Source organism: Massilimicrobiota sp. An80 (genome assembly GCF_002159255.1).
Taxonomy (GTDB): domain Bacteria; phylum Bacillota_I; class Bacilli_A; order Erysipelotrichales; family Coprobacillaceae; genus Allocoprobacillus; species Allocoprobacillus merdigallinarum.
This window is the reverse complement of the sequence record NZ_NFHI01000002.1, coordinates 57,672-112,167: the sequence shown is the minus strand read 5'-3', so window position 1 is coordinate 112,167 and position 54,496 is coordinate 57,672. Positions and strand designations below refer to the sequence as shown.

The following is a 54,496-nucleotide window of genomic DNA, read 5'->3' as shown; positions in this document are numbered from 1 at the left end:
AGATATGCTTCATGACTGGGGCTACTGGGATGATGAACATGGTGTATGGATTGAAAGAGTTCCTGATGCTTATTATTGCCAGGTATTACATTACCTGATTGTTACTGGCTTTGATAAAGCAGTTATTTATGCAATGCTTGATTTTGCCTATAAAGATGGCCAGGAAACAAGAGAAATCACTATACATAGAAATGACGTTATTGAAGACATGCAATATATCATTACAGAAGAAAAGAAATTCTGGAAGATGTTAGAGGATAATATTCCGCCACCTTTCATGAAGATGAATTTTAGATAAAAAAGAGGTAAATTATGCAGAAATTGAAGTATACAGAGAATGGCATTTCTTATATAGAAAATGTGGATTTCTGGAAATTTGTAAATGCAACATTGAATCCAGATCCAATCTGTGGGGAATGTCTGAAACCAATCGCAAATGAAAAGTTTGTTCTGATTCCAATATTGAATGAAGTTTATTGTAAAAAATGTGCTAAGGAAGTATTACAGCAAATGAAATGGTATGAAGAAGACAGAAATATTCATGACGCAAGAACTCAATACTGGTGCAGAGCATTTGGAATAAATATCGAGGGAGGAAAAGAAAATGAAGTTGAATAGAGTACAGAATGAATTTCTTGGTTGTACATCAGCCATTGCAGTTGACAGCCAGGAACAATTTTTAAAGCTCAAGGAATGGATGGGTATACAAAATCTATTTCTTCAGGATGGAACACCTGTGACACAGTTAAATACAGATGTAACGAATAAACGTGTAGCATTCTATCGCGATGATATTGGAATGTTCGTAGGGTATGATCATCCGGCAAACATTGGAATGAATTATTCAATCAAAGAATTCAATGAAGCTTTTCCTGAAGCAGAAAACTATGAACAGAGAAGCTTGTTCGGTGGTGATGATGCTGCAAGCATACGACCACCTGAAGAAGATTTGGTTGCTGATCCAATGGAAGACATCGTGGAAACTGAAGTGAAAGAAGTGAAAAATGAACTTTCTTTAGCAGATACATTGAACCAGTTAGAAGTTGGCAAAATTACTCCTGCAACAATTACAGGGAATGTCATTGAATTCAAAGATACAGTCATTAACGCAATCAACAAATACAAAAACATTGTTGTTACACAGGATAATTTCAAAGAATTAACTGATACACGCGCAGATTTGAATAATAAGAAGAAAATCATCACTGAAAATAGAAAGAACATTAAAAATGAAGCTTTGAAAGAAATTAATGAAGTTTATGATGCCATGACAGATATTATCAAAGCCATTGATGATGTTGTTGGTCCATTGGATAGTGAAATCAAAGGATTTGAAGCAAAGGAAAAAGAGGCATTGAAACAAAAGATGATGGAAACAACCATCAATCCAACATTGGATATGCTGATCAAACAAGAAATGCTTGACGATGATACACGAAAGGAATTTACTTTCAAGCCATCATGGACGAATGCATCAGCATTTACCAAAACTGGAAATCTAACCAAAAAGACAACAGATGAAATCAACGCTGAATTAAATCGAATCGTTGAACTCTATAATCAGAAACAGAAAGATATTGAAACAATTAAATCAACGGTGACTCAGTTGTCTATTGCACATGGGTTGGATGCTCAATTGAATGTAGATACGTATGTTGAATTGTATAAAAAAGGAACTTCCATGCCTGATGTCCAGCAAAGAATCAATCGTGATGTTGAAATGATCAAGAATGCAGTGCAAAAGGAAGCTGATAAAAAGGCTCAGGAAATCGTTTCTAAGCAACAAATGCAAAACCATGAACAAGATACCGAAAATGTTAAAAACACTTTACAGGAGCAAAATAAACAATCAAACATTACAGTATTAACAGATGAAAAGACTGGTGAAGTATTGGCAAAAGGTAATGATCATCAGATTCTTGCTCAGATTGCTCCAACACCAGAGAAATTTGAAGGAAAGACATATGAATATACATATTATTTCAGTGGGTCATTTGGAGCAATCAAGACCTTCAGCAATATTTTAAAATTATTATCAATGATGTTTAAGGACTTCAAATACGAAAGAAAATAGGAGGAAAAGAGTATGCCATTAGTAAATAATTTAACACAATCAAAAAGTAACGAGAATAAAATCACAAAAATCATGACAGATACGGGAGAAATACAGCTTTCTTCCAAAACTGTAAGAAATTATTTGGTAAATGGAAATGGAGAGGTAACTGATCAGGAAGTTAAGCTATTCATTGGTCTGTGTGCCGGACAGAAATTGAATCCTTTCATAAAGGAAGCATACCTTATTAAGTATGGAAGTCAACCAGCACAGATGGTCGTATCAAAAGATGTTTATCAAAAGCGTGCAAACAAGAATCCACAATATGCAGGTAAGAAAGCTGGAATTGTTGTAATTAATATAAATGGTTCAGTTGAATACAGAAATGGAGCCCTGCTAATTGAGGGGGAAACCCTTTTAGGAGGATGGTGTGAAGTTTACAAAAAGGACACTGATGTACCAGAAAGAGTAGAAGTTTCATTTGATGAATATGTAGGAAAGAAAAAAGACGGTTCAATAAATAATCAATGGGCTACAAAACCAGCAACAATGATAAGAAAAGTAGCGGTTGCACAGGCACTCAGAGAAGCATTTACAGAGGATTTTCAAGGTTTGTATACAGCTGAAGAAGCTGGTGTAGATGAAAATGAATTAGATAGCAATCCTATCGATGTAGATACTGTGTACGAAAATACACATGCAATAGAACAACATTCTACTTCTCCAAAAGTTGAAAGTAATCGTCAACTAGTTGTCGATGATGATCCAATGGCGTAGATGTAGAGGTTAGTTCATTATGCAGGAGGATAAGAAAGGATACGTAAAGCTCTATCGAAAAATTGAAGATTGGAAGTATTTCAGGGATCCATATGTGCTTCAGGTTTTCATCTTCTGCCTCCTGCATTGTGAGTATGTCAAGGAGGACAATACAATCGCAAAATTTCGTTCAGGGACCTTTGAAACGACAAAAAAAGAGATGTGCGATATACTCGGTATCAGCAGAGATAAATTATACAAATGTCTGAAAATCCTAAAAGATGATGGAGCGATTGATTATTGTTTGAATGGAAGAATTACAACTGTAAGGGTACTGAAATACGATCTTTATCAGGCTATCATGAATAGAAATTTTGATGAATAAGTGTACGTGACACAGACACTTACTGTACGTAATACGGACACTTATCGTACGTGTGGCGTACACTTACTGTACGTAATACGGACACTCCATCTATATTAAAGAAATAAAAGAAAAAAAGAAAATAAAGAAAGCAGTGCTGCTGCATATTTGCTAACTATGTTATAGAGTAGGAAGCCAAAAAAGCTAACAGCAGACCAGACTGATTTCGTTTATCAGGGGGATGTTAGGATTTTGGAAAAAACTGAAATTTTGGAAATTCTAAATTTCATGAAGATTGTCTATCAGGGAAGAAAGATTGATGACAGTGATGAAACGATTGCTACATGGAAGATGATGTTTGATGAATATTCAAAGAACGAAGTCTTGTCATCCATCAAGAGGTTGGTCAAAAAGAGCAAGTATGTTCCATCCATTCATGAAATACTCGAAGAAGCTGAAAAGTCATTTACGGTCGAAAGGATGGTCAGAAAGGATTGCATAATCATTCATGTTCGCTTTCATGATCAGCTGATACCATTCAAGTTCAAGACAAAAGATGAAGCAATGAAGCTGATTGAGATATTAAGAGCCAATCCAAGCAGGGAAGACATTATGCTATGCCATGAACAAAACACAAGATTGTATGCACCATTTGCAGAAGCGATTTATATAAACCAGTCTGACCGAGATGAATTTGAGAAAAGAAAAAGAACAGAATACTTTGCTATGAAGCTAAAGGAAAAAGAAAGGGGAAATGAAAATGGCAATTGATTTTATTAAAATGATGCAGCAGGAGCAGAAAAACACAAAAGATGATAAACAGGTCAAAAAAGAGGAAAACGTTGCTGAGGCGAAGCCTGTAGCTCCAAAACAGGACAAAAAGATTTATTCTAAGACGAGCAATTCAAGCAAAGCTAAAACACCTACTACAGAAAATGGATATGTCTATCCGTTTAGTCTTTACACTGAAGGCCATATTGTAGATGTTTCCAACTATGGATTTGAGGATGGAAAAACATATACAGACAAGCAGATTAGTCAGATCATGCTTGATCATCGTCATTATGAATTTGCTGGTGAAATGACATACAAGATGTTTGAAGATGACAACACACTTGTTGCAACTGCAAAACAGTACAAGAAAGGGTGATGAATCGTATGGGGGAAAGATATGTATTCATTATCGTTGGAGTTGGTGGAACTGGTTCTCTTCTTGCAAGAGACCTCCCTAAGCTTCTTATCAATACTGACCACAAGATGCTGCTTGTAGATGGTGACCGTGTCGAAAGAAAGAACATGAAGCGCCAGTCCTATCAGGAGCAGGATATAGGCGAGTATAAGTCGATTGCGTTGTCTGCTAAGGTTAACACCTTCTATGATACACATTGTGAAGCAATGGGCCTTTACCTGACAAAAAATGAGATTCTTGAATACTGCAACAATAACTACCTCTATACACCAGTCATTCTTGGATGTGTGGACAATGATACAACTCGAAAGATTCTTGAATATACGTTTGAAAATCTTGAAAGATGCTATTATCTGGATTCGGCAAATGGCGAATATGAAGGAAACATATTCATTGCCTATAGATATTCCCATGATGGAAAGATTTATGGGGCATTGAGAAGCAAGACGTACAAACTGGAAGATGATATACATCCACTTGATGAATCATGTGAAGTACAGGCATCAAAGGGGAATGTGCAGTTTTTGGTTACGAACAACAAGATGGCCAACTATCTTCTGGAGCACTGCAATGCATTGCTGATGAGACAGCTGAAGGGTGGTGTTCAGCGTGTTGAGCGATTTGGTTCAGTATTTTACTCAGATTGATGATGATTATGATGCAATGGAAGATATGGATCTTACTTATTTTCTTCGATTTGTCCATAAATTCACTGTTGATGATGAAATAAAGAATCAGATAGAAGTAGCAATTCATAGAGATATAGAGCAATTCTTAGATGTATATCAATATGGATTCTGTGAAGAAAACTATCTGAATGATATGCATCTGGCTGATGCTCTTAATATGAGGTATGACAATGTTCTTGTTACGATGATTCTATCATGCGTTATGCATACAATGCATTTTGATGTGATATGTGAAGATTATGATTTTGCTATAGCACTCGATGATGGCAGTCATATTGATACAGAACGCTATCGCATAGATAACTATAAGCCATATGATTCAAACAGAAAGATAGACAAATATCTTAATGATTTCATAGTTGGTTGTCTTAGAGATTTTGAGGATCCAAACCATCCTGGATACATTGATGGATATGATGCAGAAACAGAAAGAATGATTGTTTCATACATAAGACTGAAAAACAAATCATATGCAAGAAAAATAAGAAAGGCCTATGCAAAGAATCCACGTGTAAGACAAATGTTCAATGAGCTGAAGTATTACATGGTCAATGGGGAATTTGTATTCGCTGAAAATTACAATATTGAAGCAGTTTGGTATAATGGCTTTTTTGATATGGATACAGTATATGATGGTGTAAAGGCGCTAATTTCAATATTTGGAATCACTGATACCAACCATGAAAGTCTGTCCTTCAAGAGGGCATTGGCCAACATGAATGAACACTTTTATTGCTATTCACACGAAAGTCATAACAGCTATTTATTTTCTGAAATATTAAGGTGTCATGCAGCACCAGATGGTGAGGTGATTCTATGATGGAATTAATTGCACGAATCAATTCGGAAAGCAATGCAGTAGAAATCGCACTCAAGGAGAATGGCAGAAATGAACCACTGTTCAAGAAGGTTGACATTCAGGAATTCTGCAAGATCATCAGAAAATCGTTTGAAAGGAAAGCTGAAGATGCTCCAACAAAAAATATTGTCCTGCTGAATTCACAGATCATTGCCATTGATGAACATTATGCAGTCATCAAGCAGGAGGGAAAGAAAAGAATTGTCAATTATGCTGAAAGCAGCAGTGACGAGATGCTTGTATACAATATCAATTTTCCAAATGCCATATACATTGTTTATTTTACTCACGAAAGAGTTGGAAGCATAGAATGCTACGCTTACAAGGAGTATAAAGCTGAAGAAACCGAACTCTATGAATATCCAATGCCAAATGAACTTTCTGGCAATAAGATGTGCATTGGAAACGCTGAACGCAAGATCATTGACAAAGACATTGTTGGAGCACTGGAAAGAATCATATTTACACCATATTCTCATCCAACATTCAGTGGGATGAACGGATTTTCTAGAACAAAGACTTATTTTGAACATCTTGAGTCAAATGAATTTCCATACAAGCTCATGAAGCCGTTGAACAAAAAATTAAAAGATGTACTGAAAGGATAGAAGTGATGATGAAAATAACAAAAGAAGAAAGACAGCTATATAAGTTTCTTGATTGTGTTAACAAGATCTTTGGAAAGACAGATGAAAAAACATATGTTGCAGGATTGCTTGATAAATTATATTTTTACGCACCTGGTTATTGTGGTGTATATGAATCAATGGAAAACATAGATAGACTTATTGATGCATATGACTTTGATGAATGCCTTTATCAGTTGAAACAGCTACCCAACAAATCGTTTGTGCTTGATAAAGTGGATGGGGATGCACTCAGTAATGCCAGAACAAGAGGCAATATTGTCAGCTATGTAGATGCCAGAATGGGGATTAGCTGGGTTGATGAAATGGATAAGCATTACACTAAGAAGATAGCAAAAATAGCATCCATAACAGGGAAATGGATCAGTGATGATGATGTCGGGTATCTTAAGATGTTTGATCAATTCAATGTTCATAACGGATATGATTATTTGAGATTTGAAACAGAAGATGATCTTTCTAAGATTTCCCTGATATTCACTGCCACTGCTGTTGTTCCGGATGCAGACGACAGTTCACAAATGAAAATAGAGGCATATGTAGAAAATCAACAAGAACCGCCTGAAGAATTCGAGGACGAGGAATATGGCGACCCAATGGCCTGATAGTGGACTCATCTTTGAAGTTCCAGGAGTCCGTGGAAAGGGAAGACCGAGATTCACAAGAATGGGTATTGCCTATACAGATAAGAAAACTGTTGAATATGAAAAGCTGATTAAAAACAGTTACCTAAAGCACACAAGTTATATCTCAGACAAAAGCATACGAATGAGCATGTATGTGTGCTTTTCTCCAAACAAGAGTGATACAAAGAAAAATAAGGCATTGAAGTTGAGCAATGCTTTTAAGCCAAAAAAGAAGCCTGATGTTGACAATGTGATAAAGGTTGTTTTGGATGCATTGAACAAGGTAGCGTATTGCGACGATACGCAGGTCAATGAGATACATGTGATAAGGCATTATGATGAACAGGAGCGATTGATCATATGCTTAAGTGAGAATGGTGAGCTGTTTGTTAAGAAAGGTTAAGAATTTATGATTGGAGTGAAAATATGAAACAAACAACAATGATTTTTTTCTTAAATGTTGCAGTAATGATATTTACATCATGGTTGATTTATTATTTCAACAATGGTTGGTGGATAATATTATTTATTATTTGCTATTTTGGAAAATATGAAATAAAAGATACAGGTGGTGATGAAAATGAAACAAAAAATCAAATGTAATACGTGTGAATTTTGTGAATACTTTGAGGAACAGGAAGGTTATTTCTGTGTACATCCTCATGAATCAGAACCAAAATTGATTGATAAAAGTAAAAGATATCAGTTGAAAATTAGATCACCTAGATGGTGTAAGAAAAAAATACAGGAAGTGAAAGATGATGTGGCCTGATTTAGGAAAATGTATAGAAAATATGAAGTTAATTGATAAAGTCACGGAAACTAAATATCTTCCTTATCCTTCAAGAAGTAGAAGAATAAAGAACAAGAGAAGAAACAAGAGAAGAAACAAAAGAAAGAAGTGAAAGATGATGAAGTATAGAAAGAAACCAGTAGAAGTTGAAGCTATTCAATGGACAGGAAACACAAGCGAAGTAAAGAAGTTTTGTGGCAACAAATGCTCGTATAACGTAAATGATTCTGCGTGGCAAGTCGGAAAAGGAGTTCCACATGAAGAACTTATTATACATACTCTCGAAGGTGATATGAAAGCAAGTAGAAATGATTACATCATAAAAGGAATAAATGGCGAAATATATCCATGTAAACCAGATATATTCGAAAAAACTTATGAAAAGGTTGAAGAAAGAGAGTTGTTAAAATGAATAAACAAGATTTGATGAAACAGCTCATTGATTTGTATCAGCAAAGAGAATTTGTTCAGCTTCCTTGTACGCAGCTGATTATAGATAAATACATAAAGAAGCTTGAATTAATGTTAAAAAATTTATTGTGAGAGGAGTTGTGACTATGCCTAACTGGCTTATTAATTTTTTCGCAGGACTTGGAATGCTGGAAACAGCATTGCTGGTTGTTGGTGGGATTGTTATAGGATTAGCTATTAGACGTGCTGAAAAATAGGAGGGTATTATGGATCAATTAGAGAAAGAATTGTTAAAAAAATTATGTGATTCAGGAAGAGTAAGAATGCTTGAACTAGTAAGGTCAGATATTAAAAATTATAGGAATTTAAAAGTGGAATTAGAATTGCTTGATCAAGAATATGCTAAAGAAGTTATAACAAGGCAAGAAAAAGTATATTTTAGTGATGAGGATATAAAAAAAATCAAGTCACCAGGATATAGCGATGGATTAGGTGGACACGTAGAGCCATTGGACAAAAAAATCATAAGATTAAATGAGGAAAAAGAGAAAGCTAATCAAGAGTTAAGAAATTTTTACCAAGAAAATAATTATATTTATTTTAATCGTAAGTGGATATTAATGTCTAGAATTGCTTTTGTAGACGATATTCTATCTAGATTGGATGAATATGATAAACAATTCATAATTGATTTGTATATTTCTCCTATAGGGTTTAAAAGGGTAATGAACAAGTATAATATTGAAAATAATGGAGATGTTTATAGAAAAGCAAGTAATATTTTAAGAAAGGTATTATAAAAGTAATTATTTTATTATATATAGATAGTAAATGAATTTTTACAATTTTATATAAAAATGTTTTAATAATTGAATATTTATGATAATATGTGTTAAAATTATTGTGAAAATAATAAAATAAGAAGGAATGTTTAAAATGGGAAGGAATATAGTATACTATGGATACCATGGAACTTCTTTAGAAAAAGCACAAGATATATTAAGGTCAAAAAGATTTATAGAAAGTGAAAATGATGGTACTGTTTTTCAATGTTTAAAAACAAGAGCAAAACATTATCATTGGTTGGGTAGAGGAGTTTATTTTTGGGATAATGATATTGAAATTGCTAGATATTGGGGGAAAAAAAGATATAAAAAGAGAAAATTTTCCGTTCTAGGTGTTCCAATAGAATGTGATAAAGATAGAGTTCTAGATTTGAGACAAAATTTAAAAAGAAAGAGTATGGAAGATTTAATTAATTTGATGATTATACCCTATTTAGATTTCGATTTTAATGAATATTCTACTAATGAAAAAAATACATTTATTGGTTATGTTTGTGATGTGCTATGTGAAAGAAATATGTACGATGTATGTTATAACGATTTTGAAATAGATTCCAATCAAGATTTGTTATATACTAAAGTTACACCTCAAATTTGTGTAAAAAATAAAAATGTAATAAAATATGATGAATTAGAATTAGTAGATTAGAAAGGAAGAATGATTATGTATTCAATTAGAAAGGGCATTATCTTTGATAATTTAGATCCTGAGTTGCAGGAAAGTTTACGAAATTTAGGATTTCATGAAGGAGATAATCTTAGTGAAATATTTCAGGGCTTTCTAGATAAAAGAGAAATAACATTAGATGATTATATTTCTAAGTTTTATTATTTGGACATGGATTGCAGTATTAGTAGATCATTTAAGCTTAGTACAACTGCTATGACTTTAAATAAAGATGCTAAAATTGTGAGCTTTTTGCATACAAAAACGTTGTTAAAGGATCAAGAAAAAATTAAAGTGAAAGAAAAAAATATTTTTGGAAGATTAATCTCTAATAACAAATTTGGAGGTATAGAAAATGTCAGATTTAGTGTTTAAAGGTTTTCAAATAAAAAAAATTGATTTTCAATTTATAGATGAAGGAAAAGATAATGCAAGTATAGGATATAAAATAGAAAAAATATCTGATTACTCTTATGAATTATTTTTAGAACTTGAATTTATTGATAGTGATAGAAATGATGAAAAAATATTAAAATTATGTGTTCAAATTTCAGGATTATTTGATTTTGTGGGAGATGATAGAGAGAATTTAGAAATTGAGCAAATTGAAGAAATTGTTAAAATTAATGGTTCTGCTATCTTGTTTCCATATATAAGAGCTTTAATACAAAATATTACATCATATGATACATCAAGAGAGATTATTATGTTACCTGCAATAAATATAACTGAGGTTATTAGAGAAATAGATAAAAACAATCAGATGCACAGTAAAGAAGACAAAATAGATTAATTTTTTATTCTTTGTTAATGCTATATTATGTAAATATGAATTATGATATTATTATAATGTCAGGAATTGGCAAAGATGGATGAACATTTCCCCGATAATTTGAATATCCCTTGTGAAAGAGCACGTAAGTGTTCTTTTTCTTTTATGGCGACATCACACATCCTCAATATAATTTATAATAATAAGCCAGCTAGACATAGAGTTCATTTTGAAATCCCCTTTAAACATACATTTTTTCTGATTGTGGTGTCGCTTTAAAAGAGAAAAATCAAAAAATATATTAATAAATTAAGGATTTGTTGCACAAAATTGCCATTTTTGATATATAATATATATGCAAAGGGGAAATGATTATGAAAGAAATGAAAATTCAATCTTTTGTTTATTGTGAAGATATTCAAAATGATCCACAAGGTAAAACAGTAATAGTTGGTCCTTTACAAATGATCATAACTAAATATATACCGACTGATTATTCGTTTAACATTTCATTTGGAATTTTTAATGTGCCTAAAGATGGTTTTTCAATCAATACAGAATTCTACAATCCTAAAGGAGAAAAAATATCTGAGAATGTATTGACTGCACCACAATTCCCAGAAGAAAAAATAAATTTTCCAGATTTACCATTAGGAGTTCAAATTAATATTGGATTTAGAAATATTTCATTTGAAATTCAGGGGGAATATAAAACTGTGATTAAAATAAACGGTCAAGAATGTGGTACTTATCCTATAGAGGTGTATGGTGCTAAATCAGTATAAATATAGTTCTGTTAGTAAAAGTAAAACTAATTCTACTGGCTATGTATTAACTAGTTTTTTGATTATAGGAACTAGTATGATTTTAGGATTACCACATATAAATTCGAATATCGATAATTTTAAAAATGAAGGTGTTCAAAATTCGTTTTGTATTTTTGAGTCACAGAATAACAGAGATGAACAAAATATTACTCATACAAATTTTTCTATAGATATAGATAAAGAACAAGGTGGTACAATGAGTTTAGAACTTACTGAGAATTTATCCATTTTAAATGATTTTCTTGAACTAGAAGATAATTGGGATGGAGAAGGAGCAAAACAATTCAATAAAGAGTTTATTGATTTTTTATCTCAAATAATTATGAGTTTATCAGTTCAACCAGATATTTTTCCTTTACAAGACGGTAGAGTTGTATTTGAATTTGGAAATGTAAGAAGTAAATATTTAGAATTTTCAATTAATGATGAAAAATATATGGATATTTATAAGAAAACTGAAGATGGGCAACGATATAAATATGTAAATGTTGCTTTTACAGAGAATAGATTTGATCAGGAAGTGAAATGGTTTGACAATTGATTTTGATAATTGTGAAAAATTATATAGAGGAGTAAAAAGAAAACCAAAGTTTATAAAAAAAGATAAAACAATTTCTAGGCACTGTTTTACATATACAGGTAATGGTAGTAATGGATGTTCTGTTTTTAGACAGATGAATAGAGACAATAATGATGCTGTTAAAGATGCATTAGATAAATTAGGAAAATATGCTGATTTTATGGTTTCTATTACTTATGGTTCATGTTCTAATGCGGATATTTATGTTGAGCATACTCCAAGTAAAGGTAGTGAATTTCATTCTGAGTTATTTCAAAATAAAGAAAAAGAAAAATTAAATGATGAACAGTTAGATTACTTAGCCATTAATTGTGAGATTGAAGAAAATTTAGATTAAAAATTTATTTATTTATTTGATTAACCACACACTGCTGTGGTTTTTCTTTGGCTTAAAACAAAAAAAGCTGGTGTTACCTCACCAGCTGTTGCTAAGCTTAATTGGATTAAAAAATTATTTTGGAGTATGTCGTTTATGGGCATCTACATGTGTGCCATCTTTTCGTGTGTAACTTTTAACTTTGACTGTCATTGGTCCACGACGAGGTGGTTTTTCTGTACATTTTCCTTTTGCCATTGTATCACCATCCTTTCCTGGAAGACTGATTAAAAATGGATAAAAAAGCTTAGCTATTATAAGTATATAACATTAAAACAGGAGGAAAAAGTTATATGCGCCATAGCTCAATAAAAATTTTAGGAACTCGTTATAAGTTGCAAGTCAATGATAAAGAACATGATTTTTTATTGCGTGATAGATACGCATATTGTGATCCATCATCTAAAAAAATAGTCATATGTAATTTAGAAAAAGAAGATGATATTGAACAGGAAAATGTAAATGAATTTAAAAATAATTTATTAAGGCATGAGATTATTCATGCTTTTTTAATTGAATCAGGATTGAATGATGCTTGTGATTGGCATTGCGAAGAAATGGTTGATTGGTTAGCGATGCAATTTCCAAAGTTATCATCGTTGTTTGATCAGTTAAATATATAAACTTCAAAACGACAAATAGGAGGTGGTGATATGACTTGAAAGAGAACTGGGAACTTGCCTATGAGGATTATAAGAAAGGCCTCAAGCGAAAGGAAATAGCTGAAAAATACAATGTTTCAATTAATACAGTCAAGTCATGGAAAACTCGCCACTGGAATAAGATGGATAAAAAAGAGGGTGCACCCCCAAAGAAGAAAAGAGGTGCACCCCTAGGCAATAAAAATGCAACTGGTCCTCCAGGTAACAAGCATGCGGAAAAGCATGGCTTTTTTTCTAAATGGCTGCCAGAAGAAACTCAGCAGATTATTGGAGAAATGCCAACAAATGAAATTGATACATTGTGGATGAATATCCAATTGCAATTTGCAGCAATCATTCGTGCTCAAAAGCTCATGTATGTACATGATCAGGAAGATAAGACTATTGAGAAGATTGAAGAAAAGGATGGCAATGTTATTGGTGAACGCTGGGAAGTTCAGCAGGCCTGGGATAAGCAGGCTACTTTTCTATCTGCTCAGAGTCGTGCCATGAAAACTCTAGAAAGCATGATAAAGCAGTATAATGATATGCTTCACAAAAATTGGGATATGGTTACTGAGGAGCAGAAAGAACGTGTTAATCTTATTCGTGCTCAAATTAATGCGGTTAGTGCAAAGACAAACGAAAATGACACTGAAGAAGGAGTTATGATTGTTAATGATTTACCAAGAGGTTAAATTATCAGACATCATCATCCCAAAGTTTCATGCTATATTTAATGATGTTGACCATATGCATCAGATTTTAACATCTGGGCGTGCTGGTACTAAATCTTCATATATGGGAATATTATCTGATTATCTCATTGCAGGAGAGGCAGGCACTGCGGTTGTCATTATGAGAAAGCATCATGTGAAGCTTGAAAAAACTGTATTCAAAGAATGTCTGCGTGCTATGAAAAGACTTAAACTGAATAAAAAGTATTTTAAGATTACAAAAAAGCCCATGCGTATTACCAATATAAAGAACTCAAACACCATTTATTTTACTGGTTCTGACAGTGTGGATGATACAAAAGGTATGATTGATGAAAATAACGCTATAAAGCTTGTTGTCCTTGATGAGCTAACAGAGTTTTTTGACAAGGGTGAAGGCGAAGAAGAGATAAATAACATTGTGGCCACATTCGTCCGTGGTAATGATAAGGATTTTAGAATGCTTTATCTATATAATCCACCCAAGAATCCAAAAGCACCAATTAATGAGTGGTGTCATAAGATGGAACAGAGAACCGACTGTATTCATATACATGTCACATATCAGGACGTTCCTGTGTCATGGCTTGGACAAAAGCTGATTGATGAAGCCAATGCGATGAAACAGGCAGATGAAAAAATGTATAATTGGATTTGGCTTGGAAAATCAGTTGGATTGGATGATCTGATTTATTATATGTTCAATCCAGAGAAGCATGTTGTGGACCCTAAAAAATCAATAGAATATGATTTGTTATTCGTGGGTATAGATGCAGGACATTTGAATGCGACAACTTATGAGGCTTTTGGGTTGGATTTCTATAACAAGAGATTTCAGGGACTATTTGAATATTATCACTCTGGAAGAGATACAGGTGTTCAGAAGAGTCCTAGTGAATATGCCAGTGATTTTCGAGATTTCATTGATTCTATATATGATAAATTTGGTGAAATGCCAGTATATGCATGTATCGATCCATCAGCGGTTGGACTTGCTGAGGAAATCAATCGTGTTTGTCCGGAAGTGATATTTCCCAAGATAGATAATACTGTTGAATTAGGAATAAGCAGAGTTCAAAAGCTGCTTATTTTTTATGTCCTGAAATTAAGCATCTATCAGAAGGAACTTGAAAAAGAAATGTATTTATACAGTTATGATCCGGATTCCATAGATAAAGGAAAAGAAAAACCAATCAAGCAAAACGATCATTGTGAGGATGCAACAAGATATGCTGTCATGGGAGCTTGGGATTATATAGTCAACATGCTTCCAATGTTGAACGATTAAGGGAGGTGAAATAATGATAGCAAGTGATGTAAGAGATTTTCTTGAAAAATTAGGCTATGATGTTCAGACCTCGCTGAATCATAGAGAACACATGCAGTTATGGAGAGAATGGTATCGCGGTAAAGTCGATTCCTTTCATAATTATGTTATCTACAATGGTATAAAGGAAGTTAAGAAGACAAAAAAATCACTGGGAATGGCAAAGAAGAGTTGTGAGGACTGGGCTGATTTGCTTTTGAATGAAAAAGTAAAAATTACAGTCGATGATGCTTATCAGGATATTCTTGATAGCTGTCTTAATGAGAATGACTTTCAAGCGCAGTCAAATGCACTTATTGAGTTAAGCTTTGCATTAGGAACGGGAGCATTTGTTGAATATGCTTCAGCTTCAACACAAAGCGGATGCCAGATTGATTATATTAATGGCAATATGATTTTTCCTTTACGAATAAGAAATGGAAGAATTATAGATGTAGCCTTCGCAAGTCAAATAGGCGATAACAAATATTATGTCAATATCCATGAAAAAGTAGGTAATCAATATAGAATTGAGAATATTATATTTGATGCTGAAAGAGGCGGTAAGTATAGTATTGATGAGATTCCAGAAGATGTACAGAGGGTTATCTATTCACCTGTACCTTTGTTCCAGATCATTAAACCAAACATGGTTAATAATTCGGACATTGATGAGCCTATGGGGATGGCTGTTTTTGCCAATGCACTGGATGAGATGATGGACTGTGATGAGAAATTTGATTCATATTTTAACGAATTTCAGTTAGGGAAGAAAAGACTTTTCCTTGATCCATCAGTTCTTAACGTGATTCCACCTATAAACGATAAAAACGGTCGAGTCCCAGCAACACCGGCATTTGATCCAAATGACACAACATTTTATGCATATCGTGGTGGATCTGATATGAAAGAAAAAATCAAAGAAACAGAATTCAATCTTCGTGTTGACGAGCACAGTCAGGCATTGCAGGACGCATTAAATTTGTTTGCTGATAAGGTTGGATTTGGTTCTGATCATTATGTTTTCAAGGAAGGAAAGGTATACACAAACACTGCTAATATCATTTCAAGCAATTCGAAGATGTTTAGGCGTCTTAGAAAGCATGAACTTATCTTGAAAAAAGCTTTGGAAGATATGGTAAAGGCTGTTCTATATGTTTCCAATGGCATAGTATACAGCAATGATATTCAAGTTGATTTTGATGATTCAATCATTGAAGATAAGGATACAGAAAGAAAACAGGATCAGGCAGATATGGCCAATGGAACACTCCGAAAAGATGAATATCGCGCTAAATGGCGCAACGAAACATTGGAACAGGCTCAAAAGAACTTGCCTGTCGAGGCTGATGCATTGCCATGATATCACCAGAAGATATGGAAACTTATGGATATGGTCATGAAAGTATTTTTCTTGATCTTGAGCAAAGAATTCTTAAAGATATTGTCAGGAGAATTAAAAACACAGGAGTGATAACCAGATCAGCTGATTTTCAGTTAAATCAATTAAAAAAGATTGGATTCAGCGACAAGGATATCAAAGAAATGCTAACAGAAACTCTGAAGTCATCTAATGAGTATATTGATAAATTATATACTGAAGCTATAAAAACAGATTACATTGATAATAAATCACTGTATGAAGCAACGGGAACAGATTTTATTCCATTTGAAAAAAACACACTGCTTCAAAACAACATTAAGGCTTTAAAAAAGATGACCAATGATGAAATGAAAAATTTATCACGTTCTTTAGGTTTTGTTGTTTTGGAAGATGGTGAAACGAAAGCAGTTAAATTAACTAAATATTTTCAAGACATCTTAGATAGAGTTGTTATTGATATTACTGCTGGAGCTTTTGATTACAATACGACATTAAGAAAGGCAATCAATGAAATGACAAAATCTGGGATAAGATGGATTAATTATGAATCAGGGTACCATAACAGGATAACTGTTGCAGCTAGAAGAGCTGTCATGTCTTCTATTGCCCAAATGTCAAGGACAGTTTCTGAGGATACTGCAAGAAAAATTGGAACAAATGATTATGAGGTATCAGCTCATGCCAATCCTAGACCTACACATGCATTGTGGCAAGGGCTTGTATTTACTAGACAGGAACTTGTTTCTATTTGTGGATTAGGCACTGTTACAGGATTGGGTGGAGCAAATTGTTACCATACTTATTATCCGTTTGTAAAAGGAATATCAGTGAGAGCATATACTGATGAAGAGCTTGAGGAGATGGCCAATAGCACTCCAAAAGAATGGAATGGCAAGGAATATACAGGCTATGAAGCAAAGCAAAGAATGAGGCAAATAGAATCCAACATGCGAATGTATCGTGAAAGAATAGCATTGCTAAAAGAAGGAGATGGCAATGAATTAGATATCATGAATGCTCAGATACAATATAGATCATGCATGGATGAATATGTTCGATTTAGCAAAGCGATGGGTATGAAGCAACAAAAAGAACGTATCTATATGGATGGTTTAGGTAAAGTTGGAGCATCAGGTATCAGCACATCAGATCTGATTAAAAAAAGAGACCTTATCAAAGAATGATTGATATTTTATTAAAATTTATAGAGCACAGCGTAAAGCAGGTGCTTTTTATTTTGTCCTGGAGCATGACGTTTAAAAGGCTTGTGTCTCGATGGCAAGAGATATAAAACAGCCAACCTAAACCGGAGAGAACCGGATATAAAAAACACAGGAGGAAAGAAAATGGAATGGTTAAAAGAATTTTTAGGTGATGAATTGTATTCTCAGGTTGAAGCGAAACTAAAAGGCAATGATAAAGTAAAGTTGGCCAATCTGGCAAGTGGAGAATATGTTTCAAAATCGAAGTTTGATGACAAAGAAAAAGAACTTGCTACTGCAAATGATACAATTAAACAATTGAAAGAAACAGCAGAGAAGTTCGATGGTTCAGATATCGAAAAGCTAAGAGAAGAATTAAAAAACACTCAAACTAAGCATGATGCTGAAACCAGACAATTGAAAGAAGACATGAAAAAGCGTGATGCTGTGGATGCTTGGCTCGATGCGCATCCAACAAAGCATAGAGCATTGATGCGTTCACAATTTGATTATTCAAAATTAACAGTTGGTGAAGATGGGAAGATTTCTGGAATTGAAGAAATCGGTAAATCATTGACTGAAAGCTATTCTGACATGTTCGTAAGCAATGACGAAGGGGATGATACCCAATCAAATCCTAAAGATGGTGGTATTGACCATGGAAAATCACCACAAGAAAAGGATCCTGGAAAAATGAGCATGGAAGAATATAGAGCGTGGCGTGAAAAACAATAGACAAGGAGGAATGAAAAATGCCAAATAAAATTTTAACACCAGAAATTATTGCTAGAGAAGCCTTAATGGTATTGCAAAACAATTTAATTATGGCCAACTTAGTACATAGAGATTATGATTCAGAATTTGTTGCAGGAGTTGGTGATACTATTACTATTCGTAAGCCAGCTAAATTTGTGGCACATAACTTTACAGGGAACATTGTAGTTCAGGATGCGGTCGAAGGAAAAGAAAGTGTCAAATTAGACCACTTCAGAGATGTTTCGTTCAAGGTGACTTCTAAGGAATTAACATTGGATATCAAGAATTTCTCAGAACAGTTCCTTCAGCCAGCGTTAATGGCAATTGCACAATCAATTGATGAGGACATTCTAAATGTCGTAGCAGGAGTCAACAATGCCGTAACAGCAACTGCCAATCCAACAAATTTAAAAGATATTGCAGACATTTCGAAGATGCTTGACATCAACAAGGCACCTATGTCTATGCGTAGACTTGTGTTGAACCCAGAACACAAATATCGTTATGCGTTGACGGACAACCTTTCTAAAGTGTCTTATGCAGGAACAGGAGATACTTTAAGAAATGCTGAACTTGGTAAGGTTTATTCATTGGATACTTACATGGATCAGAATGCTCCATATTCATTTGCTACTACTCCAGGAACAATGACAACTTGTAAGGTTACTGGGAATGTCAATGAAAAGAAATTACAGATTACTGATGCAAAAGCAGCTACAGGGACATTGAAAATCGGTGATGGTTTAATCATTGATGGACGTATGTATCGTATTATGAAAGATGCAACAGCGGCTTCAGGAGCAGCTACTGATGTAGAGATTGATATGCCATTGCATATTCAAATCGATGAAGCTACAGATGCGTATATTGTTACAAAGCATCATTCTCTTGCATTCCACAGAAATGCGATAGCTCTTGTTACAAGAACATTGGCATTGCCTATGGGAAATAAACAGGCAGCAGTTGTACAGGACAATGGACTTGGTGTCAGAGTTGTCTATGACTATGATACAAACACTAAAACAGATTATGTATCATTGGATGTTCTTTATGGAATTAAGTTGTTATATCCTGAATTAGCAGTCAAATTGGTTGGCTAATATGAAAGCAGTTGATTTCAACTATTACCGAGAAGAATACTATGGTGATAGTATTCCACAGGAAGAATTCAAGAAATACGAAAAGAAGGCCAGAGCACATGTTTCTGGTCTTACTTTTGGAAAGATTGATGTCATGGACGTTGATGAGGATGAAAAAGTAAAAGACTGTATATGTGCTATCGCTGATATTATTTATAAAAATGATGCCATCCCATCAGCAAAATATGGTATATCAAGTGAATCCACTGACGGGCACTCAGTTTCATATGGTAAAGCAAAGACCAAAGAGGAATTAAGTGATGAGATTTTATCTGCTGTTCAACTTTATCTAGCTGCTACCGGATTGCTCTATGGAGGTGTAGACATATGCTTGACTGCAAAGAATTGGTAACGCATGTGTATAAGAAATATGATTCCACAACAAGACAAAATATTCTCGTTTCAGAAATCATTAAAAATGCGTCGTGGTTCAGAACCCAGCAATCCAGTATAAACAATACTACTGTTGAGGCAAAAGACATTATCAAGGTTAGAATTTCACTCGAGAGTATTGAAAATATACCGGAGATAAGCAAAGGTGACATCATGATCCGCGGAAAGGCTGATATTGATAATCTAAGTTATGGCCAGATAAGAGAAGAATACCTTGATAGTTTTACTGTAGGAACTGTTACCTATAATTTAAATAGCCTTCCTTATTCTAGACATATTCGATGTGAAGGAAATTAGGATGGCTAAAATTGTAGTTGAAACACCTAGAGGAAAGATTATTCAGACAAAATCCAAGAACGGAACTATAGTAGCTGAATTAAAATGGAAGCCAGGATTTGGCAGTGAGTATTCAGCTAAGTACAATCAGGCTCAGTCTTTTGTAGATAGTGAGGTTTTGAGATTGTGTGATCCTCTTACCCCAATGCGAAGCAAGGCTCTTCTTTTATCAGGTACATTAGCAACTGATGTAGGGAGTGGACTGGTTCAGTACAATGCGCCTTATGCAAGATATCATTATTATGGAAAACTGATGGTAGGACCGGCACCAAAGAAACTGACTGAAATAGATTTGACCTATGAAGGTGCCCCACAAAGAGGAGCATTTTGGTTTGAAAGGATGAAAGCGAATGATGCAAAAGCAATTCTAAAAGGAGCTGGTAAGATTGTCGGAAAATAAAATGCGTATCAAGGCCATTCGTGATTATTTCATGAAATGTCCTCATCTAAAGGACGGATGCTTGAATATAGATTATTTGAATCCAGATGAAAAGATTCAGTATTCTATCAATCCGACAGTGACATCCAATCCAATAGTGAAAAGCTATGTTGACGGGTCGACACTTCGACAATATCTCTTTAACTTTTCAAGTTCTGAGATTCGTTCATCAGATGTCATTGATCAGATTGAAGCATCAAATTTCTATGAAAATCTTCAAGAGTGGATAGAAATAAACAACAGCAAGAATATCTTACCTGAATATGAAGGTATCCAGAGCATTGAAGTTCTTGCACCAGGATATATGTTCAATGCTGATTACAAATCAGCAATTTATCAAATACAATGTAGAATTACATACATGAAGGAGGCTTATTAAATGAGTGATACTGTAAAAGAAGAATTAGTCAAAAGATCAAGAAAAGTGGCATTCATGGGTGTTCTTTCTGAAGATACAGAAACATTCACAAGAATGACTAAATTTACAGATTTTTCAAAATCTTCAAATCCAACTGAGTATTCTCGTCAATATGTTGATGAAGATGGAGAGGTCACAGATGTAACAGGTTATTCGCCGGAAATTTCATATGCATTTGATTACTATACAAATAATGCAGTTCATGGAGATATTATTGATATTACGGATAATGAAAAAACAGGTGATGAAGCTGTTAGAAATATCATCATCGTTGATTTCACTAAACCTGTGGAATCTCAGGAAAATCAATTCTATGGTAAAAAAAGACCATATGCAATTATTCCAGATTCAGAAGGTGATTCAACAGATGCCTATACATACAGCGGTACATTAAGAAACAAAGGTGCTTTTGAAGAAGTAAAGGTGCAAAGCACTGATGACTGGAAAACATGTACAATTGTTACTGAATCATAAAATAATTAGGAGGATAGAGCCATGAGCCAAGAAAAAAATACAATTTGGAGCATCAATGGTCTTGAACTGGAGATGGACTTGGATGATGCGGAAATATTGGAAAAATACGAAGAAGCTTTTACTGAAATGGATGTTCAGGAAAAAGAATTTCCGAAAGATGGTAAGACATCTGAAATTGTAAGAAGATATTGTGATTTATATTATCGTCTTTTTGAAAATCTTTTTGGTAAAGATAATGCTGATAAGATAGTACAAAAGAAATATCATATGGGACAATGGGAAGAAGTTTATGCATCTTTTCTTAAATTTGCAAGTTTGCAGATGAATGCTATTAATACAAGAAGAAATGCTATCATTCAGCCAACTAAGAATAGAGCAGCACGTCGTTCTAAACAGAAGGCAATGAAATGATTAATCTGCTCACCGATGACCTTCCGAGAACTGTTTCTGTAGATCATAACAGCTATATGATTTATACGGATTTTCGTGATTATATAGAACTCCAACAAATGATTATGGATGGTGTAGATGATTATGTTATCGTTAATTATATCTGTGGTCTGTATATGAATGAGAAGCCCAGCGATTTGAAAAAATGCATTCATGCTATCAATACATTCATGAAAGGTAATGTAGATGGAAGCAAGGATGACTCCCATGATAGCTCATTCAATGGGAAGAAGGCATCAAGATTTGCTTTTTCATACAAATATGACGCGCCTTATATTATAGGAGCTTTTTTAGAGTGTTATGGTATTGATCTCATGACATGTGAATATATGCATTGGTGGAAATTTAATGCGTTATTTGACTCATTGAATGAAAATACAGAACTCAAGAAAAGAATTGCCTATAGAATGATGGATATTTCAAAAATTAAAAATAAAGATGAAAAGAAAAGAATAAGAAGAATTCAAAAGCAGATAGCTATTCCTGTCGTAAATGTTATGAGCGATGAAGATATAGCCAATGCTTTTTAGGAGTTGAGAGATATGGAAAAACCACCATACAAAAGAATTTGGTACGCTTGTCCTTATTGTGGCAAACGTTTATTTATATATGATAATACTGCTCTTGTTAAAGGAGTGTATATCAAATGTAAAGGATGTAATAAGGAAATAAAAGTACAGATTAAAGTGCACTAAGAGAGCCTTGAGCCATGCGTCAAGAAAGTGAGGAAGGAATGCATGGCAAGCAATGTTGATGGTACTTTAAAATTTGATACAAAAATTGATGAGAGTGGATTCAATGATGGAACCCAGAGTATAGGTAACAGTGCTAAAAAAGGCATGTCGATTGTGACTAAGGCTTTTGCTGCTGGTACGGCAGCAATCAGTGCTGGTGGACTTGCAGTCATAAAGATGGGGTCAGACTTTGAAGCACAGATGTCACGCGTCAAGGCTATTTCTGGTGCTACTCAAGAGGACTTTCAAAAACTTAGAGATCAGGCTTTACAATTAGGAGCTGATACATCATTTTCGGCTTCACAGGCAGCTGAAGGGATGGAAAATCTAGCAGCAGCCGGTTTCAGTGTGACTGAAACTATGGAAGCTATGCCTGGTTTGTTGGATTTAGCAGCAGCATCTGGGGAAGATCTTTCAGCATCTTCAGATATTGCAGCTTCAGCCATCAGAGGGTTTGGTCTAAAAGCTTCAGAAGCTGCTCATGTTGCCGATGTTCTTGCGGCAAACGCAAACATGACAAACTCATCTGTTGCTCAAACAGGTGAAGCACTAAAATATATTGCCCCAGTTGCTCGTGCAGCAGGTATTTCATTAGAAGAAACATCGGCTGCTATTGGATTAATGGCTAATGCTGGTATCCAAGGAAGTCAGGCGGGTACAACATTACGTGGAGCTTTATCACGATTATCTAAGCCGACTGATGACATGTGTCAGGTGATGGATCAGTTAGGATTAGAGTTCTATGATAGTGAAGGCAAGATGAAAAGTCTTCATGATCAGATTGAGATGCTTCAAAAAGCAACAAAGGGTATGACTGATGAACAGAGAAATAATGCTCTTGTTACTCTTTATGGTCAGGAATCATTATCTGGTATGCTAGCACTTATTAACGAGGGACCTGATTCATTAGATAAACTCACAAAATCATTCCAGGAATGTGATGGCATAGCCAAGGAAACGGCTGCAACAATGCAGGACAATTTCCAAGGAGCTTTTGAGCAGATGACAGGGTCATTGGAAACACTTGCGATTCGTTTATACGACAGTGTTTCTGAGCCGCTTAAAAACTTAGCTGTTCTAGGAACGGATGCAATCAATCAGCTCACTACTGGATTGCAGACGAATGGTGTTGCTGGAATGGCAATGGCTGGAGCAAATATAGTTGGAAGTTTGATTTCATCATTTTTGACACAAGCGCCGTTGCTTTTGTCTCAAGGAATGACGATGGTTGCTCAGCTGTCACAAGGACTTGTTCAGGGAATACCAAATCTCATTTCAAGTGCCTTGACGATGATACAGACTTTTGCTACTAATCTAGCTAATCAGGCACCTGTAATCATACAAAAAGGATTTGAGATGCTGTCAAATCTCGTTCAGGGGATTTTGAATGCACTCCCAGTCATGATACAGCAATTGCCTCAGATTATTACGACATTTGCTAATATTATCAATGATAATTTCCCAACGATTCTGATGAAGGGTGCTGAATTACTGCTTCAATTTATTAAGGGAATTTTATCTGCAATACCAACTTTGATAGCAAATATTCCACAAATTATTCAAGCTATTATAAGTGTGATTTTGGCTTATAACTGGTTGAACTTAGGAAAACAGATCATTCAATTTTTTGGTAATGGAATTTCGAAAATGGTATCTTTTGTAAGTTCAAAAGCTGGAGGCATTTTTAATACAGTTGTGAACGCTCTTAAAAATCTGCCGCAGACTTTGATGAATCTTGCAAAAAACATGATTTCAAAATTTGGGAAATCTATAACGAATGCAACTGGAACCGTCAAAGGTGCTGTTAAAGGTGTTTTTAATGCCATAATCAATGGGTTTAAATCGTTACCATCTCAAATGGCTTCTATTGGAACCAATTTGGTAAAAGGATTATGGAATGGAATCGGAAATGTAAAAGATTGGATTCTAGGAAAAATCAAGGGATTTGGAAGCTCTATATTAAATGGTATAAAGAGTTTCTTTGGTATAAAATCTCCATCTAAGGTATTTGCAGATGAAGTTGGTAAATTCATGCCAATGGGTATTGAGGTTGGTTTTGCAAATCAATTGCCTAAATCTTTCAATTTAATAGATAAGCAGTTGGGTACAGAATTGAATGATTTGAAGGGTGTTGCAATGGATTATAGTTTTTCTAAACCGGCATCAACCGTTTCAACTAGCACTACTTATAACACATATTCTAATGATGATCCGATTGACTATGAACGTATAGGAAACGAAACAGCAAATGCCATTAAAAAATCAAATTTATCTGTATCTATAAACAGAAGAAAAGTTGGAAGACTGGTAGAGGAGGAAATTAAGTAATGAGTTCATTGTATTATCAAAATTCAAGAAGTGAAATTGTTGATTTTATTAAAGATATACATCTTACCGATATTTCTGAGCTCTATTCCTACTCATATAGTAATTTGTCCGACAATAATGTAATCAAGAAACTTTATCGTGGAATTACCGATTTTAAAATTAAGGGTGATATTTATTCACAAAAATATGATAGTTGTCAGGAAAAATTTGATTATGATGTTATTCATAATGAAAAAGGAAGATTTTACATTGGAGAATACTATATGCAATGCTTCATTACATCAATGGCGCCACAAGATGTATATTTTAAGAAGTTTATTCATAATCACACATTAACAGTCACGACCGATACACCTTACTGGATAAAGGAAACAAGATTCTCTTTTGTTAAGAGCTTGGAAATCAAAATGGAAGGATTTGCATATCCGTTTGAATATCCTTTTACCTATGGAAATGCAACAGGTACATCTTCTTTTACGAATGATTCAATCAAGGATAGCAATTTTAAGATGATCATCTATGGTCCTGTATCCAATCCGTCAATTTCGATTAATGGAAATATCTATACAGTCAGTACAGATATATTAGCTAGCGAGTATCTTGTTATTGAGTCAACGAATAGAAAAGCATACAAGGTTGGAATGAATGGTGAAAAGACAAATGTATTTTCTAAACGTGGACTTGATTTCGATATCTTCACGAAGATTCCTTCAGGAAGAAACACAATTCAATGGTCAGGGGCTTTTGGTTTCGACATGTACATCTATGATGAAAGGAGCAAGCCTAAATGGATTTCATCTATACAGGAAATGATCTAGTCGATATTGACTATCTGGACAGACAGATGGAACTTGATATGGAAATAGGGTCCTATCTTTCATCTTCACGAAACGATTTTGAGTTGACAGTTCCTTATTCAGTATGGAATTCAAAATTCAATGAAGGGTCAATAGTCTATGATAATGATGAAACCAGTGAATATGGTGGAAGAATCCAGGGGATCACCAGTGATACTGCAAATGAAAGTGTCACCCTCTATGGATATACCTGGAGAGGGCTTATATCAAAAAAATATGTCGTGCCACCATCAGGTCAGGCATATTATCAAGCACGTGGTGATGCAAATGATTTCTTAAGAGCAATCTTGGATGATCAGTTTGATGGCTTGATAGTAGGTTCTACTGAACTATGTGGTGTTGAAATCAATCGAGACTTACGATATGTTAATATGCTAGAAGCTATTGAAAAGACTTTAGCTGATGTAGGACTTAAATTAAAGATAACTTTTGATATGCAAAACAAGTGTGCTGTATGTTCAGCTGCTCCAATCGTTAATTACAGCAATGATACAGAATTGAATAATGACTATGGTTACAATCTTGTAGCAAAAGCTATAAAGAATGGATATAACCATGTCATTTGTCTTGGTCAAGGAGAACTGACAGAAAGAACAGTTATCAATCTTTACAGATTGAATAATGGGACTGTTACGCAGGATGAATCCTTGGCCATAGCTGATGGAAATGTCGGCATAAACAGAAGAACAATGCTGTATGATTATTCCTCTGTAGAAAGTGAAGATGAACTTTTGCAGGGTGGAATTGATCAGCTGAATGAGAACCAGGATACCAACACTCTTGAAATCAGCAATGTAGAAAATGTTGACATTGGTGATATAGTCGGTGCAAAGGATAGAATTACAGGCATCTACATGCAGAAGCAGATTATATCAAAGGTTTTAAGTGGATATGTGGATAACATTGATATTGAATACAAAGTGGGTGATAAATAGAAATGGCAAAGCTTATTGTTAAGACAGGGCAGGAAGTGGAAGCAAGAGACCACGCCCTGTTTTTTGATGGTATTTTTAGAGGAAATGGTGTCATGCATCGTGGCAATGAATTGGAGCTGACAACGCAAACAGCCAATCTCGTTAAAATAAAGGACGGCATAGTCGTCATTCAGGGGTGGCCGTATATTATCTATCCTGGAGAAGTCATTGACGTGAGCATTGACAATGGAACTCAAAACATGAAAAGAAATGACATCGTTGTTGCTGAGTTTACGAATGTTGATGGTGTGCAGACAATGACAATCAAGGCCATTAAAGGTACCCCAAATGAAACGATTGCTGCTGATCCCGTTCTTACACAGCAGGATACATTGGATGCAGGCACGACATATCAGTTTCCTCTCTATAGAATTCGATTGAACGGAATAAACATAGAGGGAACTGATGATTTAAGAACTTTTGTTAATAATCTCAACAATGCTCCACAGGTAACAGCTGTCACTGATGAATATGTGGAGATGGAAATTAATTTTGATGAATAATTTTTATGATGAAAGGAGAATAGAATGGCAGTTAAAACAGTTCAGGCAGTAATCAATGGGCAGACTTATAATCTTACCAGAAACTCTGGTACAGGCAAATATGAAGCAACGATTACTGCACCGAATAAGTCCAGTTACGGACAAGCAAATCATTACTATGATGTGACCATTAAGGCAACAGATGATGCTGGAAATGTAACAACAAAGAATTCAAGTGATGCAACACTAGGTAATTCACTAAAGCTTTATGTAAAGGAAAAAATTGCACCAACACAGACTATTACATATCCTACATCATCAGCATTGATTACAAACAACAAGCCTGCAATAACATGGGAAGTAAAGGATAATGACAGTGGAATAAATCCAAATTCCATTGGTATTACAATTAACAGTGGCACAAAGATTACCTCTGGTATAACAAAAACACCAATAACAGGTGGATATAAATGTTCCTATACACCAGCTTCTCCATTAAATGAAGGCAACAATGTGATTAAGGTGGATTGCGCTGATAATGATGGAAATGCAGCTACACAGGTATCTGTAACATTTAAGGTCGATACAGTGCCACCAACGCTTAATATCACAAGCCCTACACAAGGATTGATTACAAATAAATCTACTGTTACAGTGAAAGGGACTACGAATGATGCAACATCATCACCTGTTCTTGTTGTCATTAAAGTTAACGAAGGGGAAGACATAAGTGTAACAGTTGGAAGTGACGGTTCATTTACAAAGGATATAACCCTTGTTGAAGGCAATAATACAATTAAGGTTATTGCGACAGACAGTGCTAAGAAGCAGACTACAGTAACGAGAACTGTTGAATTGGATACAAAACCACCTGTCTTTGGTGCAGTGACACTCACTCCAAATCCTGTAGATAGTGGAAAGACATTTGTTATCTCTGTCGAAGTTACAGATGCTTAAAAGAGTATTTGGAACATCAAATGGTCTTGATATAAATTTTACAAAATCAGATGATGGGAAGTGGATAACGACTATTCCTAGAGATTTGAGTGGAATATACTATCTTGAACTGTATGCAGAAGATGATGCAGGAAATATTGGCTATATGGCTACAGTAGTCATGAAGTTTGACCCTGTTTCTTTCTGCGTTAAATTTGATGTTGTTGAATTTCAAGGGAATGCTGAAATGAGAGAATTCATTGAAGCATTTCATACGAAAAATCATTATGATACAGAATTCAAAGGAGGAGATAATGGATGTTGCTGCTAAAAGGTGAAAAGAGAAGCATTGTCATGTCAATTGTATCTTCCGATGATGTAGAATTTACCATCTCAACTGCAACAGTGGAGATGACAAAAGGATGCAAGAGCATATCTTCAATTCCATGTACTATTTCAGAGCATGATATTTCCTTCTCTATTGATACAAATGACTATGATACAGGATACTATGATATTGTCGTTACATTCAGTATTGGTCCTGAGATATTGAAAAGAAAGAAGGAGATTCAGATTGTCTGCTGAATATAAATTGTACAATGTAAAGCTATCAAAGCAAACTGTTTCAACAGGAGAACGTTTCATCATTCAAGTAGACATCATAGACTGGGACTGGATAAAGAAGAATATCGCAACATGGAATACATTGAAAACCAATTTCGCAAAGTGGGGTGATCTGATTGGCAATTGAACATATAAGTTTAGTCTTACCAAAGACTACTGATCCGCCAGACATAAATGTAATCAATACCGCTTTGAAGGAAGTTGAAACAAAACTAAATGCTACAATTGATCAAATCAATGATGCAATAATCTATGTATCACAAACTGATGAATACGTAGAAGTAGAAATACCAGAATAGGAGGAAAACTATGGATAAAATAAAATTCACCCACGCCCGCAAAATTCATGCGGGGGGGGGTACAAAATACCGCAATATTATCAGAAAGGAGGATGCTATCGAGAGAAGATAGCATCTTCTCTTTTAGACAATTTGGAAAGAAACGAGGTGAGTGCTTGTAGCATTCACCGTGATGATTCGTGAAATTTAAATTCTTAAGACACGAAACGCAGGAATATTCTTTATATAAAGAGATTAATACTGGAAAAACATGGACTGATGGAAAAGTTGTCTATAGAAGGACATTCAATATTACACCAGGAAAAACTATAGAACTAAATGCATCAATTATGTCTTACGTATCAATAACTGGATTTGTAATTTTAGATGGTGTTTTTATACAGAATTTACCATTCATTAGTGGAACAGGAGATATAATATGTTCTGCTACCATTGAAAGAAATGTTTTAAAATTAGAAAACAGTAGTGGATATGATAAGAGATTGAATGCATTCGTATCTGTTGAATATACGAAATCATCATGATCAAAAATGCTACAAGCGTATAGATGCTTCTTAAACTATTGTTGAAAAATCAACAAGCTTCAGGATTTACAATTAAGCATTGTAATAACATTCTTGATAATTCCATAGAGAAAAATGGTCTTGTTGAATATTATAATAATGATACTCTAAATATCCCACCTGAGTGTGATTATGGATTCAAAATAATGTTTGTTGTTCCAGGTGAATCAACAATTGTTATTTTGTTTGATATATCACAGCCGGTTATTGCCATAGCAAAAGGAATTGGATATGAATGGAAAGGGTGGAGTTATATTAGATATTAAAGATAGTGATCTTTCTAGATAGCAAATTAATTTATGTTAAAAGTTAAAAATAACCTTCGAAAAATAGTCGGGGCGGGTCAGAATTCTGGCCAGAAATACAACTTTATCAAAATCATGCTGGAAGGAGGTTGCTGTCATTTAGAGAAAGCAATCTCAACAGAAAGAGAGGTGAACGCTTATTAGCGTTTGCCGAAGGTGATGTGTTATGAGCAAGATACAAGTTCCAACTAAGGAATATGTAGATAACTTTTCTCATCCAATTGCGATTATATGCAATGAAAGTACTGATACGATTGTAGTTGACTTTTATAGAAGTGGGAAGTATGCAGGATTGCTTATCTGGACGTTTAATAGAGATGTATGTTTATATGGCTTAACTATTCAAAACACAGAAAAAAAAGAAGATAGCAGTGTAGCGATATACACAATTTTTAAGGGACCAGAATCAGCCTCTAGAAATATTACTGCGTATGTCGTTTCTGTAGATGAAGAAAAAATTGTTATCGGATTGACAACAAATGTAAAATTCTGGGATGTTGCGACAGTTATCGCACCTTGCAAGACAAGCGGTCATGCTCATAATTAATCAAACGCTATAAGCATTTATGAAAGTAAAATTTCCTAATAAAGAATACGTAGATAAAGAAACGAATTATTCACAAGTCTACAATGACTGGGGTTTGAAAGGATTCGTCAAGAAATGTAAAGGGATGACAATTGTACATGTGGAAGGAGTACTTAACAACAATACTTCATCTGCTGGCGATGCGTATCCAATAATTACATTTTCTAACTCTCTGGTTGACTGTCCACACGTAATCGGTTATCGAATTGTGGATGTTAATGGTGGGCAATTTGGATATGGTGTTTTATCAGGAAATACATTAAAAATTTTGCCGGATGAAGGGAGTACATTAAATAGAGGAACCACAATAAATCTTACATTTATCTATTGATTCTCTCTTTCTGTGACAGCGAAAGAAAAATGAAAAGAATGAAACACCCGGTTGCGTGTGACACACACACACACACACACACACACACACAACCTTTACAAAATGTTTATATCTTCTACAGAGAGGGGGCTACAATGTAGCTCCTTCTTGCATGAAGGGTGGTGTCAAGCTAGATTAAGCAATTACGAACTAACATACAATGGTTGCAAAAAAGAATTATATCTTGATGCATATAAAAAATTTGAAAATAAATGTATTGAAATACAGTAGAGGTGGAGGTATATGAAGAAAATGGAGAAAATTTTCAGTAGCGTTGTAGCAATTATTGCTACTTTTTTTACATATTTATTTGGAGGATGGGATATCGCACTTATAGTGCTTATTACATTTATGGTGTTAGATTATGCAACAGGTGTGATCTATGCGTGGATTAGCAAAACATTGAATTCCAATATTGGTTTTGAGGGGTTAATCAAGAAATGTATGATTCTTGTTGTGCTAGTTGTTGCCGTATTGCTTGATAGAATGATCAACGGGGAAACATGGGTATTTAGAACTTTAGTTTGTTATTTCTATATTGCAAATGAAGGTATTAGTCTATTAGAAAATGCATCAAATCTTGGAGTCCCTGTTCCAAATAAAATAAAAGATGCTTTAGAACAATTGAATAATTATGAGGAACAAGAGTAGTCATTCGACTGCTCTTTTAAATTAGAAATGAATATTATAAAAATAGGAGGAAAATTTTATGGCTGAAAATTACGAATTCATTGAGGAAGAAGTTGAATTTGATGAAGAACTTTATCATCAGAACATGCAGGAAAATGACTTCTCAGCTTGGGATGATGAAGTTGGTAAAGGAGATGATCAATAATGGCTAAAACTATTACATGGACTAAAATGCTTGTACCAAGTTCAAAATATGATATTAAATGTCCTTACTCGATGAATCCTAGTGCAGTAACACGTCATGATACTGCCAATGATGCATCTGCAATGTCAGAAATTTCATACATGATTGGTAATAGTCTTGAAGTTTCTTATCACGTTGCTGTAGATGATTACAGAGCTGTTCAGGGGTTGCCATTTAATAGAAATGGTTGGCATGCTGGAGATGGTTCTAAAGCTACTGGTGGTAATAGAACATCTATCGGAGTAGAAACTTGCTACTCAAAATCAGGTGGAGATAGATATGTTAAAGCATGTGATAATGCATTAACCGTCATTGCTAAGATTTGTCATGATGAAGGTATTCCAGTAACTCGTGTTTTCTATCATAAACATTGGAGTGGCAAGAATTGCCCTCATAGACTAATTGCTCAAGGAGTTACAGAAGAAGAGTATAGAACGTTGGTACAAAACAGATACAATGAAATGTATGGTGGTGGAAATGTAGTCAATACAAGCAAGCCATCTACTTCTGCATCAGGATTAAAACATAAGGTGGGTGAAACTGTATCATTCAAAGGACTTGCCACTTCATCTACTGCAAGCTCTCATACAACTAATATTGCAGTAAAGAAAGGTAAGATTACAAGAATTGTATCAGGAGCTAAATATCCTTACTTGATTAATGGTGGTACTGGATGGGTAAATGATTCATTAATTACTTCTGGATCATCATCAAGTACTAGCTCATCTTCTACTTCATATTACAAAAAATATACTGGAAACAGTACATCATTGGATACTATTCTTAAAGATATTGGAGTACCAAGTACATACTATGGTAATTGGGAAAAGAGAAAACCTTTAGCAAAAGCTAATGGAATTAGTAGTTATTCTGGTACTGCAAGCCAAAATGAAAAATTAAAATCCTTAGCTAAGACTGGAAAGCTTAAAAAAGTAGGTTCTTCTAGTTCTAATAGCAGTGGATCATCATCTTACTACAAAAAATATACAGGAAGCAGTAACTCTTTAGATGCCATTTTTAAAGCGATTGGAGTTCCAAGCAGCTATTATGGAAGCTGGGAAAAACGTAAACCAGTAGCAAAAGTCAATGGTATTTCTAATTACACTGGTACTGCATCACAGAATGAAAAACTTAAATCCCTTGCAAAGTCTGGTAAACTCAAAAAGGCATAAAAATGGTAAAGTTTATTTTTGTAAAGATAGCCTATATGGCTCCAACAGTGGATGGAGATCATATGGAATTATGGTTATACTCTCGTCCATTGTATGTTATCAAAGAGACACCAGATACTGTCATTGTTAGATACAATAATTCCGCATTTTATACTTACGAATTCGACAAGAAATATATAGAAAAAAGCCTCTAGCCATTACGGTTAGAGGTGTTTTTTTGTGCTTTAAAAATTGTTTTATAAAAAAACTTCTAATCAATATTTGTTAGAAGTTTTTGACATGTTTTTGACAGACCTGAGAATGATATCGTAATATACTCATATAATACTTGAATATAAATTTGTTAATTATACAAAATGATGAGAGTATATTGTATTTATATTTGCTTTTATTCTAAATTGATTAACTAGATTAGTTCCATCTCAATCATTTTTAAGCCAATATCAACAGAGTTGTAAGCAGCACCTTTCATAAGCTGATCAGCCACAATCCATAAGCTTAAAGCATGATCATTATCTAAATCTTGACGGACACGCCCCACATGGACAAGTTCATCACCAATAAATAGAGTTGCCATAGGATAAATCTGATTTTCAATATCATCATAGAGTTCAACACCATGAGAATTTGATAATAATTCAAAGACTTTATCCATATCAATTGGTTTTTTCGTTTCGATATAAACAGATTCACTATGTCCTCTTAATACGGGAACACGGACACAAGTGGCATTAACTTTAATATCTTTATTAAAGATTTTCTTTGTTTCATTCACCATTTTCATTTCCTCTTTTGTAAAATGATTATCTAAATCAAATTTATCCACTTGAGGAATACAGTTGAAAGCAATTGGATAATGTTTTTTATCAGAAGCACAAGGTAATGTTTTGGCAACAGGTTCTTGACCATCTAAAACTTCCTGTGACTGACGATATAATTCTTCCATTCCAGCAACACCAGCACCTGAAACAGCCTGATAAGTAGACACAATAATTCTTTCAATATCAAAATATTCATTTAAACGATTTAAAGCACTGACCATTTGAATCGTTGTACAGTTTGGATTAGCAATAATCCCTTTATGTTCTTTTAATGCATAAGCATTGACTTCTGGAACAACTAATGGAACATCAGGATCCATTCTAAAATGAGAAGTATTATCAATATTGATACAACCAGCTTGAACAGCGTAAGGCATATATTTTTCAGAAATACTTCCACCAGCACTCCAGAAAGCAACGTCAATACCTTCAAATGAATTTTCAGTTAATTCTTCAACAACAAATTCATGTCCTTCATATTCAATCACTTTTCCAGCACTTCTTGAAGAAGCTAATAATTTTAAACTTTCAAATGGGAAGTGAAACTGAAAAATACATCTTAACATTTCTCTACCCACTGCACCAGTAGCTCCTACAATTGCAACTTTATATTTTTTCATTTTTATAGTCCTCCTAACCTAAGAATGCTTCATGTAATAAAACCTGTGCTCTTTTGACATCATCTCGATCAATATAACAAGAAATATTAATTTCACTACAAGAAGTCATTTCCACATTAATATCATGACTCATGAGTGTATTATAAACTTTTTGGAACATACCTTTATTATTTTTAATACCCACACCAATGACAGCCACTTTTCCAATATTTCCTCGCACAATCGTTTTTTTAGCCTGCAATGTTTCTTTTAAATCATTAATGACTTCAACGACAGCAGGAACATCTTTATCATTAATGATTAAAGAAATATCCATTCTACCGCCACCGACTAATGCCTGACTGAAGACATTGACATTGACATTAGCATCAGCAATTTTTTCAAAGAGTTCACCAGCACCATTGACTTTGGCATCAACACCAACGAGAGTAATTCTCGCTTCATTTTGTGAACCAGTAATTCCAGATATAATGAATTGATTTAAATGATCTTTCATAATTTTTTCATCTCCTAACACATATGTTCCTTGACTTTCATCGAAAGAACTTCTTGCATGAATTACAATATCATGTTTGGCAGCCAATTGTACACAACGATGGTTGAGAACTTTAGCGCCATTTTTAGAAAGTTCCAGCATTTCTGAATAACTGATATAATTTAATTTCATCGCATCAGGAACAATACGAGGATCAGCTGTATAAATACCGTTAACATCACTATATATTTCAACTTCATTGGCATCTATCGCAACACCAATAGCAACAGCAGATAAGTCACTGCCACCACGACCTAAAGTGGTAATTTTTCCATTTTGAGAATATCCCTGAAATCCTGGACAAATCACAATATCAGCATTTTTAAGTTTATCTAAAATATGTTTTCCTTCTACGGTTGTAATCGTTGCATTTTGATGATGTGAATCTGTCAAAATACCCAGTTCTCCGTTTGTTACCGTATCTACAACATAGCCTTTTTTAGCCAGCTCACTTTTAACAACAAGTGTTGAAATCGTTTCTCCAATACTTGTTAAACGATCAATTTCTTCATCTGTCAATTGATCTGTATGAACAATGGATAGAAGGGTATCTGTTGCATAGGGATCATCATAGCGCCCCATCGCACTGACCACAGCAACAACTTTGTTGCCTTTATCGTGTTCACGAATAATATTTTTATACATATGTTCACGTGTTTCAATACTACGTGTTGAGGTTCCACCAAATTTTTGAACAGTTATTTTCATGTTATTTTAACCCCTTACTTTCAATAAATTATAGGTTTCATCTTGAAGTTGTTGTTTTAACTCATTCAGTTCAATAGGATTTGTAATGTAGATATGATCATGATCTTGAGAATAATACATTTCATAGTCAATATCTAGAGGATGATCACATCTGATATAATATTTAGAATATGTAATTGGATAAATCTCTTCTACATATTGATATTGATGTTGCCATATTGTTGGTTGATGTGTTTTGATGATATCACTCACAACAGCACTGGCAGTGACATAACGCCCAGCACCTTTACCATAGAAAATCACATTTTCTAAATAATTACAAGTGATTTCTACTACATTATATGCTTGATTCACATTCGCAACAATGTCTTTTATACCAATTAAGGTAGGAGAAACATCAATTCCATAACCATGATCAAGTTTTTTAGCCTGTGCAATCAACTTAATACGGTATCCTAATTTTTTAGCATAGTCTATATCTTTCTTTGTGACTTTTCGAATACCTGTACATTGAATCTTATTGAAATCAAAGAAAATCTCAAAAGCATTCATAGTTAAAATACAAATCTTATGTGCAGCATCAATCCCATCTAAATCCAAGCTGGCATCGGCTTCTACATATCCTAAGCCATCAGCTATTGTGAGAGCTTCCTGAAAATCCAAATTATCTGTTTCCATTAATGTTAAAATGAAATTTGTTGTTCCATTTAAAATACCTTCGATTTTTTCAATCTCATTAGCAATTAAATCTTCTTTAGCCGGAACAACGACAGGAATACCACCACCCACAGCAGCTTCATAATAGATTTTAGCATGATATTTGGCTGCAGTTTCAAAGATTTCCTGGCCATCATGTGCAATCAATGCTTTGTTTGCCGTAACAACATGTTTCCCTTTTTTTAAGGCTTCTAAAATGATTGTTTTAGCAATTGTTGTTCCACCAATTAATTCTACCACAACATCAACTTCATCATCATTTAAAACATCATGAAAATCTTGGGTATAGATGATACCATCTGGTAAAGTCACTTCATTTAAAGCACAGCCATATTTAACCGTCACTTCTTCATGAATGTGCTTTTCTAATCTTTCTTTTTGTTGTGTTAAGATTTCTACAACGCCAAACCCAACAGTTCCTAGACCAATAACACCAATTTTCATATGATACCCCCTCTAAATAAAAAATCTCATTCTTCATGAGATATGGTTTTCTTTGACAACAATCTAGACACTCTCATATGATCGGCTATGATATATTCATGTTTATAAATCCGCATGAAAATGTCCTCCTTTGTTATTGCATTGATAATATCATTTTTGTATACATTTGTCAATTTATGAATAAATAATTTTGAAATAAGCGAAAAAAGACGCTTTATTTTTATTAAAAATAAAATTATTTTTCAATATCTAAAATACACTTGGACAATTGTGAAACAATTGTCTTGGCATGTTTTTGAACTGGTAAGGGAGCATAATCAAAAGAATAACTATGTTGAATGGCATCTAACATAGGTAAATCATTATAGTTATCTCCAATTCCATAAATATGATCATGTGATAAGTGGAAATATTTTTCAATGATTTGAATACCTTTTCCTTTTGAACAGCCTTTCATTGCTAAATCTATATGTTGATTATTTTGAAAAGCTTCAATTTGATGACCGTATTTGTCAATAATGAGACGTGTCATCTTTTGAGCCAGGTCTAATTCATGATCTTGATAGTGAAATGAAAAAGCCTGAATATGTGTAAAAGGAAGCTCATTGAAAGAATGAATTTCATGATCAAAAATATGATCTTGAAATTTTGTATTAAGATGATATGTCACATCATTATGAACAATCGACATATTTTGTTTGCCGGTAAATTCATAGATGTCTTTGACTAAAGATATAGGAATCTGACTTTCAAAAATAGGTTCATAGTCCTTATTTAAAATGAGTCCCCCACTTAATAAAATGAAAAAATCATACTGAATATCATAAGGTTTTGAAGGACGTAAAATACCACTTAAGCTTCGCCCAGAACAAATACCAAACAGATGTCCATGTTTTTGAAATTCATGAATGGCTTTGACATCTTCATCTTTCATATGATCTTCAAACCATAATGTATTATCAAAATCACTAGCAAGTAATTTCATATTTTCACCCCAAATCTTATTATAGGGGAATTCATATTGAAATACAAAGAGATTATACATATATTTTTGACAAAAATGCTTGTTTGTGACGTAACGTTATGAATTATAATAAAAGCAGGAGGGATGGAAAATGAATAATCACAAATATATGACAGTTGGAGAACTCGCAAAGAAGATGGGAACAACTGTTCGCACATTACAGTTTTATGATCAAAAAGGATTGTTACATCCTAGCAGTGAAAGTGAAGGAGGCCGACGTCTTTATACTTATCAGGATATGATTTTACTTCATCAGATTCAATCTTTAAAATCATTAGGTTTTACTTTAGATGATATTAAAAATAGGATAGAAGTTTTAGATACACCTCAAAAAGTAGAACATGCCCTTCATCAACAGGAAGTCATGATTGAAGAAAAAATCAAACAGCTTCAAAATACATTATCAGCCATTAAAGCCTTAAAGGTTGAAGTCAATCAAATGCAAACAGTTGATTTTAAAAAATATGCAGATATCATTGTGAATCTTCAAATGGATAATGAGTATTATTGGTTAATTAAACATTTTGATAATGAAACATTGGAACATATTCGTCAACAGTTTGATAAAGATAGTGGTCAGGAATTTATTCAACGTTTTCATCAGCTCAATGAAGACATCTTAAAGCTGAAGGCAAAACATCTTCCTCCAGAAGATGAACAGGTCCAGCAGATGACTGGTCAGTTTTGGAATTTGATTATGGAATTTACGCAAGGGGATATGAGTTTATTACCACGTTTAATGAAATTTGATCATTTAACTGATGCACAAAATCAGGAATGGATTCAAAAACAAAATGAAGTCAATGATTATTTGAAACCGGCATTAGAAATTTATTTTCAAAAATTAGAATACAATCCATTTGAGGGGGAATGATGATGGATACGATTATGCACGTTTCACATTTGAAAAAGAAATATCAGACACTTGAGGTTTTAAAAGATGTCAGTTTTGATGTGAAAAAAGGGGAAATCTTTGGCATATTAGGAATGAATGGTGCTGGAAAAACAACAATCTTAGAATGTCTGGAAGGATTTTTAAAATATGATGAGGGACAGATTGAAATTCATGGTCAAATAGGCATTCAGCTTCAATCTTCAGCTTTACCCGCTTATATGAAAGTGAAAGAAGCTATGAAGTTGTTTTCAAAATGGAAGCATGCACAGTTAGATGAAGATATAGTCAAGGCATTAGGTATTCAAGAAATAGCTGATCAGACATATAGGGAACTTTCGACAGGACAGCAACGTCGTCTTCATCTGGCATTGGCTTTGATGGGACATCCTGATTTGCTTTTTCTAGATGAACCAACTGCAGGATTAGATGTCGCTGGACGAAAAGCCCTGCATGAAAATATTATCCAATGTCAAAAACAGGGAATGACGATTGTTTTGACGAGTCATGATATGAATGAAGTAGAAAGCTTATGTGATCGTATTGGGATCTTAAGGCAAGGAAAAATGGCTTTTATAGGAACAGTAGAAGAATTAGCGAAACAACTTGGACGATATTATTATATTAAGGTCAATAGTCAAGAAGGAGAAAAAGTTTATACGACACAACATATTCAACAGACATTGATGCAAATCTGTCAGGACTATCAAAATCAAAATCTTGATATTTTAGATATGACAGTCAATCGCGGGACTTTGGAACAGCATTTTTTAGAAGTCGCAAGGAGAAATGAAATATGAAAGCATTGGGTTATGGGATTTATTTACAATGGAAAATGGATATCCGTTCTCGTTCATTATTAATCACATGTTATTTAGTGCCATTACTCTTTTTCTTAATGATGGGCAGTGTTTTTACATCTATCATGCCTGAGTCTCAAGAAACATTGATGGCATCTATGACAGTCATGGGTGTTTCTATGGGGGCATATATTGGTTTACCACCATCTATTGCTGAAATTTATGGAACAGATATTAAGAAAATGTATATGGCCAATCATATACCTGAATATTTTGCAGTTTTGTCTTTATTTTTATCAGCATTTATTCATTTAATGATGATGAGCGGTCTGATTTATATTTTATCTCCTCTTCTTTTTGATGCAACATGTCCTATTCATCCAGTTTTATATTTTGTGATGTTGATATTATTTGTTTTGGTATCATTAAGTATAGCCTGTATTTTAGGATTAGCAGTTCATAATCAGGCCAAGCTGACTATGGTCAGTCAAATCATCTTTTTACCATCCATCATTTTATCTGGTATTATGTTTCCTGTTTCTTTATTACCTTCTTTTTTAGAAAGCATTGGAAAACTTTGTCCAGCTACATGGGGTTATCTATTACTGATTGAACAACCTATACAATTATCAAATGTCTATATTTTATGTATGATATTGATTGTTGCTTTAGTGATTTGTTATGCATTACTAAGATCAATTCGTTCTTCCTTTCGTCATCTGCCATGATATAATCAATACAGGAGGGTAGAATGATGATATTAGATTCAATTGATGATATTGATTTTATTGAGCCATTACGTTTAAATATGACAGATGTTTTCTATCGTGAAGATGATGGCTTGATTATGCTGGAAAGAGAAAGTCAGTCCATCATGATTTCTATGACTGATATAGACAAGTTCAAAAGATTATGGAGTCAATGCCATTTAGATCAATATCAATTATATAATGTCAAACAAAAAGAAGTTGTTGATTTACTGATCAATGAATATCATAAAAAAGATTATTTTGCCTGTTATCAGGCAGTTTATATGGCAACTCAGCCAATAGAATTCACAATCCCTGATCATGTTTCTATACGCCTGTTGACTCAGGATTATCTTGATGATGTTTATCATATTTATCATCATATGAGTGATCGAGATTATATAAAAGATCGTATTGAAAAGAAAGCATTATGGGGATTGTTTCATGATGGCCAGTTAGCTGGATTTATTGGTATGCATCGAGAAGGAAGCATGGGCATTTTAGAAATCAAAAAAGAATATCAAAGACGCGGTTATGGTTCTTTGTTGGAAAGCTATTTGATGAATGAATTACTGAAACAAAAGAAAGTCCCTTATTGTCAGGTTGTCGTAGGAAACGAGGCATCATTAGCTTTACAAAGAAAATTAAATATGACTTTATCAACAACTTATTCTTATTGGGTATTTGATGAATAGAGTATTGACTTACCTGATATGAGTCAATGGAATAGGGATGCATGTGCATCCCTTTTAAAACAAAGATATTAGAATTGTATATTCACAGGTTTTTCATATCTTTTTTATATAATATATATAATAAAAGTCTATTATATTTTTAAAGATAAGTAAGGAGCTCATCAATATGAAAAAGAAAACAAAAGGCATTATATTCATGATAGTTGTTGTGATAGCATTTATCGTTATATTTGATAATCAGCCAGTTGAAGTTAATAGAGAAATTCGTCATAATACAATCCATAAAAGAGAGGATATTCGATTGGTTATGGATAAGGCACTTGCCAATATGGATCAAGATGGTATAACAGTAACAGATGTCTATTATGATGGAATGGAAAGTCAGACATTTGAAAAGAATCTGATTCATGATGGGTATCAGGATGCTATAGTTGTTTATTTAGATTTTCATACAGGCTTTTTTCAGGCACCACCTGAATTTGGGAAAAATGCATCTGTGTCAGGATATAGATATGAATGTGTTCAAAACTCTCAAGGTGAATGGGTATTTTTTGGAAACGGATATAGATAAATATTGTGATGGGTATAAAAAAATGTACGATGTATGTGTCGTACATTTTTTTGTATATTTCAATTGTATTAGTCTCCTACACCAAAATCAGTAGGATCACATAAAAAGTCATAGCGTGGATCATCTTGTAAATAGGCATAGTTTTGCATAAACCATTGAATTAAAGATTCATCTCTTTTGATAGGTGTTGAATTATTACGATAAATATTGATTGTTCCATAATCGAAATGATGAGTTAAAATATCCATATCTTTTTGAATCATTTCTTTTGTTTGTCCTTGAATACCAACCATCAGGCAAGGTGAATCAAAATATTTTTTTAATTCCTCAATGCTTGAAAAAGTCGCATTCTTATTGAGAACACGATTTCTAAAATCATCATCAAAAGATTCAACACCAATTTTTACAATCATATCAATACCAAAGAAATCTCTGATTTCCTGAATACGTTGATGATAAATCCAGTGACTTTCTACAAAGAGTGTGTGAATATTTTTATCATGAATAATTTGTTTAATCAGTGATAGTGTTGCTTGAGGTAATTCAAAAATACTAGCAGAGTCAATGATTTCTAAAACACCATATTCACCAGTGACATGACTTAAAACGTCCTGATTGATTTTGATCATTTCTTCTGTACATGTAGAATTATCTTCAATATAATCACAAAATGTGCATTTTGACCAGGCACATGGTCTGGCTTTTAAAAGAACGATTTCTCTTTTGTGCTTGTTTTCAATGTGGCTGTATCTTTCCATGCTATCCCCCATTTCTCATAAAGATGTCCTCTTTCAATAATCGCCTTTGTCAGACATACGGCAAAGAATTTATCCAAGTAATCAGTAAAAACTTGAACAAGCAAGATACTGAATACTAATGGTAATCCTAAGTGATGAAAGACAACGACAAAAGTGCTGCTGGCACCAGAAGTGATTCCATTAAATAAACCAGCTGTAATGCAGGCACTCAATAATGATGTTGGAATACCAACTAATAATGAACCAATAGGTGTACGCCATCCTTTGAGCCATTTGCCATGATAGAGTAATCCAGCAAAGAAGCCTGTGAACAGTTGCACAGGAGCATAATAGAAGGAATACATATCAAAAGTGATTCCACTCGTTATACTTCCTAATACACCAGTTAACATGGCATATTTAGGACCTAAAAGTCCGGCCACCAATATGGTTCCAATAGAATCCATATAAAATGGAATAGAGAGTGTCATAGCAATGAATGCTCCCATAACATTGAAAACAATCCCCATGACAATAACCATTTGCATTTTTGTTTTCTTTTTCATATTTCATTTTCCTTTCTTCTAAAAAACAGTTAGAAGCCAGAAAAGAGATGGTGAGCCATCTCTTTTCCTTAGTTTTTTATACTGGGTTTGGCTCTCGAACCAGTGTATGAACGATATTTAGTATATAAAAGATAAATAAAAGTGTCAATATCATAACTACCTCTTTTATTAATGACAAAATAAAAAAAGAGAGTTTTATCTTCAATATTGAAAATAAGACTCTCTTATTGATTCTTTATTCAACGACAGGAACAAGACCAACAGCACGTATGATTTTTTGTCCGTCTTCACTTTGAATGAATTGGAAAAGATGTTGAATATTTTCATTTTGTTGGTTGATAGCTCCTCTAGTTGCCATCACAAATGGTCTTTGTAAAGAATATTGTCCATTTTGAATTGTTTCTTCACTGGCTTGAACACCATCAATAGATAGTGGTTTTACTGTTTCATCAATAACATCTAATGATACATAACCAATAGCTCCAGGAATAGACTGGACTTTTGCAATGATTGGACCAGTTTCATTGACTTCATTGGCATATTGACATTGTTCTTCAATATTCAATATTTCTTCAAAAGCGCTACGTGTCCCAGAACCAGACTCACGCCCAATCACAACAATAGGAAGATCTTCTCCTCCAACTTCTTTCCAGTTACGAATTTTTCCTTTATAAATATCTATTAACTGTTGAGTTGTTAAGTTATCGACTTTATTTTGTGTATCTGTCACAATCACAATCGCATCAATAGCTACAATATTTTCTGTTAAACCTTTTTCTTTTTCAGCATCTTTGAGATAACGAGAAGAGTTACCAATATCAGCAGTTCCATTGAGAACAGCTTCAATCCCAGCACTTGAACCAGTGAACTGTGGTTCAAGTGATAATTCTGGATAATTTTCTTCAATGCCTTCTTTAACAGCATTAATCATTTTTTCCATAGATGTTGAACCATTTAAACTGATTTTTTGTGTTTCTATATCAGCATTGGCTGAAAATCCAAGAAATGCTAAACAAACCATAAAGACTATAACTAATATTCCAAACTTTTTCATTATTGATTCCATCCTTTATTTTTAATCACTCATACTTTAACAAATTTCTTGTAAACTATCGTTAATATTACATATATATTATGTTAAGTTTATGTAAAGTTTTAACACAAACTTAAAAAAACATTTACATTGAAGTCAAAGAAAGAACTTTTTAGAAAAACATGGAAAAAGTTTTGCCTTTTTTTGTCGTATCTTATATAATGTTTTTGGTTTAAAGGAGAGGGACTATGATTGGTGATATTGAAACACTTTGTAAATTAGCAAATATTAAAATCAATTTAATGAAAACAGATCCAAAACGTTTCTTTGTAAGAGCATTTATGGCAGGGGCATATTTGGGATTGGCTGCTATTTTATCTTATACATTAGGAGCTATGTTAAGTGACCATAGTGTTGTTGGAAAGATTGCTGTGGCTGCGTCTTTTGGAATTGGTTTAGTAGCTATTGTTTATCTAGGGGCTGAATTATTTACTGGAAATTGTTTTGTAACAATCATGCCTGTATTAAGAGGTGACATGAAATTAAGAGAGATTATGCCAATGTGGGTTGTCTGTTATATAGGAAATATGATTGGTATATCTTTGATTTGTTTCTTATTTATTAAAAGTGGTGCTCAAGAAGCGATTATGCAACCTTATTTAAAGGGAATTATGGAATCTAAGTTAAATTTTGATGTCATTGATTTATTAATCAAAGGAATTTTGTGTAACTTCATTGTTTGTGTTGCAGCATATTCAGGAGTTAAGATTAAAGATGAAACAGCGAGATTAATTGTGATTATGATTTTGGTTATGACATTTGTTTTACCAGGATTTGAACACTGTATTGCAAATGGTGGTATTTTTACAATGGGAATCACACAGCTAGGTTCAACAATTGACTGGTCAATGCTGCCACTACATATGCTCATATCAACACTTGGAAATATTATAGGTGGTAGTGTTTTATTGGCTGTACCTATTTATATTATGTTTAGAACACCTCAAACAAAATAAATACAATAAAAACTGTAACAGGACTTTGAGACATGTTACAGTTTTTTTATGATTAAAAGTGAATTGAAATGTTGTTTCATTTCTATTGCAAATGTTTATGAAGGAATGGAAGTATCTATCAGAATTTTTTGATTGATAGAATTCAAAAATCATATTTATCTATTGAATGAGTAACAAAGCAAGTAAACGTTCATCATATCAATGATGCTATGGCTATTGTTGTTTTTGAATATTAGACACAATGTATCAAAAGAGATACCCGTGAGCCTTATGGAATACAAGGCATAGAAACACAGGTGATTGTGAAAGAAAATTAACAATGGAAACGACAACATGTTCATTATTCTAAGGCTTAATGAAAATATCATATATGATAGGAAAGTTAAAAAATGTTGATGAAATGAGTGAAAAATATACTTGAATAACTTTTTTATCATAATAAGAAAAATTGATAAGATATAACTGTTTTTTATTCTTTTTTACAAAGTACTGTTTTGCTTGAAATGTTAAAAAAATAGGAGTAAACTATGTGAGAATAAATGATTAAAGTGAGGAGGGATTATTTTGGACAAAATTATTGATGATATTGTTTCAGTAGATTTAGAGTGTTCAAAAAGGGTTGAAGAAGCTAAGAAGAAAAAACAAGATGTTCAAGCCAATATGAATGCTAAGAAAAAAGAAATCTATGATTCTTTTGTCAAAGAATATCAAGTGAAAATTGATGCTCATAAAAAAGAATTAGAAGCAAAGATTCAAGAAACAAGAGTCAAAAATGAACAAGAGTACAAAGAATCACTAAATCAGCTCTCTAGTCTTTACGAAAAGAATAAAGATGAGTGGGTTTCTACCATTGTTAATCGTTGTAAAGAAATATAGAGAAGAGGTGAGCGTATGAGTTCTTTTTCATCAAATGCTATTCTTGCCAAAGCTCGTTCTATGTATTCACATAGATTAACTGAACAAAATTATGAAGAGCTTTTAAAAAGAAGAAGCATTAATGATTTAGTTGCTTATTTAAAAAGTGAAACAGCTTATAGTGGTATATTAGCTGATTTAAAAGAAGTGAATATTCATCGTGGTCAGTTAGAAGCTTTATTAAATAAAGAAATCTTTTTAAGACTTGATCGTTTGATGAGATTTGCTTCAAAAAAGGAATTAGAATTTTATCGCTTAGGTGTTATGGAATTAGAGATTCAATTGATTTTAACAAAAGCAAGATTGATTGTATCTGATTATTACACAGGTTATGAAATTGAAATTCCAGAATATTTGAATAAATATGCAAGCTTTGATCTATATGGTTTATTGGCTATTAATGATTATGATAGTTTGTTATTTTTATTAAAAGGAACAAAGTATTATGATGCATTACTCAAATATAAGCCTAAAGATGATGAAAGATTTGATTCTAATATGTTAGAGTTAGAATTAAAGCATATTTATTATGCGCAGTATGTTGATGTCGTTAATAAGCTGTATAGAGGAAAAAAACGTAAAGATTTATTAACAATGATCAATACATCTATAGAATTACAGAATATTACAAAGATATATCGTCTAAAGAAATATTTCAATGCATCGCCAGATCAAATTAGAGAAACATTATTTATGGAATATAGCCGTATTCCAAAAAGTGTTATGTCTGAACTGATTGAAACAAAGGATGCCAGTGAGTTTTTAAGAAAACTAGCTGAGTCACCTTATAAATTATATGTAGATGATCATGAATTTGTATATATTGAATATTATACTGAAAAGATCAGATATAATTTAGCCAGACGTTTCATGAGATTTTCAACAGACAGTGCATTGGTTTATATGACATATAAAATTGTATATCAAGTAGAAATTGATAATCTTAAACATATTATTGAAGGTTTAAGATATGGAGAGGCACCGAGTCAGATTGAAGCGATGCTCATCTATTAGGGGGACAAGATATGGCTATAGAACAAATGATATTGTTAAATATGACTTTTGATCGTCATGATTTGGATCAGGTCTTATTTACACTCAAAGATTCCAAGTACTTTTATCCTCAACCTGCTTCAAAGATTGTCAATAATGTTAAAGGAGTACATGCATTACAGGAAGATAATGCCTATACAAAATTATTGGATCGTTTGATTCAGGTTGCATCTGATATGAAGTTGGATTTGAATAAAGATTTGGCTCCTGATAAAACATTAAATCTTGATCAGATAGATCAATATTTAAGTGATTTAGAAGCTCAAATCAAAAATATCAAAGATGTTCAAGATCAATTGATTACGGAAAAAGATGAAAATGAAAAAACATTAGAAATCTTGACAAGATTAACATTGAGTGATGTAGATCTTGATCATTTATTGAATTGTCAATATGTAAAAGCCAGATTTGGACGTTTTCATAGACAAAATCTTGATAAAATTAAATATTATGAAGGTCGACCATTTATTTTTAATAAATTAGGTGAAGATCGTCAGTATGTATATTGTTGTTATATTGTTACAAATAGCTTATTGTTAGAAGTAGACAATATATTTAAAGCGTTAGGATTTGAAGAAATAGTGATTCCTTCATTTGTACATGGGAAAGTCAATGATGCAAAAAAGGAATTAGAAGAAGAAGTTCATGCGATGACTGAATATATCTTACGCATGGATCAAAAGATGACAATTTTAAGAGAAACACACAAAGTTGATTTGTTGAAACTTTATTCAACAGGATTATTCTTACAAAGAATAGAGTCATTTAAAATCTTTGTTGTGGATTTCCAAAGTAAGTGTGCAATTTATGGATTTATTCCAAAACGTATGATTGAGGAATTCAAAGATATGTTAAAACATATCAACGGTATGGAGTATCAGGAACTACCAGCTGATATTTTAGATCATCAGCAAGTTGTGGCTCCAACAGTTGTACACAATGCGAAAATTGTCAGACCATTTGAAATGCTAAGTAAAGTGAAGCAATCAGATAAGATTGATACAACAATCGCTATTGCAGTACTTTATTATGCAGTCTTTATTATCTTTTTGGGGGACTTAGGAGTTGGAGCTATACTTGCGTTGCTTGGACTTCTTATGAGAAAGAAAAAAATGGGAAATTTATTTCTTTCACTTGGTGTAGCAGCATTGCTTGGAGGACTTATTTATGGAGATGTTTTCTATACAATCAGTCTTTATCCAGCCATAGCATTACCATTGTCAACAGTTTATAAACTTGTTGATGGAATTATTCTTTTGATTGTTGGAACTTTTACAATTGGTGCATTTAAGAAAATGTATCTACAAGATTCAACAATGGAGAAAGTCCTTTCCATGAAGGGAATTTGTGGTTTGATTATTGTTTATGCACTTCTTGTGTATTTTGGTTGTGTGTATGAAGCACATATTAATTTACCAATCATGCCATTTGCTATTGTGATTGTTGCTTGCCTTGTGTTTGTTTTGGCAAAGTCAATTTTAAAGAAAAAAGCAGAATAAGGAAGGGAGAAATATATGGCAATAGCAAAATTAAAGCTTTTGGAAATTGAATTTCCAGCACAGCAGTATGATGCCGTGTTATTAAAGCTCATTAATCTTGATAATTTTCATCCCGAGCCAGCTTCAAAATTTGCTGATTCAGTACAAGGGTTATCGGTTTTAAATCGTGAAAATCCATATGCTGATTTGATTGCAAGAATGGAAGAAGCAAGGGATAAATATCATCTTCAATTAAAATGTGCTGATGTTGATAATGTTCGTATGAATATTATTCAAGCTGATACATTTTTCTGTAATGTATTAGAAAAAGCTGCACAGATTGAAAAAGTCAAAGAAGATTTACTCGCAATGATTCAAGAGAATGAAGCAACAATCTCTCAATTAGAGCATATGATTGATGCAAACATTGATTTTGATAGATTATTCTCTTGTAAATATTTACAAATTCGTTTTGGTCGTTTACCAACAATGAATTTAGATAAATTAAAATATTATGGAGAACAGAAATTCTTATTTAAAGTTCTTCATAAAGGAACAAAAGAAACTTATTGCAGTTATATTTCAACAGCAGATAACGCTCCTGAAATTGATAACATCTTCTCTTCATTATATTTTGAACGTATTCATATTCCTGAATTCGTTCATGGAAAACCTAATGAAGCATTAACAGTATTGAAAGAAGAAGATGATACAGCAAGACGATATATTCAAGTTCTTGATCAGAGAATTGAAAAATTGTTTAATGAAAATATAACAGAAATGAATCATATCTATTCTATTTCTAAAAAATTAAATGAAACATATGATGCTCAAAAATATGTTGTTGTCTTTGGTAAGAATGCCGCCGTTTATGGTTTTGCGGAAGACAAAGATGCTAAAAAAATCAAAGCTGATTTTGAGCAATTAGATGATGTCAAAGTAGAAATCAGTTCACCAATGAGTGATTCACGTTTGACACCACCAACAAAACTTAAAAATAACTGGTTTTCAAGACCGTTTAGAATGTTTGTTGAAATGTATGGTGTTCCATCATATACCGACTTTGATCCAACAAACTTAGTTGCGATTACATATACTTTCTTATTTGGTATGATGTTTGGGGACATTGGACAAGGGATTGTTTTATCATTAGTTGGATACTTCTTCTATAAATGGAAAGGTATGCAGCTAGGAGCTGTAGGAGTACGTTTAGGTATTTCAAGTACAATCTTTGGATTTGTTTTTGGATCTATCTTTGGTAATGAAGATTTGTTTGAACACTATATTATGGAACCAATGTTTATACCAATGAAGTCAGAAAATACAATGCCACTTTTAATGGCAGCCATTGCGACAGGGGTTATTTTGATTATCATTTCTATCGCATTTAATATCTTCTTAAATCTTAAGAAGAAACACTGGGGAGAAATGTTATTCTCTCAAAATGGACTGGCAGGACTTATATTCTATATTTCAGTCTTATTATTAGTTGCCAATATGCTTGTAGGAATGAATTTACCACTTGGTGGACCAGTCTATATTGCATTGTTGATTGCGATGCCAGTGGTGATGATTTTCCTAAAAGAACCATTATGTCATAAACTTGAGGGAGAAAAGATGTTCCCACATGGTTTTGGAGCATTCTTTACAGAAGCCTTCTTTGAATTATTTGAAGTTATGCTGACATTCATTGCCAATACAATGTCATTCTTACGTGTTGGGGGATTCGTCTTATCACATGCTGGGATGATGATGGTTGTCTACACATTAGCTAAAATGGTTGCTGGTGGTCCAGAAATTATTAATTTTGGATATATTTTAGTCGCTATTATTGGTAATATCTTCGTTATGTGTCTAGAAGGTATGATTGTTGGTATTCAGGTATTACGTCTAGAGTTCTATGAAATGTTCTCTCGTTACTATGAAGGAAAGGGAAAACCTTTTCAATCAATTAAAGAAAAATAAAAAAAGAAATATTTGGAGGAAAAAAATTATGAATTTAGTTATGTTTATTTTACCTGCTATTGCTGTTGTTTTATTATCTTTACCATTAGTGAGAATGTTTACTTCTAAAGTAAGCAAAGAAAGTGCAAAATGGCGTTTAATGACTCATATTGGAGGATTCTTTGGAGCTGTTGCTTTAACTTTATGTTTATCAATGGGTTCTGCATTCGCAGCTGAAGGTGCTTCTATTGTTGGTACAGTTGCTCAAGGTATGGGATTTCTAGCTGCTGCATTAGCAACTGGATGTTCTGCATTAGGTGCAGGTATTGCCGTTGCTGCTGCTGCTCCTGCTGCTATTGGAGCTTTCTCTGAAAATGATAACAACTTCGGTAAAGCATTGATTTTCGTTGCCTTAGGTGAAGGGGTTGCCATTTACGGGTTATTAATTTCAATCTTAATTATCAACGCTTTATAATTTTTATAAGAAAGGTCTGATTATATGAAATTTTTCTTAATCAGCGATAATATTGATACATTAATGGGACTAAGACTTGTAGGTATTGAAGGTGTGGTTGTGCATACAAGAAAAGATTTTCTTGAAGTTTTACAGTCAAAGATGAGAGATTCATCCATTGCCATTATCTTAGTGACTACAAAATTAGTTGATATGTGTCCAGATATTATATCAGAGATTAAATTAAAACAACAAAAACCACTCATTACAGAAATACCTGACCGTCATGGAAATTCTAAGATTGGTGAAACAATCGACGGTTATGTATCTGAAGCTATTGGAGTGAAATTATAGGAGAGATAGATTATGCAAAATATTGATCAAGTATTTCTCTATATGAAAGATGAAATTGAAAGACAGGCAAAAAGCGAAGAACAGGCAATTTTAAATGAAGTGAAAGCTCTTGAAGATGAAGCTTATGAATCTATGAAAGCAGAAGCAAAAAGAGATGCTGATTTAAAATTGAAACAGGAAGAAGAAGAAATGAGTTCTAACGCTTCTGCAGAAATTTCTGAAAGTCATATTGAAAGAACAAAAAAATTAATTGAAAAAAGAGATGAATATGTGAAAAACATCTTTGATCAGGCACGTGATGAATTAAAAGCTTTTGTCAAAAGTGATGAATATTTACCTTTTGTAGAAGCAAAAATTCAACGTGTTGCTGAAAATTTTAAAGATTCTAAGTCTATCATGTATGTATCTCATGATGATTTCAAAAACAAAGATGCGTTTGTGAAAGCTTTTGGAACTGATATTGAAGTTCAAGCAAGTGATGATATTCAAATTGGTGGATTTATTCTTGAAAATAAGGCATCTTCTTTAGTTGTTGATGAAACTTTAGATTTTGCTTTAAATAATCAAAAAGATTGGTTTAATAAAAATTCTGGATTAATTATTAGATAGAAACGGGAGGTATGAGTGTGAATGAAAATGTAATTTATTCAATCAATGGTCCCGTTGTTACAGTCAAAGATACAGATGCCTTTTCTATGTTAGAAATGGTTTATGTTGGTAATGCGAGATTGATTGGAGAAGTTATCTCTATCAAAAAAGAATTAACAACAATTCAGGTTTATGAAACAACAACAGGATTAAAACCAGGAGAACCTGTGTATGGAACTGGACAACCTATTTCTGTTACTTTAGGTCCTGGTATCTTAAGAAATATTTTTGATGGTATTGAAAGACCACTAGAAGAAATTGCAAAAGAATCTGGTGCTTTCATTCCAACTGGTAGCCATGTTGATCCATTGGATAAAAATAAATTATGGGATGTGACAATGGTTGCAAAAGTCGGTGATGAAGTCAAAGGTGGAGATATTTATGCTACAATTCCTGAAACTGACTTAATCACTCATAAATGTATGGTATCACCATATACAAAAGGAAAAGTTATTGAAGTGGCTCCATCTGGACAATACAAAATTGATGATGTTGTCATGAAGATTGAAACGGCAGATGGTGAAATTGTGGAATGTACATTAACACAAAAATGGCCAATCAAACAGGCAAGACCGGTTACAAAACGTTTACCAATTTCAATGCCATTAGTGACAGGACAACGTGTTATTGATACATTGTTCCCAATTGCTAAAGGTGGAACAGCTGCTATTCCAGGAGGATTCGGTACTGGAAAAACAATGACTCAGCACCAATTAGCCAAATGGTGTGATGCCGATATTATCGTTTATGTAGGTTGTGGAGAACGTGGTAACGAAATGACTCAGGTTCTTGAAGAATTTAGAGAATTGATTGACCCTAAATCTAACAAGCCTTTAACAGATAGAACAGTATTGATTGCTAATACTTCTAACATGCCAGTTGCAGCGCGTGAAGCTTCTATTTATACAGGGGTGACACTTGCTGAATATTATCGTGATATGGGATATCATGTTGCCATCATGGCAGATTCAACTTCTCGTTGGGCAGAAGCGTTACGTGAAATTTCTGGACGTTTGGAAGAAATGCCTGCTGAAGAAGGATTCCCAGCATACTTGCCATCACGTTTATCACAATTCTATGAACGTGCTGGATATATGAATAACTTAAATGGAACAAAAGGTTCAGTCACAATCATTGGTGCCGTATCACCACAAGGTTCTGACTTCTCTGAACCAGTCACTCAAAATACAAAACGTTTCGTACGTACTTTCTGGGCATTGGATAAAGCTTTAGCTTATGCACGTCACTATTTTGCGATTAACTGGAATCAAAGTTATAGTGAATATATTCCTGATCTTGAAAGATGGTTCAATAAAAATGTTGATCCAAAATTCTTAAGAGATCGTCAGGAATTATCAAGTATTTTAGCTGAAGAAACAAAATTAATGGAAATTGTCAAATTAATGGGTTCTGATGTTTTACCAGATGATCAGAAATTAGTGATTGAAGTTGCTAAATTAGTACGTGTTGGTTACTTACAACAAAATGCATTCCATCCAGATGATACTTATGTACCATTAGAAAAACAATTAAAGATGATGGAAGTCATCTTATACTTATATAAACGTGGTAAAGAAGTTGTCAGTGCTGGAAAACCAATTCGTTTGATTTTGGAAACAGGTATTTTTGATAGAGTTGTCAAAATGAAATATGATGTTCCTAACAATAATTTAGCTTTATTTGATGATTATTATAAAGAAATTGATGAAGCAGTTGCATCTATTGACTAAAGGAGGAAAATGTGATGAGTCTACAATATGTAGGGTTGAACGAAATTAATGGTTCATTAGTCGTATTAGATCATGTTAAAGATGCTTCATATGACGAAATGGTCGAATTACAATTAAAAGATGGTTCAACTCGTTTAGGACGTATCGTTCAAATTGAAGGAGAAAGAGTTGTTGTACAGGTTTTTGAAGGGACAAACTCTTTATCTCTTGCCAATACAAAAACAAGATTATTAGGTCATCCAATGGAACTTCCTGTATCTAAGGAAATCTTAGGACGTGTGTTCTCTGGAGCAGGAAAACCAATTGATGGTCTTGGAGAAATCTATGCTGAAAAATCTATGGATATTAACGGTCAACCATTAAATCCAGTTGCTCGTGTTTATCCAAGAAACTATATTAACACTGGTATTTCATCTATTGACTGTTTAACAACTTTGATTCGTGGACAGAAATTACCAATCTTCTCAGGTTCAGGTTTGCCACACAATCAATTAGCTGTACAAATCGTTAAACAGGCCAAAGTTAAAGATGATGATGGTAGTGGATTTGCAGTTGTCTTTGCGGCAATGGGTGTTACAAATGACGTTGCTGAATACTTCAGACGTTCTTTTGAAGAAGCTGGGGTTATGCAAAGAGTTGTTATGTTCTTGAACTTGTCTAATGACCCAATCATTGAACGTACATTAACACCACGTTGTGCTTTAACAGCAGCTGAATATTTAGCTTATGAACATGATATGCATGTTTTGGTTATTTATACTGATGTCACTTCTTATTGTG

General features: G+C 33.5%; 76 protein-coding genes and 1 riboswitch (2 of these 77 only partly in view). Of the genes, 68 read left to right on the top strand and 8 right to left on the bottom strand.

Annotated elements, in window-relative coordinates; all coding sequences use genetic code 11:
- The 23 genes from B5G32_RS01335 to B5G32_RS01235 form a co-directional block, all read left to right on the top strand.
- Positions 1-298 carry the end of a lambda-exonuclease family protein gene (locus B5G32_RS01335; protein ID WP_087935588.1) on the top strand. It extends 404 nt beyond the left edge of the window, so only the last 298 of its 702 coding nucleotides appear in the window; the start codon falls outside the window, past its left edge; its stop codon occupies positions 296-298.
- A gap of 14 nt (positions 299-312) precedes the next feature.
- Positions 313-618, top strand: a complete 306-nt coding sequence (locus B5G32_RS01330; RefSeq protein ID WP_087935587.1) for a hypothetical protein — start codon at positions 313-315, stop codon at positions 616-618.
- Positions 605-2,074 carry a DUF1351 domain-containing protein gene (locus B5G32_RS01325; RefSeq protein WP_087935586.1) on the top strand — a complete coding sequence of 490 codons (1,470 nt, stop codon included), beginning with the start codon at positions 605-607 and terminating at the stop codon, positions 2,072-2,074. Before B5G32_RS01330 ends, B5G32_RS01325 begins: the two co-directional genes overlap by 14 nt.
- Positions 2,075-2,086: 12 nt before the next feature.
- Entirely contained in the window at positions 2,087-2,830 is a 744-nt protein-coding gene (gene bet / locus B5G32_RS01320; protein WP_087935585.1) for a phage recombination protein Bet, read from the top strand.
- A gap of 19 nt (positions 2,831-2,849) precedes the next feature.
- Positions 2,850-3,194, top strand: coding sequence for a helix-turn-helix domain-containing protein (locus B5G32_RS01315; RefSeq protein ID WP_087935584.1), 345 nt, complete (start codon positions 2,850-2,852; stop codon positions 3,192-3,194).
- Positions 3,195-3,425: 231 nt separating this feature from the next.
- Positions 3,426-3,944 (top strand): replicative helicase loader/inhibitor, encoded by a 519-nt coding sequence (locus B5G32_RS01310; protein WP_087935583.1) that lies wholly within the window; start codon positions 3,426-3,428, stop codon positions 3,942-3,944.
- Complete coding sequence (locus B5G32_RS01305; RefSeq protein WP_087935582.1) at positions 3,934-4,323, top strand: hypothetical protein; 390 nt, start codon at positions 3,934-3,936, stop codon at positions 4,321-4,323. Before B5G32_RS01310 ends, B5G32_RS01305 begins: the two co-directional genes overlap by 11 nt.
- An 8-nt stretch (positions 4,324-4,331) precedes the next feature.
- Positions 4,332-5,009: a ThiF family adenylyltransferase gene (locus B5G32_RS01300; RefSeq protein WP_087935581.1), complete on the top strand. Its 678-nt coding sequence runs from the start codon at positions 4,332-4,334 to the stop codon at positions 5,007-5,009.
- A complete protein-coding gene (locus B5G32_RS01295; RefSeq protein ID WP_143746548.1) occupies positions 4,975-5,871 on the top strand; it encodes a hypothetical protein in 897 nt (298 codons plus the stop codon). The genes B5G32_RS01300 and B5G32_RS01295 overlap by 35 nt, the downstream gene beginning before the upstream one ends.
- The gene (locus B5G32_RS01290) at positions 5,871-6,518 is read left to right on the top strand and encodes a hypothetical protein (protein WP_158093937.1); all 648 of its coding nucleotides are present in this window, start codon (positions 5,871-5,873) and stop codon (positions 6,516-6,518) included. The genes B5G32_RS01295 and B5G32_RS01290 overlap by 1 nt, the downstream gene beginning before the upstream one ends.
- A gap of 5 nt (positions 6,519-6,523) precedes the next feature.
- Complete coding sequence (locus B5G32_RS01285) at positions 6,524-7,162, top strand: hypothetical protein (RefSeq protein WP_087935578.1); 639 nt, start codon at positions 6,524-6,526, stop codon at positions 7,160-7,162.
- Entirely contained in the window at positions 7,143-7,586 is a 444-nt protein-coding gene (locus tag B5G32_RS01280) for a RusA family crossover junction endodeoxyribonuclease (protein ID WP_087935577.1), read from the top strand. Before B5G32_RS01285 ends, B5G32_RS01280 begins: the two co-directional genes overlap by 20 nt.
- A gap of 23 nt (positions 7,587-7,609) precedes the next feature.
- Positions 7,610-7,786 carry a hypothetical protein gene (locus B5G32_RS13740; protein ID WP_158093936.1) on the top strand — a complete coding sequence of 59 codons (177 nt, stop codon included), beginning with the start codon at positions 7,610-7,612 and terminating at the stop codon, positions 7,784-7,786.
- A complete protein-coding gene (locus tag B5G32_RS01275) occupies positions 7,764-7,955 on the top strand; it encodes a hypothetical protein (protein WP_087935576.1) in 192 nt (63 codons plus the stop codon). The genes B5G32_RS13740 and B5G32_RS01275 overlap by 23 nt, the downstream gene beginning before the upstream one ends.
- A gap of 139 nt (positions 7,956-8,094) precedes the next feature.
- Entirely contained in the window at positions 8,095-8,388 is a 294-nt protein-coding gene (locus B5G32_RS01270) for a hypothetical protein (RefSeq protein WP_204209567.1), read from the top strand.
- On the top strand, positions 8,385-8,519 hold the full coding sequence (locus B5G32_RS14255; protein ID WP_255374726.1) for a hypothetical protein: 135 nt from the start codon (positions 8,385-8,387) through the stop codon (positions 8,517-8,519). The genes B5G32_RS01270 and B5G32_RS14255 overlap by 4 nt, the downstream gene beginning before the upstream one ends.
- 134 nt (positions 8,520-8,653) lie before the next feature.
- Entirely contained in the window at positions 8,654-9,187 is a 534-nt protein-coding gene (locus B5G32_RS01265) for a hypothetical protein (RefSeq protein ID WP_087244372.1), read from the top strand.
- Between the two features lie 127 nt (positions 9,188-9,314).
- Positions 9,315-9,881: a hypothetical protein gene (locus B5G32_RS01260; protein WP_143746546.1), complete on the top strand. Its 567-nt coding sequence runs from the start codon at positions 9,315-9,317 to the stop codon at positions 9,879-9,881.
- Between the two features lie 15 nt (positions 9,882-9,896).
- The gene (locus B5G32_RS01255) at positions 9,897-10,274 is read left to right on the top strand and encodes a hypothetical protein (RefSeq protein ID WP_087244374.1); all 378 of its coding nucleotides are present in this window, start codon (positions 9,897-9,899) and stop codon (positions 10,272-10,274) included.
- On the top strand, positions 10,255-10,692 hold the full coding sequence (locus tag B5G32_RS01250; RefSeq protein WP_087244375.1) for a protein-export chaperone SecB: 438 nt from the start codon (positions 10,255-10,257) through the stop codon (positions 10,690-10,692). Before B5G32_RS01255 ends, B5G32_RS01250 begins: the two co-directional genes overlap by 20 nt.
- Before the next feature lie 353 nt (positions 10,693-11,045).
- Positions 11,046-11,456: a DUF6941 family protein gene (locus B5G32_RS01245; RefSeq protein WP_087935573.1), complete on the top strand. Its 411-nt coding sequence runs from the start codon at positions 11,046-11,048 to the stop codon at positions 11,454-11,456.
- Positions 11,437-12,039 (top strand): hypothetical protein, encoded by a 603-nt coding sequence (locus B5G32_RS01240; protein ID WP_087935572.1) that lies wholly within the window; start codon positions 11,437-11,439, stop codon positions 12,037-12,039. The genes B5G32_RS01245 and B5G32_RS01240 overlap by 20 nt, the downstream gene beginning before the upstream one ends.
- The gene (locus B5G32_RS01235) at positions 12,029-12,415 is read left to right on the top strand and encodes a hypothetical protein (RefSeq protein ID WP_087935571.1); all 387 of its coding nucleotides are present in this window, start codon (positions 12,029-12,031) and stop codon (positions 12,413-12,415) included. The genes B5G32_RS01240 and B5G32_RS01235 overlap by 11 nt, the downstream gene beginning before the upstream one ends.
- A gap of 114 nt (positions 12,416-12,529) precedes the next feature.
- Here the strand turns inward: B5G32_RS01235 and B5G32_RS14250 are convergent, their stop codons facing one another.
- Positions 12,530-12,652 carry a hypothetical protein gene (locus B5G32_RS14250; RefSeq protein ID WP_255374725.1) on the bottom strand — a complete coding sequence of 41 codons (123 nt, stop codon included), beginning with the start codon at positions 12,650-12,652 and terminating at the stop codon, positions 12,530-12,532.
- A 95-nt stretch (positions 12,653-12,747) separates the two neighbouring features.
- On the opposite strand from B5G32_RS14250, the gene B5G32_RS01230 reads away from it, so the two are divergent.
- From B5G32_RS01230 to B5G32_RS01095, 30 genes are all read left to right on the top strand, one after another.
- On the top strand, positions 12,748-13,077 hold the full coding sequence (locus B5G32_RS01230; RefSeq protein WP_087935570.1) for a hypothetical protein: 330 nt from the start codon (positions 12,748-12,750) through the stop codon (positions 13,075-13,077).
- Between the two features lie 35 nt (positions 13,078-13,112).
- Positions 13,113-13,793, top strand: coding sequence for a phage terminase small subunit (terS, locus tag B5G32_RS01225; RefSeq protein WP_087935569.1), 681 nt, complete (start codon positions 13,113-13,115; stop codon positions 13,791-13,793).
- Positions 13,774-15,099, top strand: a complete 1,326-nt coding sequence (locus B5G32_RS01220; RefSeq protein WP_087935568.1) for a PBSX family phage terminase large subunit — start codon at positions 13,774-13,776, stop codon at positions 15,097-15,099. The genes terS and B5G32_RS01220 overlap by 20 nt, the downstream gene beginning before the upstream one ends.
- Before the next feature lie 13 nt (positions 15,100-15,112).
- Positions 15,113-16,480 carry a phage portal protein gene (locus B5G32_RS01215; RefSeq protein ID WP_087935567.1) on the top strand — a complete coding sequence of 456 codons (1,368 nt, stop codon included), beginning with the start codon at positions 15,113-15,115 and terminating at the stop codon, positions 16,478-16,480.
- Positions 16,477-17,685, top strand: a complete 1,209-nt coding sequence (locus B5G32_RS01210) for a phage minor capsid protein (protein ID WP_087935566.1) — start codon at positions 16,477-16,479, stop codon at positions 17,683-17,685. The genes B5G32_RS01215 and B5G32_RS01210 overlap by 4 nt, the downstream gene beginning before the upstream one ends.
- A 162-nt stretch (positions 17,686-17,847) precedes the next feature.
- A complete protein-coding gene (locus tag B5G32_RS01205) occupies positions 17,848-18,438 on the top strand; it encodes a phage scaffolding protein (protein WP_087935565.1) in 591 nt (196 codons plus the stop codon).
- Positions 18,439-18,455: 17 nt separating this feature from the next.
- Positions 18,456-19,559, top strand: a complete 1,104-nt coding sequence (locus tag B5G32_RS01200; protein WP_087935564.1) for a major capsid protein — start codon at positions 18,456-18,458, stop codon at positions 19,557-19,559.
- 1 nt (position 19,560) lies between these two features.
- Positions 19,561-19,950 (top strand): head-tail connector protein, encoded by a 390-nt coding sequence (locus tag B5G32_RS01195; protein ID WP_087935563.1) that lies wholly within the window; start codon positions 19,561-19,563, stop codon positions 19,948-19,950.
- Complete coding sequence (locus B5G32_RS01190) at positions 19,926-20,288, top strand: DUF6751 family protein (protein WP_087935562.1); 363 nt, start codon at positions 19,926-19,928, stop codon at positions 20,286-20,288. The genes B5G32_RS01195 and B5G32_RS01190 overlap by 25 nt, the downstream gene beginning before the upstream one ends.
- Before the next feature lies 1 nt (position 20,289).
- Positions 20,290-20,727, top strand: a complete 438-nt coding sequence (locus tag B5G32_RS01185) for a minor capsid protein (protein WP_087935561.1) — start codon at positions 20,290-20,292, stop codon at positions 20,725-20,727.
- Positions 20,714-21,145, top strand: a complete 432-nt coding sequence (locus B5G32_RS01180; RefSeq protein ID WP_087935560.1) for a hypothetical protein — start codon at positions 20,714-20,716, stop codon at positions 21,143-21,145. Before B5G32_RS01185 ends, B5G32_RS01180 begins: the two co-directional genes overlap by 14 nt.
- Positions 21,146-21,658 (top strand): hypothetical protein, encoded by a 513-nt coding sequence (locus B5G32_RS01175; RefSeq protein ID WP_087935559.1) that lies wholly within the window; start codon positions 21,146-21,148, stop codon positions 21,656-21,658.
- 21 nt (positions 21,659-21,679) lie between these two features.
- Positions 21,680-22,069 (top strand): DUF6673 family protein, encoded by a 390-nt coding sequence (locus B5G32_RS01170; protein ID WP_087935558.1) that lies wholly within the window; start codon positions 21,680-21,682, stop codon positions 22,067-22,069.
- Entirely contained in the window at positions 22,066-22,638 is a 573-nt protein-coding gene (locus B5G32_RS01165) for a Gp15 family bacteriophage protein (RefSeq protein WP_087935557.1), read from the top strand. The genes B5G32_RS01170 and B5G32_RS01165 overlap by 4 nt, the downstream gene beginning before the upstream one ends.
- Before the next feature lie 207 nt (positions 22,639-22,845).
- Positions 22,846-25,170: a phage tail tape measure protein gene (locus B5G32_RS01160; RefSeq protein ID WP_087935556.1), complete on the top strand. Its 2,325-nt coding sequence runs from the start codon at positions 22,846-22,848 to the stop codon at positions 25,168-25,170.
- Positions 25,170-25,988 carry a hypothetical protein gene (locus B5G32_RS01155; RefSeq protein ID WP_087935555.1) on the top strand — a complete coding sequence of 273 codons (819 nt, stop codon included), beginning with the start codon at positions 25,170-25,172 and terminating at the stop codon, positions 25,986-25,988. The genes B5G32_RS01160 and B5G32_RS01155 overlap by 1 nt, the downstream gene beginning before the upstream one ends.
- Complete coding sequence (locus B5G32_RS01150; protein WP_087935554.1) at positions 25,958-26,962, top strand: Gp37-like protein; 1,005 nt, start codon at positions 25,958-25,960, stop codon at positions 26,960-26,962. Before B5G32_RS01155 ends, B5G32_RS01150 begins: the two co-directional genes overlap by 31 nt.
- A gap of 2 nt (positions 26,963-26,964) precedes the next feature.
- Entirely contained in the window at positions 26,965-27,504 is a 540-nt protein-coding gene (locus tag B5G32_RS01145; RefSeq protein WP_087935553.1) for a hypothetical protein, read from the top strand.
- 24 nt (positions 27,505-27,528) lie between these two features.
- Positions 27,529-28,440, top strand: coding sequence for a hypothetical protein (locus tag B5G32_RS01140; protein ID WP_087935552.1), 912 nt, complete (start codon positions 27,529-27,531; stop codon positions 28,438-28,440).
- Positions 28,433-28,750 (top strand): PF13754 domain-containing protein, encoded by a 318-nt coding sequence (locus B5G32_RS01135; RefSeq protein ID WP_087935551.1) that lies wholly within the window; start codon positions 28,433-28,435, stop codon positions 28,748-28,750. The genes B5G32_RS01140 and B5G32_RS01135 overlap by 8 nt, the downstream gene beginning before the upstream one ends.
- The gene (locus B5G32_RS01130) at positions 28,738-29,004 is read left to right on the top strand and encodes a hypothetical protein (protein ID WP_087244397.1); all 267 of its coding nucleotides are present in this window, start codon (positions 28,738-28,740) and stop codon (positions 29,002-29,004) included. Before B5G32_RS01135 ends, B5G32_RS01130 begins: the two co-directional genes overlap by 13 nt.
- Before the next feature lie 155 nt (positions 29,005-29,159).
- On the top strand, positions 29,160-29,342 hold the full coding sequence (locus B5G32_RS01125) for a hypothetical protein (protein WP_087935550.1): 183 nt from the start codon (positions 29,160-29,162) through the stop codon (positions 29,340-29,342).
- A gap of 179 nt (positions 29,343-29,521) precedes the next feature.
- The gene (locus B5G32_RS01120) at positions 29,522-29,866 is read left to right on the top strand and encodes a hypothetical protein (protein ID WP_087935549.1); all 345 of its coding nucleotides are present in this window, start codon (positions 29,522-29,524) and stop codon (positions 29,864-29,866) included.
- A 23-nt stretch (positions 29,867-29,889) separates the two neighbouring features.
- Positions 29,890-30,171, top strand: a complete 282-nt coding sequence (locus B5G32_RS01115; RefSeq protein ID WP_087935548.1) for a hypothetical protein — start codon at positions 29,890-29,892, stop codon at positions 30,169-30,171.
- Between the two features lie 205 nt (positions 30,172-30,376).
- Entirely contained in the window at positions 30,377-30,757 is a 381-nt protein-coding gene (locus tag B5G32_RS01110; protein WP_087935547.1) for a hypothetical protein, read from the top strand.
- Positions 30,758-30,776: 19 nt separating this feature from the next.
- Positions 30,777-31,127, top strand: a complete 351-nt coding sequence (locus B5G32_RS01105) for a hypothetical protein (protein ID WP_087935546.1) — start codon at positions 30,777-30,779, stop codon at positions 31,125-31,127.
- Between the two features lie 102 nt (positions 31,128-31,229).
- Positions 31,230-31,397 carry a DUF6275 family protein gene (locus B5G32_RS14080; RefSeq protein ID WP_239386169.1) on the top strand — a complete coding sequence of 56 codons (168 nt, stop codon included), beginning with the start codon at positions 31,230-31,232 and terminating at the stop codon, positions 31,395-31,397.
- A 12-nt stretch (positions 31,398-31,409) separates the two neighbouring features.
- A complete protein-coding gene (locus tag B5G32_RS01100) occupies positions 31,410-31,817 on the top strand; it encodes a phage holin family protein (protein ID WP_087935545.1) in 408 nt (135 codons plus the stop codon).
- 58 nt (positions 31,818-31,875) lie between these two features.
- Positions 31,876-32,001, top strand: coding sequence for a hypothetical protein (locus B5G32_RS14245; protein WP_255374724.1), 126 nt, complete (start codon positions 31,876-31,878; stop codon positions 31,999-32,001).
- A 26-nt stretch (positions 32,002-32,027) separates the two neighbouring features.
- A complete protein-coding gene (locus B5G32_RS01095; RefSeq protein ID WP_204209565.1) occupies positions 32,028-33,212 on the top strand; it encodes a peptidoglycan recognition protein family protein in 1,185 nt (394 codons plus the stop codon).
- Positions 33,213-33,618: 406 nt separating this feature from the next.
- Here the strand turns inward: B5G32_RS01095 and B5G32_RS01085 are convergent, their stop codons facing one another.
- The 4 genes from B5G32_RS01085 to B5G32_RS01070 all read right to left on the bottom strand — a co-directional run bounded on the left by B5G32_RS01085 (position 33,619) and on the right by B5G32_RS01070 (position 38,042).
- Positions 33,619-34,653 (bottom strand): aspartate-semialdehyde dehydrogenase, encoded by a 1,035-nt coding sequence (locus B5G32_RS01085; protein WP_087935543.1) that lies wholly within the window; start codon positions 34,651-34,653, stop codon positions 33,619-33,621.
- Between the two features lie 13 nt (positions 34,654-34,666).
- Positions 34,667-35,896 (bottom strand): aspartate kinase, encoded by a 1,230-nt coding sequence (locus tag B5G32_RS01080; RefSeq protein WP_087935542.1) that lies wholly within the window; start codon positions 35,894-35,896, stop codon positions 34,667-34,669.
- Positions 35,897-35,902: 6 nt separating this feature from the next.
- On the bottom strand, positions 35,903-37,057 hold the full coding sequence (locus tag B5G32_RS01075; RefSeq protein WP_087244103.1) for a homoserine dehydrogenase: 1,155 nt from the start codon (positions 37,055-37,057) through the stop codon (positions 35,903-35,905).
- A gap of 235 nt (positions 37,058-37,292) precedes the next feature.
- Positions 37,293-38,042 (bottom strand): HAD-IIB family hydrolase, encoded by a 750-nt coding sequence (locus B5G32_RS01070; protein WP_087935541.1) that lies wholly within the window; start codon positions 38,040-38,042, stop codon positions 37,293-37,295.
- A gap of 130 nt (positions 38,043-38,172) precedes the next feature.
- Between B5G32_RS01070 and B5G32_RS01065 the strand changes: the two genes are divergently transcribed.
- The 5 genes from B5G32_RS01065 (at position 38,173) to B5G32_RS01045 (ending at position 41,788) form a co-directional block, all read left to right on the top strand.
- Positions 38,173-38,955, top strand: a complete 783-nt coding sequence (locus B5G32_RS01065) for a MerR family transcriptional regulator (protein WP_087935540.1) — start codon at positions 38,173-38,175, stop codon at positions 38,953-38,955.
- A gap of 2 nt (positions 38,956-38,957) precedes the next feature.
- Positions 38,958-39,773, top strand: a complete 816-nt coding sequence (locus B5G32_RS01060) for an ABC transporter ATP-binding protein (protein WP_087935539.1) — start codon at positions 38,958-38,960, stop codon at positions 39,771-39,773.
- Positions 39,770-40,501 (top strand): ABC transporter permease, encoded by a 732-nt coding sequence (locus tag B5G32_RS01055; protein WP_087935538.1) that lies wholly within the window; start codon positions 39,770-39,772, stop codon positions 40,499-40,501. The genes B5G32_RS01060 and B5G32_RS01055 overlap by 4 nt, the downstream gene beginning before the upstream one ends.
- A gap of 23 nt (positions 40,502-40,524) precedes the next feature.
- A complete protein-coding gene (locus B5G32_RS01050) occupies positions 40,525-41,217 on the top strand; it encodes a GNAT family N-acetyltransferase (RefSeq protein WP_087296826.1) in 693 nt (230 codons plus the stop codon).
- A 166-nt stretch (positions 41,218-41,383) separates the two neighbouring features.
- Positions 41,384-41,788, top strand: coding sequence for a hypothetical protein (locus tag B5G32_RS01045; protein WP_087935537.1), 405 nt, complete (start codon positions 41,384-41,386; stop codon positions 41,786-41,788).
- Positions 41,789-41,856: 68 nt separating this feature from the next.
- Here the strand turns inward: B5G32_RS01045 and B5G32_RS01040 are convergent, their stop codons facing one another.
- From B5G32_RS01040 to B5G32_RS01030, 3 genes are all read right to left on the bottom strand, one after another.
- Positions 41,857-42,546 (bottom strand): radical SAM protein, encoded by a 690-nt coding sequence (locus B5G32_RS01040; protein ID WP_087935536.1) that lies wholly within the window; start codon positions 42,544-42,546, stop codon positions 41,857-41,859.
- Complete coding sequence (locus B5G32_RS01035; protein ID WP_087935535.1) at positions 42,492-43,091, bottom strand: ECF transporter S component family protein; 600 nt, start codon at positions 43,089-43,091, stop codon at positions 42,492-42,494. Before B5G32_RS01035 ends, B5G32_RS01040 begins: the two co-directional genes overlap by 55 nt.
- Before the next feature lie 62 nt (positions 43,092-43,153).
- A riboswitch (PreQ1 riboswitch) is annotated at positions 43,154-43,200 on the bottom strand.
- A gap of 126 nt (positions 43,201-43,326) precedes the next feature.
- A complete protein-coding gene (locus tag B5G32_RS01030; RefSeq protein ID WP_087296822.1) occupies positions 43,327-44,145 on the bottom strand; it encodes a phosphate ABC transporter substrate-binding protein in 819 nt (272 codons plus the stop codon).
- Positions 44,146-44,372: 227 nt separating this feature from the next.
- On the opposite strand from B5G32_RS01030, the gene B5G32_RS01025 reads away from it, so the two are divergent.
- The 10 genes from B5G32_RS01025 to B5G32_RS00980 form a co-directional block, all read left to right on the top strand.
- Positions 44,373-45,140 carry a formate/nitrite transporter family protein gene (locus B5G32_RS01025; RefSeq protein WP_087305230.1) on the top strand — a complete coding sequence of 256 codons (768 nt, stop codon included), beginning with the start codon at positions 44,373-44,375 and terminating at the stop codon, positions 45,138-45,140.
- Positions 45,141-45,704: 564 nt separating this feature from the next.
- Positions 45,705-46,016, top strand: coding sequence for a hypothetical protein (locus tag B5G32_RS01020; RefSeq protein ID WP_087244114.1), 312 nt, complete (start codon positions 45,705-45,707; stop codon positions 46,014-46,016).
- A 15-nt stretch (positions 46,017-46,031) separates the two neighbouring features.
- Positions 46,032-47,069, top strand: coding sequence for a V0D/AC39 family V-type ATPase subunit (locus B5G32_RS01015; protein ID WP_087244115.1), 1,038 nt, complete (start codon positions 46,032-46,034; stop codon positions 47,067-47,069).
- 11 nt (positions 47,070-47,080) lie between these two features.
- Positions 47,081-48,607, top strand: a complete 1,527-nt coding sequence (locus tag B5G32_RS01010; protein WP_087935534.1) for a V-type ATP synthase subunit I — start codon at positions 47,081-47,083, stop codon at positions 48,605-48,607.
- Positions 48,608-48,622: 15 nt separating this feature from the next.
- Positions 48,623-50,551, top strand: a complete 1,929-nt coding sequence (locus B5G32_RS01005) for a V-type ATP synthase subunit I (protein ID WP_087935533.1) — start codon at positions 48,623-48,625, stop codon at positions 50,549-50,551.
- A 28-nt stretch (positions 50,552-50,579) separates the two neighbouring features.
- Complete coding sequence (locus B5G32_RS01000; RefSeq protein ID WP_087296817.1) at positions 50,580-51,005, top strand: ATP synthase subunit C; 426 nt, start codon at positions 50,580-50,582, stop codon at positions 51,003-51,005.
- Between the two features lie 24 nt (positions 51,006-51,029).
- Complete coding sequence (locus B5G32_RS00995; RefSeq protein WP_087244118.1) at positions 51,030-51,338, top strand: V-type ATP synthase subunit F; 309 nt, start codon at positions 51,030-51,032, stop codon at positions 51,336-51,338.
- A gap of 12 nt (positions 51,339-51,350) precedes the next feature.
- A complete protein-coding gene (locus B5G32_RS00990) occupies positions 51,351-51,947 on the top strand; it encodes a V-type ATP synthase subunit E (protein WP_087244119.1) in 597 nt (198 codons plus the stop codon).
- Positions 51,948-51,964: 17 nt separating this feature from the next.
- The gene (locus B5G32_RS00985) at positions 51,965-53,716 is read left to right on the top strand and encodes a V-type ATP synthase subunit A (protein WP_087305219.1); all 1,752 of its coding nucleotides are present in this window, start codon (positions 51,965-51,967) and stop codon (positions 53,714-53,716) included.
- 14 nt (positions 53,717-53,730) lie between these two features.
- A protein-coding gene (locus B5G32_RS00980; protein WP_087244121.1) for a V-type ATP synthase subunit B crosses the window boundary here: on the top strand, positions 53,731-54,496 show its 5' portion. Its footprint extends 683 nt past the window's final position; the window shows 766 of its 1,449 coding nt (coding positions 1-766); its start codon is at positions 53,731-53,733; its stop codon lies beyond the right edge, outside the window.

What these genes read in the sequence shown, in the direction of transcription:
- B5G32_RS01330 (WP_087935587.1), top strand. Translation starts at nt 313, where the DNA reads ATGCAGAAATTGAAGTATACAGAGAATGGCATTTCTTATATAGAAAAT.
- B5G32_RS01325 (WP_087935586.1), top strand. Translation starts at nt 605, where the DNA reads ATGAAGTTGAATAGAGTACAGAATGAATTTCTTGGTTGTACATCAGCC.
- bet (WP_087935585.1), top strand. Translation starts at nt 2,087, where the DNA reads ATGCCATTAGTAAATAATTTAACACAATCAAAAAGTAACGAGAATAAA.
- B5G32_RS01315 (WP_087935584.1), top strand. Translation starts at nt 2,850, where the DNA reads ATGCAGGAGGATAAGAAAGGATACGTAAAGCTCTATCGAAAAATTGAA.
- B5G32_RS01305 (WP_087935582.1), top strand. Translation starts at nt 3,934, where the DNA reads ATGGCAATTGATTTTATTAAAATGATGCAGCAGGAGCAGAAAAACACA.
- B5G32_RS01300 (WP_087935581.1), top strand. Translation starts at nt 4,332, where the DNA reads ATGGGGGAAAGATATGTATTCATTATCGTTGGAGTTGGTGGAACTGGT.
- B5G32_RS01290 (WP_158093937.1), top strand. Translation starts at nt 5,871, where the DNA reads ATGGAATTAATTGCACGAATCAATTCGGAAAGCAATGCAGTAGAAATC.
- B5G32_RS01285 (WP_087935578.1), top strand. Translation starts at nt 6,524, where the DNA reads ATGATGAAAATAACAAAAGAAGAAAGACAGCTATATAAGTTTCTTGAT.
- B5G32_RS01280 (WP_087935577.1), top strand. Translation starts at nt 7,143, where the DNA reads ATGGCGACCCAATGGCCTGATAGTGGACTCATCTTTGAAGTTCCAGGA.
- B5G32_RS13740 (WP_158093936.1), top strand. Translation starts at nt 7,610, where the DNA reads ATGAAACAAACAACAATGATTTTTTTCTTAAATGTTGCAGTAATGATA.
- B5G32_RS01275 (WP_087935576.1), top strand. Translation starts at nt 7,764, where the DNA reads ATGAAACAAAAAATCAAATGTAATACGTGTGAATTTTGTGAATACTTT.
- B5G32_RS01270 (WP_204209567.1), top strand. Translation starts at nt 8,095, where the DNA reads ATGAAGTATAGAAAGAAACCAGTAGAAGTTGAAGCTATTCAATGGACA.
- B5G32_RS14255 (WP_255374726.1), top strand. Translation starts at nt 8,385, where the DNA reads ATGAATAAACAAGATTTGATGAAACAGCTCATTGATTTGTATCAGCAA.
- B5G32_RS01265 (WP_087244372.1), top strand. Translation starts at nt 8,654, where the DNA reads ATGGATCAATTAGAGAAAGAATTGTTAAAAAAATTATGTGATTCAGGA.
- B5G32_RS01260 (WP_143746546.1), top strand. Translation starts at nt 9,315, where the DNA reads ATGTTTAAAATGGGAAGGAATATAGTATACTATGGATACCATGGAACT.
- B5G32_RS01255 (WP_087244374.1), top strand. Translation starts at nt 9,897, where the DNA reads ATGTATTCAATTAGAAAGGGCATTATCTTTGATAATTTAGATCCTGAG.
- B5G32_RS01250 (WP_087244375.1), top strand. Translation starts at nt 10,255, where the DNA reads ATGTCAGATTTAGTGTTTAAAGGTTTTCAAATAAAAAAAATTGATTTT.
- B5G32_RS01245 (WP_087935573.1), top strand. Translation starts at nt 11,046, where the DNA reads ATGAAAGAAATGAAAATTCAATCTTTTGTTTATTGTGAAGATATTCAA.
- B5G32_RS01240 (WP_087935572.1), top strand. Translation starts at nt 11,437, where the DNA reads ATGGTGCTAAATCAGTATAAATATAGTTCTGTTAGTAAAAGTAAAACT.
- B5G32_RS14250 (WP_255374725.1), bottom strand. Translation starts at nt 12,652, where the DNA reads ATGGCAAAAGGAAAATGTACAGAAAAACCACCTCGTCGTGGACCAATG.
- B5G32_RS01230 (WP_087935570.1), top strand. Translation starts at nt 12,748, where the DNA reads ATGCGCCATAGCTCAATAAAAATTTTAGGAACTCGTTATAAGTTGCAA.
- B5G32_RS01220 (WP_087935568.1), top strand. Translation starts at nt 13,774, where the DNA reads ATGATTTACCAAGAGGTTAAATTATCAGACATCATCATCCCAAAGTTT.
- B5G32_RS01215 (WP_087935567.1), top strand. Translation starts at nt 15,113, where the DNA reads ATGATAGCAAGTGATGTAAGAGATTTTCTTGAAAAATTAGGCTATGAT.
- B5G32_RS01210 (WP_087935566.1), top strand. Translation starts at nt 16,477, where the DNA reads ATGATATCACCAGAAGATATGGAAACTTATGGATATGGTCATGAAAGT.
- B5G32_RS01205 (WP_087935565.1), top strand. Translation starts at nt 17,848, where the DNA reads ATGGAATGGTTAAAAGAATTTTTAGGTGATGAATTGTATTCTCAGGTT.
- B5G32_RS01200 (WP_087935564.1), top strand. Translation starts at nt 18,456, where the DNA reads ATGCCAAATAAAATTTTAACACCAGAAATTATTGCTAGAGAAGCCTTA.
- B5G32_RS01195 (WP_087935563.1), top strand. Translation starts at nt 19,561, where the DNA reads ATGAAAGCAGTTGATTTCAACTATTACCGAGAAGAATACTATGGTGAT.
- B5G32_RS01190 (WP_087935562.1), top strand. Translation starts at nt 19,926, where the DNA reads ATGCTTGACTGCAAAGAATTGGTAACGCATGTGTATAAGAAATATGAT.
- B5G32_RS01185 (WP_087935561.1), top strand. Translation starts at nt 20,290, where the DNA reads ATGGCTAAAATTGTAGTTGAAACACCTAGAGGAAAGATTATTCAGACA.
- B5G32_RS01175 (WP_087935559.1), top strand. Translation starts at nt 21,146, where the DNA reads ATGAGTGATACTGTAAAAGAAGAATTAGTCAAAAGATCAAGAAAAGTG.
- B5G32_RS01170 (WP_087935558.1), top strand. Translation starts at nt 21,680, where the DNA reads ATGAGCCAAGAAAAAAATACAATTTGGAGCATCAATGGTCTTGAACTG.
- B5G32_RS01165 (WP_087935557.1), top strand. Translation starts at nt 22,066, where the DNA reads ATGATTAATCTGCTCACCGATGACCTTCCGAGAACTGTTTCTGTAGAT.
- B5G32_RS01160 (WP_087935556.1), top strand. Translation starts at nt 22,846, where the DNA reads ATGGCAAGCAATGTTGATGGTACTTTAAAATTTGATACAAAAATTGAT.
- B5G32_RS01155 (WP_087935555.1), top strand. Translation starts at nt 25,170, where the DNA reads ATGAGTTCATTGTATTATCAAAATTCAAGAAGTGAAATTGTTGATTTT.
- B5G32_RS01150 (WP_087935554.1), top strand. Translation starts at nt 25,958, where the DNA reads ATGGATTTCATCTATACAGGAAATGATCTAGTCGATATTGACTATCTG.
- B5G32_RS01145 (WP_087935553.1), top strand. Translation starts at nt 26,965, where the DNA reads ATGGCAAAGCTTATTGTTAAGACAGGGCAGGAAGTGGAAGCAAGAGAC.
- B5G32_RS01140 (WP_087935552.1), top strand. Translation starts at nt 27,529, where the DNA reads ATGGCAGTTAAAACAGTTCAGGCAGTAATCAATGGGCAGACTTATAAT.
- B5G32_RS01135 (WP_087935551.1), top strand. Translation starts at nt 28,433, where the DNA reads ATGCTTAAAAGAGTATTTGGAACATCAAATGGTCTTGATATAAATTTT.
- B5G32_RS01130 (WP_087244397.1), top strand. Translation starts at nt 28,738, where the DNA reads ATGTTGCTGCTAAAAGGTGAAAAGAGAAGCATTGTCATGTCAATTGTA.
- B5G32_RS01115 (WP_087935548.1), top strand. Translation starts at nt 29,890, where the DNA reads ATGCTTCTTAAACTATTGTTGAAAAATCAACAAGCTTCAGGATTTACA.
- B5G32_RS01110 (WP_087935547.1), top strand. Translation starts at nt 30,377, where the DNA reads ATGAGCAAGATACAAGTTCCAACTAAGGAATATGTAGATAACTTTTCT.
- B5G32_RS01105 (WP_087935546.1), top strand. Translation starts at nt 30,777, where the DNA reads ATGAAAGTAAAATTTCCTAATAAAGAATACGTAGATAAAGAAACGAAT.
- B5G32_RS14080 (WP_239386169.1), top strand. Translation starts at nt 31,230, where the DNA reads ATGTTTATATCTTCTACAGAGAGGGGGCTACAATGTAGCTCCTTCTTG.
- B5G32_RS01100 (WP_087935545.1), top strand. Translation starts at nt 31,410, where the DNA reads ATGAAGAAAATGGAGAAAATTTTCAGTAGCGTTGTAGCAATTATTGCT.
- B5G32_RS14245 (WP_255374724.1), top strand. Translation starts at nt 31,876, where the DNA reads ATGGCTGAAAATTACGAATTCATTGAGGAAGAAGTTGAATTTGATGAA.
- B5G32_RS01095 (WP_204209565.1), top strand. Translation starts at nt 32,028, where the DNA reads ATGCTTGTACCAAGTTCAAAATATGATATTAAATGTCCTTACTCGATG.
- B5G32_RS01085 (WP_087935543.1), bottom strand. Translation starts at nt 34,653, where the DNA reads ATGAAAAAATATAAAGTTGCAATTGTAGGAGCTACTGGTGCAGTGGGT.
- B5G32_RS01080 (WP_087935542.1), bottom strand. Translation starts at nt 35,896, where the DNA reads ATGAAAATAACTGTTCAAAAATTTGGTGGAACCTCAACACGTAGTATT.
- B5G32_RS01075 (WP_087244103.1), bottom strand. Translation starts at nt 37,057, where the DNA reads ATGAAAATTGGTGTTATTGGTCTAGGAACTGTTGGGTTTGGCGTTGTA.
- B5G32_RS01070 (WP_087935541.1), bottom strand. Translation starts at nt 38,042, where the DNA reads ATGAAATTACTTGCTAGTGATTTTGATAATACATTATGGTTTGAAGAT.
- B5G32_RS01065 (WP_087935540.1), top strand. Translation starts at nt 38,173, where the DNA reads ATGAATAATCACAAATATATGACAGTTGGAGAACTCGCAAAGAAGATG.
- B5G32_RS01060 (WP_087935539.1), top strand. Translation starts at nt 38,958, where the DNA reads ATGGATACGATTATGCACGTTTCACATTTGAAAAAGAAATATCAGACA.
- B5G32_RS01055 (WP_087935538.1), top strand. Translation starts at nt 39,770, where the DNA reads ATGAAAGCATTGGGTTATGGGATTTATTTACAATGGAAAATGGATATC.
- B5G32_RS01050 (WP_087296826.1), top strand. Translation starts at nt 40,525, where the DNA reads ATGATGATATTAGATTCAATTGATGATATTGATTTTATTGAGCCATTA.
- B5G32_RS01045 (WP_087935537.1), top strand. Translation starts at nt 41,384, where the DNA reads ATGAAAAAGAAAACAAAAGGCATTATATTCATGATAGTTGTTGTGATA.
- B5G32_RS01040 (WP_087935536.1), bottom strand. Translation starts at nt 42,546, where the DNA reads ATGGAAAGATACAGCCACATTGAAAACAAGCACAAAAGAGAAATCGTT.
- B5G32_RS01035 (WP_087935535.1), bottom strand. Translation starts at nt 43,091, where the DNA reads ATGAAAAAGAAAACAAAAATGCAAATGGTTATTGTCATGGGGATTGTT.
- B5G32_RS01030 (WP_087296822.1), bottom strand. Translation starts at nt 44,145, where the DNA reads ATGAAAAAGTTTGGAATATTAGTTATAGTCTTTATGGTTTGTTTAGCA.
- B5G32_RS01025 (WP_087305230.1), top strand. Translation starts at nt 44,373, where the DNA reads ATGATTGGTGATATTGAAACACTTTGTAAATTAGCAAATATTAAAATC.
- B5G32_RS01015 (WP_087244115.1), top strand. Translation starts at nt 46,032, where the DNA reads ATGAGTTCTTTTTCATCAAATGCTATTCTTGCCAAAGCTCGTTCTATG.
- B5G32_RS01010 (WP_087935534.1), top strand. Translation starts at nt 47,081, where the DNA reads ATGGCTATAGAACAAATGATATTGTTAAATATGACTTTTGATCGTCAT.
- B5G32_RS01005 (WP_087935533.1), top strand. Translation starts at nt 48,623, where the DNA reads ATGGCAATAGCAAAATTAAAGCTTTTGGAAATTGAATTTCCAGCACAG.
- B5G32_RS01000 (WP_087296817.1), top strand. Translation starts at nt 50,580, where the DNA reads ATGAATTTAGTTATGTTTATTTTACCTGCTATTGCTGTTGTTTTATTA.
- B5G32_RS00995 (WP_087244118.1), top strand. Translation starts at nt 51,030, where the DNA reads ATGAAATTTTTCTTAATCAGCGATAATATTGATACATTAATGGGACTA.
- B5G32_RS00990 (WP_087244119.1), top strand. Translation starts at nt 51,351, where the DNA reads ATGCAAAATATTGATCAAGTATTTCTCTATATGAAAGATGAAATTGAA.